This is a genomic window from Terrabacter lapilli (assembly GCF_039531305.1).
Taxonomy (GTDB): Bacteria; Actinomycetota; Actinomycetes; order Actinomycetales; family Dermatophilaceae; genus Terrabacter; species Terrabacter lapilli.
On the sequence record NZ_BAAAPU010000009.1, the window covers coordinates 131671 to 188217 of the forward strand.

The window sequence follows — 56547 nt, forward strand, 5'->3', positions numbered from 1 at the left end:
CGACGTCGATGTGCCCAGGAAGCGGATCTCGCTGACCCTTCGCCTCGACGACGAGGTCACACCGGGCGGTCCCAAGCAGGACCGCGGTCAGTCCGGGCAGGGCGGCCGCCAGCGGAACCAGCCCCGAGGTGGCCACTCCGGCGGCGGTCAGTCACGCAGCGGCCAGGGCGGTCGGGACCGCGGAAGCGAGGGCGCTCGCCCGCGCGGGGATTCCGCTCCCGTCAACAGCGCCATGGCCGATGCCCTGCGCCGGGCCGGTTTCACCGGCTGAGGCGGTCATCCACGGGTCGGGCTCAGGCGTCGGGCCGCGCGCGGTGGTAGACGGCCTCGACGTTGTTGCCGTCGGGATCGCGGACGAACGCGCCGTAGTAGCCGGGGTGGTACTCAGGCCACAGGCGCGGCTCGTGCAGCGACTCGGCGCCGACCTCGACCGCCTTGGCGTGGAAGGCCTGCACGGCCTCGACGCTCTCCGCCCGGAAGGCGCAGTGCATCTCGCGGTTGGGCTCGCCGCCCTGCCAGCGGGTGATCCAGAAGTCGGGGTGGCCCTCGGTGCCGTAGCCGATGGCCACGCCCACGTCCATCTGCCGGCCGTAGCCCAGGACACCGAGCACGGCGTCGTAGAACCGGGCGCTGGCCTCGAAGTCGGAGCAGTTGATCCCGAAGTGGTCGATCATGCCTCGAGGCTAGGGCCGGGACGGGCACGCCGGGCCGGATCCGGGGACGTCGGACCATTGTCATCGCGGTCAGTCTTTGGTCGACTGTTCGGTAGTGGGTCCGGCCCATGAGGAGCCGGTCCGACCGACCCGGAGGTGCCCATGAGCAGTCCCACCCAGTCCGTCCCCGACAACGCTGCTCCCGGCGACGAGGACCGTGACCTCGAGGGGTCTCCCGCAGGAGTCCACTCGAGCGTCACCCTCGACGCGCCGGTAGACCAGGTGTGGCAGCACCTGATCAGCCCCCGTGGCACGGAGGCCCTCCTCGGCCCCGGCGTCACATTGGGCAACAAGGGCGAGTCGTGGCACAGCGCCGACGGCCCCCACGGCGTGGTCCGCAGCTATCACCCGCTCGAGCAGATCCGCGTCAGCTGGCACCCGCACGAGGACGGCCCCCTGAGCATCGTCGACCTGCAGCTCAAGCCCGAGGGCGGCAGCACGCGGCTCGACCTCTACCACGAGGGCCAGGGCATCGCCGAGGACGGCCCGGGCGACAAGTCCCGGTGGGACGCGGCCCTCGGTCGGTTCGCGCAGGCGCTCGACGGCTGAGCCACTCGACGGCTGAGCCTCCAGAATCCCAGGCCACCCGGCCTCGGTCAGCGGGTGGCGGTCACCTGACGATCATCACCGGGCATGCAGCATTGTGGACCACGCGGTGGCTCACCGAGCCCAGCAGCATGCCGGTGAACCCACCGCGACCACGCGAGCCGACCACGATCAGCCCTGCCGTCGCGCCCAGGTCGGCGAGTGACTGGCCCGGGTTGCCGTAGAGCACCTCGGTCGTCACGATCACCTTCGGGTGCTGCGACCTGACCCGGTTCGCCGCGCGGGTGACGAGCTGCTCTGCGCGGTCGCGGATCGCGTGGGTCTCCTCGGTGCCGCCCTTGGCCGTCTCGACGTAGGCCCAGGACTCCATCGACGGGGAGTGGGCGACGCTGACGATGTGCAGCACGGCGCCCTCGACCTCGGCGACCTCGGCGGCAGCGTCGACGGCGCGCTCGGCCACGTCGGAGTCGTCGATCCCGACGACGACGTCGTGGTCGCGTCCTGGCCGCGCGGGCATCGGGACGTCGTCCGGCTCCTGGCCCTCGGGCCCGCGCAGGACGACGACCGGGCAGTGCGCGTGCGCGGCGACGGCATACGACGTGGAGCCGAGCAGGCCGGCCAGGACGCGCCCGCGGCCGCGGCTGCCGACGACGACGAGGTCCGCCTCCTTGGAGGCCTCGACCAGCTGGGAGGCCGGGCTGCCGAGCCAGTACTGCGCCTCGACCTGCGAGGCGTCCAGCGTCGCTCCGGCGCGCTCCGCACCCTTGTCGACGACGGCCTTGGCCGCGTGCTCCATGGCCGGTTCGAACGTGGCAAGGTCCATGCCCGGGGACGCAGGGGCACCGGCGACGTTGACGCCGTGGAGCACGGTCAGGTGCTTGCCCTGCAGGCGGGCGGTCTCCGCCGCCCACTCGAGCGCGAGCTGCGAACCCACCGTGTCGTCGTAGCCGACGACGATGCCGTACGTCGTGCGCGCCTGGCCGTTCATGGTGCACCCCTTTGGGTCCCGGCCGGGGCCGATCCTCCGACCACCCCCATCCTGCCGCCCCGGGTGCACGGCCGGGGCCGGTTTGTGACGACCCAGACAGGAGCGACAGACGGGGGCGTATGCCACCCGCCCGGTCGGCTGCAGCCGTCAGCTCGAGCCCTTGCGGGCCTTCGCGGTGGCGCGGTCGTTGGCGTGCTGGATGGCGTCGACCAGCTCGTCCTTGCTCATGCGGGACCGGCCCCTGACGTCGAGCCGCTGCGCGATGTCGTAGAGGTGCTTCTTCGAGGCGTTCGCATCGACTCCTCCCGCCGTGTCACCGCGGTCGGAGCTGCGCCGTGCGTCCGCTCCTCGCCGGGCGGCCTGGGCATCGCTGGGGCCCTTGGAGTCCTTTGCCTCCCAGTGGTCCCCGACCTTCTCGAAGGAGTGCTTGAGCGACGAGTACGCGGTGCGGTGGGCGCGCTCGCCCTCGCCGTACTCCTCGACGGCCGAGTCGTGCGTCTTCTGCCACGTCTCCTGGGCCTTCTTCGGCGACCGTTCGAGCGTCGAGGGCAGGTCGGTCTTCGAGCTGCTGGACGAGCGCTTCTTGGCGGGCATGGCGACCTCCTCTGGTGCGTAGGACCGTTCGTGGGGGACGTACCCACCTGATCACGCGGCGTGTCGCGGCACCGGCGACACGGCATACGACCACGACAGCGGCGGCGTGAACCCAGCCGCCGGCGGGTAGGCAGCACGGCATGGACACCTCCAGCTCCCCAGACCTCGGCACCCCGGACGCGAGCGACGGGGGCCGCGGCCGGCCCGACGTCCCCCCGGACGAGCATCCGGACGTCCTGTTCCCCGACACGCTCGCTCCGCGGGCCCACGAGGAGGGGCGGCCGCAGGCCGACGAGGGGGATCACGTGGCGCGCGACTGATGACGCCCTGTGCCGCCGCGGGAAGCCGGCTGCATCGTCGGCGTTGCCGCGAGCGGTTCACGGGGTACGCATTCCCCGGTGATGACGTGCCCGGCATGCCTTCACACGGCGGTTAAGCGGTTCGGATCAAAGGAGATGTGATGAGCGAGGCTGTCGCACAACGTAGAGGCGGTGCCATCAGGAGCCTGGTGCCCGCGCGCATGGACCGGCTCCCGTGGACGAAGTTCCACTGGTCGGTCGTCTTCGGGCTCGGGGTCTCGTGGATCCTCGACGGCCTCGAGATCCAGATCGTGTCCGAGTCGGGCTTCCAGAAGTCCCTCGGCATGTCGGCCGCGCAGGTGGGCCTGACCGGCACCGTCTACCTCGTCGGCCAGGTGGTCGGCGCGCTCACGTTCGGTCGCCTGACCGACCGTCTCGGGCGACGCAAGCTCTTCATCATGACGCTCGTCATCTACCTCATCGGTTCGGGCCTCGCAGGCCTGTCGCCGAACATGTGGTTCCTCTGGGTGTGCCGGTTCATCGCCGGAATGGGCATCGGCGGCGAGTACACCGCGATCAACTCCGCGATCGACGAGCTGATCCCCGCGCACTACCGCGGTCGCGTGGACATCGCGATCAACGGCACCTACTGGGCCGGCGCGTTCTTCGGCGCCCTGGCGAACCTCTACCTGCTCAACCCCGACAACGTCGCCGAGAACATCGGCTGGCGTCTCGCGTTCTTCATCGGCCCGATCCTCGGTCTGTCGATCATCTACCTGCGCCGGCACATCCCCGAGAGCCCGCGCTGGCTGCTGACGCACGGGCGCGCCGAGGAGGCCGAGCGCACGGTCGACGAGATCGAGGAGCGCGTGCGCCGTGAGGGCGGCGAGATCTCCGAGGTCGACGAGAGCAAGGCCATCAACGTCAAGCCCGAGGACGCGATGGGACCGAAGGTCCTGTGGGACGTCTTCGTCAAGCGGTACGGCCGTCGCACGATGCTCGGCCTGACGATGATGGTCACCCAGTCCTTCCTCTACAACGCGATCTTCTTCACCTACGCCCTCGTGCTGACGAACTTCTACGGCATCTCCAAGGCGCAGACCTCGCTCTACTTCCTGCCGTTCGCGGTCGGCAACCTGGCCGGGCCGCTGCTCCTCGGCCACCTCTTCGACACCATCGGCCGTCGCAAGATGATCTTCAGCACCTACACGATCGCCGGAGTGGTCCTGCTGGGTTCCGCGTGGGCCTTCCATGCCGAGATCCTGACCGCGACGACGCAGACGATCCTCTGGTGCGTGTCCTTCTTCTTCGCCTCCGCGGGCGCCTCCGCTGCCTACCTCACCGTGAGCGAGATCTTCCCGCTCGAGGTGCGCGGCCAGGCCATCAGCTACTTCTTCGTGATCGCGCAGTGTGCCGGAGCCATCGCTCCGGTGCTCTACGGCGCCCTGATCGGCGACGGCAAGGACCGCGGCCCGCTCACGTGGGGCTACGTCGTCGGCGGCGCCATCATGATCTTCGGCGGGATCGTCGCCCTCGTCATCGGGATCGATGCCGAGCGCAAGTCCCTCGAGGACATCGCCGACCCGCTGAGCAAGGTCGCGGAGGAGTCGGGAGCGGCGGCATGAACGTCGCTCGCCTGGGCCGCCCGTACACGATCATCGTCGGGGTGAGCCCGACGAGCGGCTCCCCCGGTGCCCTCCGGTGGGCGGTCGAGGAGGCCGCCGTCCGCGGTGGTCGCGTCGTCGCCATCCGGGCGTGGCGCGCCCACATGCCGGAGACCGCGACCGGTGGGCGCCTGCCGACCGTCGTCTCGGACGAGACCACCTTCGCCGTCGAGCAGTCCCGCCTGGCCGACGACGTGGCCCACGTCCTCGGCCCGGACCACCTCGTGGAGACGCGTGTCGTGGCCGGCAAGCGCCGAGCGGTCCTCATCGAGGAGAGCCGCACGGCCGACCTGCTCGTCATCGACGCCGGCCACTCGACCGAGGTCGGCGCGCGCTGGCTCGGCAGCCGACTCGTGCACGGCGCCCACTGCCCCGTCGTCGTCGTGCCGCCCGCTCTCGGTGACCTGCCGGTCGGCGGTCTCGGTTCTGCCGCCGGCCGCTTCGAGCGCTCGGTCGAGCGGGCCGCCGCCACGGCGGGCAGGCCCGGCTTCCAGCGCCCGCTCGGAGGCTGACCCCAGCGTCGTGGGGCTCTTCCGTCGCTGGGTGACGGAAGAGCCCCGCGAGCCCCACGGCGCCGCCGTCGCGCGGCTGCTCCCCCGGCCGTATGCCGCCGGGCACGGTCTCGAGGCCCGAGTCCTTTCGCGAATTGCGAGGATTCGGGCCCGAGACCGACTTCTCGTCCCTAGAGTCTCGGGCGTCAGGGCACAGGGCACAGGGGCGGGGCATGACGGCAGGTGGGTCGGCGCAGCGTCGCGCCGACGAGCTGAGGACGCAGGCAGCACAGGCACGAGCGCGAGCTGAGGCGCTCGAGACTGAAGCGGGTGCGTGGGCCGCCGGCGCAGACGGCGAGCGCCGCGTGGGCGATGCCCTGGCGAGCCTGCCCTCGGGATGGCACGTGCTCCACGACCGCCTGCTGCGGCCCGGACGCGGACAGAGCAACCTCGACCACGTGGTGATCGGTCCTTCTGGTGTCTACCTGCTCGACACGAAGAACTGGGCCGGCGGCACGAGCGTGCACGAGGGAAACCTCTGGCAGCACACATCCGCCAGCTCACCGAAGGGTCGCCAGCTGGACAACGTCGGCCGCTTCGCCGGCGAGATGGAGAAGGCGCTCGGGCTGCCTGTCGTCCCGGTGGTCGTTCTTGCCGGCGAGGGCTCGGCCTCGTTCGTCCAGCAGCGCGTCCGTGGCGTGGAGGTCGTGCCTCGTGGCTTGCTGGTGCGTTGGCTGGTGGCGCAGCCGGGGACGGGCGATCCGCAGGAGACCCACCTGGCGATGCGGCGGGTGGAGAACCTGTATCCGGCCGCAGCACAGGGGAGCTCGTACGACTCGGAGCCGCTCACGGTCTCGGACGTCCTCCGAGCCACCGAACGGAGTCGAAACCCCGAGCGCCGTCGTCGGCCTGGGACACGGGCGAGAAGGCGACGCCGGCCCATCACGTCGGCCGCCCTCGCACTCGTTGCCTTCCTGGTGCTGGAGTGGCTGGCGACTCATGTCGGCTCCCTGGTGGCGACTCTGCCGTCGACGGGCAGCGTCGCGCCGGCCCTGGGTGGGCACCCTTCGCCCACCACGGCCGCCAAGGCGTGCAGGGCGCTGACGAAGCAAGCCATAGAGCAGGTGACTGGATCCAAGACCGTCCTGGAGGATCCGACGTCGATGGAGAGCTGGTGCACCTGGTGGCTGGCAAAGCCTCGCTACGTGACCCAGAGCGCAGACGTCACCGTCATGACCGGAGACTCTGCCACCAACCGCATCACCTCCAGCGGAGCCACCGAACCGAGGGTAGCCATGACCCCCGGCGAGGTCTCGGCGTGGTTGCCTCACAGCTCACGGTTGCCGGGTTGGCACGCTTCGACACAGGCGCGGCAGGCGTTCATCGTCTCGCTCCGCTTCTCCTATCCGAAGCCGGCGACCGAGGCACAGGCCCGAGCTGCCGAGGCGGCCGCGGAGACGAAGGTCGTCCGGCTGGCCGAAGCGCTGGCAGCCCGTCTGCCGGCCGCGCCGAACGGGTGAGAGCGCAGCACATCGCCAGGGCGTCGGATGTCAGTGGACCAGCATGACCGGGCACGTGGCGTCGTGGACCATCCGGTAGGCGGGCGCCCCGGCCAGCACGGCCGCCACCCCGCCCTCGTGGGGCGCTCCGATGACGAGCAGCCCCGCGCTGCGGCTGGTCCGGACGAGCGTCGCGACGGGGTCTCCCTCGAGCGTCTCCGTCACCACCTCGAGCCCCGGATGTCGAGCGCTGAGCGCGTCGACGGCATACGGGAATGCCTGTGCCGGATGGTCTTCCGCGAGAGCAGCGGCGGTCTTCGACGCGACCGTCACGAGCCGTAGCGGAGCCGAACAGGCATCGGCGACCATGGCTGCCGCCGAGACGATCCGTTCGACCCGGGCAGCGTGTCCGTCGTCGTCGCCGGGGGTCACGGCGCACACCACCTCCCGCTCGGGCCCCGGCACCGGCACCTCGTGCGGCGCCCGACGACTGTGCGGGCCGAGGTCGTGCAGCACCACGACCGGGCAGTAGGCGTGGGCGGCCACAGCGGACGACACCGAGCCGATGAGGGCGCTCCGGGCACGTCCCTGCCCGCGGGTGCCGAGGACGACGAGGTCCGCGGTCATCGACGCGTCCACCAGCTCCTCCGCGGGGCCGCCGAAGGCGTGCACCGCCCGGACACGCGACCGCGCCAACGGCCGACCGGCCCACATCGAGGGCGCGCCGACCAGCGTCTCGGCGACCGTCTCCAGCGGCGGAGTGAGCGGACGGACGGCATAGCCCTCGCGGCTGGGCACGAGGCGGACGGCGTGCACGATCTTGAGCGCGTCACCCAGCGCGCGCGAGACCGCGGCCGCCCAGCCGAGCGCACGTTGCGACGCCGGAGACCCGTCGTAGCCCGCGACGACGAGTCCCTCGGTCGGTATGGACGCTGCCATCCGTGGCACCTCCGACGATCGGGAACCGAGTGCTGGGTCGTCAGTGGATGACCATGACGGGGCAGGGCGCGTCGTGCACGACCCGATGGCTCACCGAGCCGAGCAGCATCCCGGTGAAGCCGCCGTGGCCGCGCGAGCCCATGATGACCAGCCCCGCGCGGATGTCGATGGCGTATGCCGCGACGGCCTGTCCCGGCGACCCCGCCAGCACGCTCGTGTGGACCTCCAGACCAGGATGCGCGGCGCGCGCCTCCTCGGCGACGTCGTGGAGCACCTGGCCGACGTGCTGGTGCATCGACTCGAGCATCTGCTCACGCCCGACCGTGGAGTCGGTCTCGGGCCACACCTCCAGCCCCCCGACGTTGTCCACCGTGATGACGTGCAGCGGCGCCTCGGCCGCGGCGGCTACCTGGACTGCCACCTCGAGTGCCTGGCCGGCGTCCTTGGAGTCGTCGAACGCCGCCACCACGGGATGCGTGGGACCGGCGTGGACGACGGCGTCACCACGGACCACGACCGCGGGGCAGTGCGCGTGGGCCGTGACGGCGTACGACGTGGACCCGAGGAGCCCGGCGGAGATCGCGCCGTGTCCCCGCGACCCGGTCACGACGAGGTCGGCCTGCTCGGACGCCCCGACGAGCTCGGCTGCGGCACTCCCGACGACGCTGAGGCAGCGCACGTCCTGCGGATCGAGGGTTCGCGTGGCGATCTCCGTCGCCTCGCTCAGCACCGCCTTGGCCATCACGTCGTAGGGGCTGGCCTGCACGGCGGGGTCGTAGGCCCGGAAGGTGGGCGTCATCGTCAGGCCCGCGCAGTGCAGCAGCGTGAGCGGTCGCTCATCGCGCTTGGCGGTCTCGATGGCCCACTCGAGCGCCAGACGCGCGCCGGGTGACCCGTCGTAGCCCACGACGATGCCGTGGTGCACGGTCTCGTTCGTCGAGCTGTCGTTCGTCGAGCTGTCGTTCGTCGAGCTGTCGTGCGTCGAGCTGGCTGCGGCGCTCATCGCCCTCCCCTTCCACGCGGTCGGGGCCGCATGCTCCGGCCAGTCCCATCGTCCCGCGGCCGACGCGGCGCGTCAGCGACTTGTGACGGCTCAGACAACGCGGCGGGCGAGCGTCGTGGACGCTCGCCCGCCGGTCTGGGCTCAGCTGCCGCCGTTCACTTGCCGAGCAGCAGGCTCACCGAGGTGTTGTCGGTGCAGTCGGGCATCTCACGGATCGCCCACCGGCCCCGCAGGCCGTTGCCCGCGAAGTTGGACTCGGCGTCCCGTTGCTCGACCTCACCCTCCGAGGGCGTCCAGCCGCGGTTGGAGTAGGCCTTCTGCATGTCGGCCAGGGTCTGGCTGAAGGGCTTGGGCGAGACCGCCGTGACCACCGTGCGGTCCCCGCTTCGGGACTGGACACCCGTGACGATGAAGCCCTCGGGCACCGTGGCGACCGCCGGGAAGGACGCCGGGAGCTCGACCGGCTTGGCGTCCTTGGCGCAGACGGCCGCCGGCGCCGAGGTCGTGCCGGGCTCGGCCATGGCGGAGTCGAGCTCGTCGGACTCGCAGCCTGCGAGCGCCGACGCCGCCACGAGGGCCAGGAGAGCAGGCACCAGGGTCCGGTGTCTCGCCCTCGCGGTCAGCGGACCGGCCGAGCGGGTCACTGGGGACCGGGTCATCGGGTCACCTGGGTCTGGCGCTGGTTGTCCCCTTCGTCGGACTCCTTCACGGAGTTGGTCGGGTCCGCCACGACGACGACCGTGTGCGTGCCCTTGGCGAGCCGGACACCCGGGAAGGTGACGGTCGACGAGGCCCCGGCTGCGAGGTCGACGGGGGCCGAGGTGCCCACGTTGATCCCGTCGACCAGCAGCCGAGTCGTCACGCCGCGGGCCGCGGCCTTGCCGTTGTTCGCGACCTTGGTCGAGGCGACGTAGAGGCCCCCGCTCTTCGTGACCGCCGGCGTCGCGGGGGTCAGGTTGGGCAGGGCGTCGTATGCCGCATACAGCGTGTTGCCGGACTGCTGGCGCGCGATCGTGGCGTACGCGTCGAAGTTCTGCGCGCCGCCGGGCTGGGCGCAGGCGCCCGTGCAGCCGTCGGCGTAGCCGACCTGGACGCGCCCGGTCTTGTCGACGGTGGCGTCCATGAAGTCGAGCAGGTTGCGGTCGTTGCCGCAGGTCGTGCCGCCGGTGCAGATGGAGCCGCGCTGCACGGGGTCGCTCGGCGTCGTGTCGACCGTGACCCAGCTCTTGCCACCGTCGTACGTGGTGGACACGTAGAGGTGCCAGTCACCCTTGAAGCCGGTGGCGTCCTGGTAGTTGCCGGCCGTCGTCGTGCCGATGAAGGCGAAGGAGGCCCGGTCGTCGTCGCCGGCCACGACGGCCGGGAAGACGACGTTGTGGATGCCGAGGCTCGCACCGACGTTCTGGTCGTCGGTCCAGGTCTTGCCCTTGTCACGGCTCACGGCGACGCGCGGCGTGCCGTCCGCGGCCTGGTAGCCCATGTAGACGGTCCCCTTGGCGCCGATCCCGACGCTCGGGTCCGAGTCACCGGCCGTGCTGGCCGGGTTCTTGCGGACCGCCCACGTGGTGCCGCCGTCCTCGGAGACGGCCACTGCCTGGTTGCCACCGCACGACTTGTTGGGGACGTAGACGGTGCCGTCGTCGGGGGCGACCTTGACGTGCCCGTGCAGGCCGCCGCAGTCGAGCAGGGAGTACATCGGGACGGCCGGGCCGAACGTGACGCCGCCGTCGTGGCTCGCCGCACAGTTCGCGTCAGCGATGTCCTGGCTGCAGTAGTAGACGGCGTTCTTGTAGGAGGAGGTCGGCAGCGCGCCGATCCCGTTGGGAGAGTAAGGACCCCCGCCGACGGTCTGGTGGTCGACGCCGGAGTTCAGGCCGCCGCCCTGGCTCGGGGACCACGTCTTGCCCTCGTCGTCGGAGTAGCACATGAGCGAGGTCTTGCCGGCCAGCTGGCTCTCGAAGACCCGCCCGGTGGCGGGGTCGGTGAACCCGATGGGGTCGAGGGAGGTCGAGCCACCGGTGAGGCAGCCGTTGGTGGGCGTCGCCGAGACGTTGGACCACGTCACCTTGGAGGGGCTGACGCTGTCGTCCCATGTGGCCCGGTAGGTGTCGTAGAGCGCCTGGTAGAAGGACGCGCCGGTGGTGTGGCTGCTGCCGAGGGACGGCTCCCCCGCGTTGTGCGCCTGGGGGAAGGACTCGGGCGCGCCGTACTGGCTGTAGGTCGGCGGCGTGGCAGTGGCGGGGGCCGGGTTGGCGGGGAGCGAGGTCAGCGTCGCCGTGCCCGTCACGGTCTCGCCGAGCGGCGCGTACGGCACGACGCGGACGGTGTAGTCGCCGCTGGCCGGGGGTGCCAGGATGACCTCCGGGTCGGAGCTCGAGGCGGCCGAGGCGACGACGGCACCCTGCTGGTTCAGCAGGTAGACGTCGAAGTCGGCGGCCGAGTTGGCCCAGCCGACCTTGATCGTCAGCTGGTGGCCGTCGCCGTAGCCGGCGGGGGTCGAGACGTGCAGGGCGAAGTCGTCGCAGAGGCCGGGTCCGCACGTGACGTCCCCGGTCGTGCCGGTGACGTTGGGCGCGGCGAAGGGCCCGGCGGTCCACTGCACGCTGGTGCTGGTGTCCGACAGCGAGCCGGAGTCCGGGGTGGCGGCGAGGGCAGGGGCGGCCACGGCGACCGCGGCGACGAGACCACCGGCCGCGAGGACGGGCAGAACACGGGAACGGGGTCTTCTGAGCAAGGCGGGCAGCATCTGTGCAGCTCCTGGTTTCAGTGAAGGAGGACACCCCCGAGGCGTCCGGTCGAGACCGTGGAGCGACGGCGGGTGCCCTCGCTCGCCCTGTCAACGACCGCGAGGCCCCAGAGGCTACGAAACGGTTGGTCAAGAGATCGCCAAGTTGCGCTGGACGTCGGCTGGGTGCGGGCTGGGTCCGCTTCCTCGCGCGTTGCGCGGGCGTGAGCCATCAGACAGCGCGCGATCCCGGCGGGAACGACCGCCCGAGCCGGTCCCGACCTACCGTCGAGAGATGGACGTCCGCGTCTGGACGCACGGCCCCTCGACCGGCGGGATCGACCGCATCTCGCCGAACGACCTGACGACGCTCGTCACGGACCGGGGCGCGGCCCCGATGAACATCGCGGCAGCGCTGCTCGTCGAGGACGGCGCGCACCTCGATCGCGCCGAGGTGCGCGCGGCCGTCGAGCGAGGGGTCGCGTCGGTGCCGCGGCTGCGCCGCCGTCTGCGACCGGCCCCGCCGGGCTGTGGCCGTCCGTACTGGTCCGAGGACGAGCGGTTCGACGTCTCACGGCACCTGACCTTCCAGAGGGTCGACGGTGACACGGCTCTCTGGTCGGCTGTGGCGGAACTGGCCTGCCGCCGGCTGCCGCGTGACCTGCCACTGTGGCGCGCCTGCTGGATCACCGGCCTGGGCGCCGAGCGCGCTGCCCTCGTCGTCGTGGCGCACCACGTGCTCGCCGACGGGCTCGGCGGGCTCGCCGTGCTCGGCGCACTGGCGGACGGGCAGGTCGGCGGGCCTCCGGACGACTCCGGTGTCGCGGGCTCGGGTGGCTCGAGGCCCTCACGTCGCCAGCTTGCGGTCGCGGCATGGCGCGAGCGTGTCGAGTCGGCCAGGGCACTGCGAGCACGGGCGCGGACCGCGCGCGCCGGCGTCCGGGACCTCGGGTTCGGCTCGGGTGCACCCCATCCGAGCCTCTGCCCGCGCACCCCGTTCAACCGGCCCACCGGGCCGACGCGTCGGATCACCACGATCGAGACGCCGCTCGAGGAGGTGGTGGCCGCCGGGCACCGGCTGGGCGTCACGGTCAACGACCTCGTGCTCTCCGCCGTGGCGCGGGGGCTCGGTGACGTCGCGCGCAGCCGCGGCGCCGACGTGGACTCGCTCGTGGTCTCGGTTCCCTACTCCGGGCGCTCCTCCGCCGGCGTGAGCCATCTGGGCAACGAGACGGGTGTCGTGCCCTTCCGCGTCCCGCTCGCGGTGCCGGCCGACGCGACTCTGCGTGCCGTCGCTGCCGCGTCCCGGGAGCAACGCACCCGGCCCCGCGCGGCTTCGGCCGCGCCGCTCGGGATCGCCTTCCGGGTGCTCGCCCGCCTCGGTGTGTTCGCGTGGTTCGTGGACCACCAGCGGCTCGTCAACACCTTCGTCACGAACGTGCGCGGCCCTCGCCACCCGTGGCGGTTCTGTGGACATGAGGTCAGCCGTGTCGTTCCCGTCGCTGTGACGCCCGGCAACACCGGGGTCACCTTCGACGTGCTGTCGTATGCCGGCACGCTGGGGATCACTCTCGTCGCCGACCCAGACGTGGTGCCGGATGGCCGGCACCTCGCGAGCAGGGTCGCGGACGAGCTGGCCACGCTGGTGCACCTGGCGGGGTGAGCCGGACGCAGCGCGGACCGTCGCCTCCGGGCCTCCCGCACAGCCGGCCCGTCACGGGTTGGCAGCCGCCATCGACGCCGCGACCGCGAGGATGGCGTCGGCCGACGCGTCGATGTCGCCCTCGGTCGTCGTCGCGTTCGAGACCGAGATGCGGATGAGGCGCCTGCCGCGCCAGGTGGTCCCGCCCACCCAGCAGGTGCCCTCCTGCTGGACCGCACCGACCAGCTCGTCGGTGCGCGCCGGGTCGCCGACGCTGACGAGCACCTGGTTGAGGACCACGTCGTTGTGGACGGTCGCGCCGCCGGTCTCCAGACGCAGCGCCATGCGGCGCGCAAGGGCACAGCACCGGTCCACGAGCTCGGCCACACCGTCTCGCCCCAGCTCACGCAGCGCGGCCCAGACCGCGAATCCCCTTGCCCGCCGGGAGGACTCAGGGGTGAGGTCTCCGAGGACGGGGTCCGAGAGTGCGCCGGAGCCGGTGAGGTACGCGGCGGCATACGACATCGTGGCGGCGTGCAGCGACGCGTCCGCACAGAAGGCCAGGCCGCAGTCGTAGGGCACGTTGAGCCACTTGTGGGCGTCGGTGCCCCACGAGTCTGCGAGCTCGAGACCGTCGACCAGGTGTGCGGTCCGCGCGCTCGCAGCGGCCCACAGGCCGAAGGCCCCGTCGACGTGGACCCAGGCTGCGTGGTCGTGCGCCAGCTCCGTCGCGGCGCGCAGGTCGTCGCAGGCGCCGGTGTTCACGTTGCCTGCCTGGAGGCACACGATGACCGGTCGGCCACGGAGCTCGTCGAGCTTCGCGCGGAGCGCGTCGACGTCGATGGCCCCCTGCGTCGTGGCCGCAACGGGTTCGATGCTGCGCGTGCCGAAGCCGAGCAGGCGGGCCGCGCGGTCGATGGTGGCATGCCGCTCCTCGCTCGCGACGATGGCGACGCGCGGCGCAGCACAGAGCCCGTCGAGCGCGACGTCCCAGCCGGCATCGGCGAGCACCCGCTGGCGGCCCACGGCGAGGCCGACGGTGTTGGCCGCCTGGGCGCCCGTGACGAACCCCACCGACGCCTGGCCGGGGATGCCGAGCAGCTCCTTCACCCAGCCACCGGCTGCCCGCTCCGCCGCGGCCGCCGCGGGCGAGAGGACCTCGTTGTAGGCGCACTGGTCCCAGCCCGCGGCCAGCATGTCCGCCGCCGTCGCGGCAGGCGACGCCCCGCCGATGACGAAGCCGAAGAAGCGCGGACCCACGGTGCCCACGAGGCCGGGACGCGCCGCGGCGATGAGGTCCTCGACGACGCGTTGCGAGTCGGTCGGACCGGTCAGGAGGGGACCGCCGAAGGCGGCGTCCAGCGCGGACCGGTCAGGCGACGGGTGCACCGGCAGCTCGTCAACCCGAGTGCGGTGGTGAGCACTCTCGGACGCGGCGCGAAGGAAGAGCTGGTCGAGGTCGTCGTCCATGTCGGCACCTTCCTCCGCGGCACTCGGGAGCACAAGCCCGCGCCGGCGTCGTTGTCCGCTGCGAGTGGTGGAGGTGGGTGAGCCGTCTTGACGGGTTGTTCGAACATGTGTTCTAATTGGGTATGGACGACGCCGCAGCGATGACGAGCCACCGCTCGTTCCACGCTGCCGGCGAGGCGGACGCGATCCTCGAGGTCGACCAGTTGGTCACCCTGTTCCGTTCTCGTGCGACCCGCCGCACTCCATTGCGCCAGCGGACCCTCCCGATGCTCGAACGAGCGGTGCGCAGACACGTGGCCGAGACCCTGCTGGCCGACGTGGTGCCGGCGCTGCTGGGCGAGCTGCTGGAGGCCGCGGCCGACGACCTGGTGCCCGTGCGGGCCGAAGACGTCCTGACAGACCTGGAGGCGCGAGCCGAGGGGGAACTCCGGACCGTCGAGCTGGTCGAACGCTGCAAGGCTCTCCTGGACGCCGCCGGCCTCGAGGCGCTGGCGCGGCTTTGCTCGACCATCGAGTCCAGCGAGCTGGCACGGTCGGCTGACCTCGGTCGTCCCAGACCCAAGGGGTGGATCGAGGCCGACGAGCTGACGGCCATGGAGGTGTCCTCGGCGACGGGGCTCGGCCAACAGGACGTCGGTGTCCGACTGAAGCTCGCCCTGTCCCGGACGCCCGGGGCCTCCGCATTGCGACACCGGCTCAAGCTGGGATCGGTCTCGTTGCGTCGCGCGTGCATCGTCTTCAGCGAGATCGCTGCACTCCCGCCCGAGTGCGGAGCAGGGATCGTCGATTCGGTCCTGCGGCCCAAGGACGGGGCGCCCCCCTCCCCCACGCTCTTCCGGCAGCGACTGACTCGCGCGTGCCTCGCCGCCGACCGCGAAGCCGCCGAGCGCCGACGCGCGGCACGATGCCGCCGAGGCGCACACGCCCAGCTCGACAGCGACGGGCTCGGCACGCTGACGGTCGTCAACGACGCCGACAAGATCGTCGCGGCGATGGAGCGAGCCGACGCCGTGGCTCGCGCGGCGCGAGCCGCAGGCGACCCACGCGATCTCGACTCATTGCGTGCCGACGTCATCACCGACACCTTGATGTTCGGCTGGCCGCAGTCACCCACCGGGATGCAGCCGGGCTGGGGCGCCGAGGGCAGGTTCGGAGACCGCGACGCTCGCGATGCCGACGCCGGTGGCGGTGCAGATGTCGGAGCCAGTGCCGATGCCGGTGCCGACGCCGGTGCCGGCGACCATGGCCGTGGTCAGCGACACGGCGGGAGTCCGGCGGGTGGGTGGTTCACACGTCTTGGGCATCGGCCGGCCGCGCAGGTGACCCTGGTCGTTCCCTTCACGACCGCGGTCGGCCTGACCGATGCACCCTGCGAGCTCGTCGGCCATGGATGGGTCACGGCCGAACATGCCCGCCAGATCATGCTCAACGACGACTCGACATGGCGACGCCTGGCCGTCGATGCCGACACCGGCGCCGCTCTCCACCTCGAGACGCGTGCCTACCGGCCCACGGCAGCAATGCGGGCCCAGGTCGAGGCCGTCGACGGCACCTGCAGGGCACCCGGTTGCACCGTTCCGGCCGCACGGTGCGACCTCGACCACGACATCCCGTGGCCGCACGGCCCGACGGAGGCCGGCAACCTCACCAGCAAGCACCGGCCACACCACAACCTGCACACGTACGGCCACTGGTCGGTGCACCGCGAGGGCGACCGGGTTCGATGGCGCACCAAGACCGGTCGGGTCTACGACACCTATCCGAAGGACTGGCTTGACCCGCTGCGCACGTCGCCGGCCGCTCGCGGACTGCCGGAGCTGACTGAGGCCGGATGTTCGAGGGCGGCACAGCTCTCAGAGCCGGAGTCCCTACCCCCGTTCTGACAGTGCCTGGGCGAGCGCGACGTCAGGAGGCGGCCGTGAGCGGCTCCGGCAGGCGACAGATGCCGTCCCGGGTGGCGAGGTAGAAACCCAGGAGACCGACCCCGTGGTCTGCACACCAGTCGATCGCGGTCTGGTGCCACCGCCTGTCGACGTCGTCGGGAGCGGTTCCCCGCGGTCGTCCTCGACCGATCAGCACGGCCCCGCGGTTCGCCGCCACCAGGGGCAGGACGAGTCCCAGCAGCTGGGCGAGTGCGCTGGGCCCTGCGGACGGCGGCAGGTCCCGGAGGACCAGTGGCTGGCGACCCCGAGCCTCTGCGTCGCAGATCATCACCGCGACACAGCCGGTGTTCCGGTCCGCGTCGCTGACGATGAGGTCGATGACGTCTGCGGCCACGCGACGGTTGGTCAAGGGGATCTCGCTCGCGCGAGCAGGCAGGTCTCGGAAGGTCATGCTCGCCATGGTGCCTCGGACGAGCAGTCACCCGGCTTCGTTGTCCCCAGCCTCGCCAGCACCGGCCCTCCTGAGCGGCGGGGCCAGCTCGTGACCCGCCGACGCGGACGGGCCGCGAGCAGCGCTCGCGGCCCGTCGACACACGGTCCAGTGCCTCCGGTCGAGGCCTCCGGTCAGGCGACGCGCTGCTGGGGCGCGGTCTCCTTGGTCTTGCCCGGGTCACGCTCGACGATGTCGCCGAGCACCTCGTCGATCTTCTTCATCAGCTCCGGCTCGAGCTTCACACCGGCGGCCTTGACGTTCTCGGCCACCTGCTCGGGCCGGGAAGCGCCGACGAGGGCAGCGGCGACGTTGGGGTTCTGGAGCACCCAGGCGACGGCGAGCTGCGCCATCGTGAGGCCCGCCTCGTCGGCGATCGGCTTGAGGTTCTGCACGCGCGTGAGGACGTCGTCGTTCATGAACCGCTTGATCATGTCGGCCCCGCCCTTCTCGTCGGCCGCGCGCGAGCCCTCCGGCGGCTGCTGGCCGGGCTGGTACTTGCCCGTCAGCACGCCTTGGGCGATGGGGCTCCACACGATCTGGCTGACGCCGAGCTCCTCGCACGTCGGGACGACCTCGCCCTCGATGACCCGCCAGAGCATGGAGTACTGCGGCTGGCTCGAGATGAGCTGGAAGCCGAGATCCTTTGCGAGAGAGACGCCCTCGCGAATCTGGTCGGCCGTCCACTCGCTGACGCCGATGTAGAGCGCCTTGCCCTGGCGCACGATGTCGGCGAACGCCTGCATCGTCTCCTCGAGCGGGGTCTCCGTGTCGTAGCGGTGTGCCTGGTAGAGGTCGACGTAGTCGGTCTGGAGGCGCTGCAGCGACCCGTTGATCGACTCCATGATGTGCTTGCGGGACAGGCCTGTGTCGTTCTTCCCGCCTGGGCCGGTGGGCCAGTAGACCTTGGTGAAGATCTCCAGGCTCTCCCGCCGCTCACCCTTCAGGGCCTCACCGAGCACCGACTCGGCCTTGGTGTTGGCGTAGACGTCGGCCGTGTCGAACGTGCTGATGCCGGCGTCGAGGGCGGCGCGCACGCACTGCGTGGCGACGTCGTTCTCCACCTGCGACCCGTGGGTCAGCCAGTTGCCGTAGGTGATCTCGGAGATCTTCAGTCCGCTGTTGCCGAGGTATCGAAAGTTCATCCTTCCACCGTATGCCGCGGAGCTCGCGGCGCCAGAGGCGCCCGGATTGTCGTGAGACGGGTGAATCAGGAACTGTCAGGACGGGTACGGACGTTGCTCTGGAAGAGGCTGTCCAAGGTTGTCCATGGAGCGGAATCTTCACGTCCACTTGAACGTTGGATGGGCATGTTACGAGCGCGGGCAGGGTGCCCGCGCTCAAACCCGGAGGGGGTGCACGATGAGGCGCAGGAAGTACGAGGAGTTCGAAGAGGACAACGGCACCATGCTGCGCTACGCCCGCCACGTCAACGGTGGTGGTTTCGTCGAGTCGCACGCCCACGTCGACCCGACGGCATACGTCGGTGAGCACGCCTACGTCGACCGAGGCGCAGTCGTCGGCGAGGGCGCACACATCGCGAGCGGGGCCTGGATCGACCGTGGCGCGGTCGTCCACTCGGGCGCCAGCGTGGGCACCACGGCTCACGTCGCCGCCGGCGCCGTGGTCGGGCGCGAGGCGCGGATCGGTCCGCGAGCCAAGGTCGGCACCGAGGCCCACGTCTGGGACGGGGCGCGCGTCGACAGCGACGAGTCCGTTGCCCAGGGCGCAGTGGTGCGTGCGGGCACCCGCGGACGTCACGCGGCCTGAGAGCCACAGCCGCGGGGCGGCCGGCGAACGGACCGGCTCCCCGGTTGGCGGCGGTGGCGACAGTGGCGGTGGCGACCCGTTCAGGTGTGGCTCACGGCCGCAGAGGAGAGGAAGCCGTCGAAGTAGCGCTCGGCGAAGACCTTCGCCGCCACCTCGGAACGGCTGCGCACACCCAGCTTCGAGCGCACGGCCCGCACGTGGTCGTGCACGGTGTGCGGCGAGATGGTCAGCAGTGCCGCGATCTCCGCGTCGGAGTGGCCACGGCACAGCAGCCTCGTGATCTCCACCTCACGGGGCGTCAGGCCGGCACCCGCGACGACGACCCCGAACAGGTCGGACGGCGACGCGGAGGCGAGCACGATCGCCACCCTGCCGGAGCCCAGCGGGACCCCGTGGGCTGAGAGCCACCGCCCGTCCGCCATGCCGACGACGGTGGAGAAGCTCGGGTCGCGCCGGGCCAGCTCCTTCAGGTGGTCCAGGTGGCGGTACTCCTCCACGTCCGGGTGGGCCAGCTGCTCGAGGTCCTCGGCGCTGCGCCGGCTGGACTCGACCACGTCGTCGCCCTCCACGACGACGACGTGCCGAGTGCCGGCGTCGGACGCGACCCCGACCGAGCGGACCACCGCGTCGCGCACGATGCGTCCGGTGTCGGCCGCCACCCGGTCGAGGGCCTGCTCGTCCGCCCGGGTGAACGGCCCCTCGGACGGGCGGCGCCACAACGAGACGCCCGCCCAGCTCGTCCCGGCGTGCCGCCCGATCACGCGCAGCTCGTCGGCGTAGCCGTACGGCCGCAGCACGCGCTCGGCATAGCCGTCATCGGCTGGATGGCACGAGACCGCCACCGCACCGGCCCCCGTGGCCGCCAGCCGCCGGAAGGTCCGCTCGCTCTCGGACTGCACCTCGAAGCGGAAGAAGGGATGACAGCTGGGAGCCGGGAGCTGGTGCACCGCCCCGGTCGTGAAGAGGGCGGTCCGCGGGTCCATGACCACGATCGCTCCTCCCCGGGCCCCGATCCCCTCGACGAGGACGTCGAGCACCAGAGCGGCGGCATCCGCAGGCGTGGCCTCCGCGCCCAGTCCGCGAGCCGCCCGCGCGAGCCGGGACGACAGGCCGCCCTTCGCGCCCTCACCACGGGCGCGCCGTTCGACGAGCATGTCCCGACCCTACGAGCAGATCCCCGGAATCGGGGATGGTTCGCCTGACGACGCTTCAGCACCGTGGCAGGTATGACGAACCTCGTGACCTCGGAGGCGGCCCACGTGGACCCTTCCAACCTTCCCGTGATCGACCACCTCGACTTCCTCACGCGAGTCCTCCTCCCCGGAGAGGCGACCGGGGGCAGCTTCTCCGTGGTGGAGCAGCGAGCCCGTCTGGGCTGCATGACCCCTCGCCACCTCCACGGCCGGGAGTCGGAGACCTTCATCGTCCTCGACGGCGCCCTCGAGGGGTGGTGCGAGGGTGACACCACCCTGGTCCAGGCCGGCACCGTGCTGCACCTGCCCGCAGGCCGTGAGCACGCCTTTCGGGTCGCCTCCGGCAGCGCCCACTTCTACAACGTGATCAGCCCCGCGGGGTTCGAGACCTTCTTCCCGGCCACCGGCCGTCCGGTGGTCCAGACGTTCGACGGCGAGCTGCCGGTGCCCGGCCCGGTGCCGCCCGAAGCGGCGGCGGTGCTGCAGGGCGTCCTCGCGTCGCTCGGCTGCGAGCTCCTGGGGATGCCGCCCTTCCCCGTCGGCTGACGGCATACGTGCGCGTGGTCAGCCCCCTGCGGCCCGGCGCACCGCGTCGGCCACGGCGGGCGCCACGCTCGCGTCGAAGACGCTGGGGATGATGAAGCTCGCGTTGAGCTCGCTCGGGTGCACCGTGTCCGCGATGGCGCCGGCCGCGGCGACCATCATCGCGTCGGTGATGCCGGAGACGTGCGCGTCGAGCAGGCCGCGGAAGAAGCCGGGGAAGACGAGCACGTTGTTGATCTGGTTCGGGTGGTCCGAGCGCCCGGTGGCGACGACGGCGGCGTGCTCGCTCGCCGCCAGCGGGTCGACCTCGGGGACAGGGTTGGCCAGCGCGAAGACGATCGCGTCCGGGGCCATCGTGGCGATGTCGTCACCGGTCAGCAGGTCGGGTGCGGAGACGCCGATGAAGACGTCGGCCCCGGCAAGGACCTCGCGGAGCGTCCCCGTCTCGTGCCGGGCGTTCGTGTGGTCGGCGATCCACTGGCGGAAGGGCTCCATCACCTCCTCGCCACTGTTGACGGCGCCGGTGCGACCGCACGCCACGATGTCGCGAGCGCCCTGCGTCAGCAGCAGCCGGATGATGGCGTGTCCGGCAGCGCCCACCCCGGAGACGACGATGCGGACCTCCTCGATGGACTTGCCCACGACTCGGAGGGCGTTGGTGAGCGCGGCCAGGACGACGATCGCGGTGCCGTGCTGGTCGTCGTGGAACACCGGGATGTCGAGGAGCTCGCGAAGCCGCGCCTCGATCTCGAAACACCTTGGGGCAGAGATGTCCTCGAGGTTGATGCCGCCGTAGACCGGTGCGATGGCGCGCGCGATCGCGACGATCTCGTCCGTGTCCTGGGTGTCGAGGCACACCGGCCAGGCATCGACTCCCCCGAACTGCTTGAAGAGCGCGGCCTTGCCCTCCATGACCGGCAGCGCCGCGAGCGGGCCGATGTTTCCGAGGCCGAGGACGGCCGACCCGTCGGTGAGGACGGCCACCGTGTTGCGCTTGATCGTCAGGCGGCGGGCGTCCTCGGGGTGCTCCGCGATGGCGCGGCACACGCGGGCGACTCCGGGCGTGTAGGCCCGGGAGAGGTCGTCGCGGTGCTTGAGCGGCACCTTGGGGTTGACCTCGATCTTGCCGCCGAGGTGCAGCAGGAACGTCTGGTCACTGACCTTCCGGACCAGCGCGCCCGGTACCGCCGCGATCGCGTCGGTGATGGCCTGCCCGTGGGACTCGTCCCTCGTGTCGCAGGTGACGTCGACGACGAGTCGGTCGGTCCGGCTCTCGGCCACGTCGAGCGCCGTGAGCGCACCACCGGTCGAGGAGACGGCCGTGGTGAGTGCGGCCGTCGCGTTCGCCGAAGCCGGTACCTCGACGCGGACGGTGATGGAGTACCCGGGACTCGGAATGGCCATGACCGTCCTCTCGCGGAGCTGCACTGCCCGATGGGGCCAGTCTGCACCCGCACCCGTGCGCTGACGGAGCGGTGTCGTCGATCTCATCCCGCACCGACCGACCGCGCACCGATGGCGCCGGGTGTCTCATGGAGACAGGAGGAGTCATGGCCAGAGCCGTGGTCCGGGCGGGAGTCGTGCCGGCAGTCGTCGCCGTCGCTCTCTGGTCGTTGGCCGGCTGCAGCGGGTCTGGCGGACCATCCGCCCCGACGCCCAGCCCTGCCCCGACGAGCACGGCGCAGGCCACGACAGCGCCGGCACCGACGACGGCTCCCGATGGACGCGTTCCGACCCCCACCTCCAGCCTCACCCGAACGCCACCTGACTCGCGCACCAGGACCGCGACCGCACGCCCCTCCCCCGGGACCGGTCCGCCGCTGCCCACGACCACCTCCCGCCCAGGGGCGTGCAGCATCCCGTCACGACTGCTCGGGAAGGACGTGACCACCCTGGGCGCGAGCGGCAGGCTCGTCGCCCTCACGTTCGACGGTGGAGCCGGGAACGAGGCTGCCGCCTCGATCCTCCGGACGTTGGGTCGCGAAGGCGTGCCGGCCTCGTTCTTCCTCACCGGTGAGTTCGTCGACGCCTTCCCGTCGACCGCCAGGACCATCGCGGCCGGCTATCCGATCGGCAACCACAGCTACCACCATCCCGACTTCACCACGCTCTCCGCGACGGCGATCCGGTCCGAGCTCACCACGGCGGCGGCGCGCATCGAGGCCGTCACGGGACAGGACCCGCGGCCGTGGTTCCGCTTCCCGTCCGGGGCAGCAGACAGCCGCTCCATCTCGGTCGTCAACGCCGAGTGCTACGTCCCCTTCCGCTGGACCGTCGACACTCTGGGCTGGAAGGGAACGTCAGGCGGCCAGAGCGCCACGTCCGTCGTCTCACGCGTCCTGGCCGCCGCCCAGCCGGGCGAGATCGTGCTCATGCACCTGGGCGCGAACCCCACGGACCACTCGACACTCGACGCGGACGCCCTTCCCCAGGTCATCGCCGGGCTCCGGTCCCGTGGGTACTCGTTCGTGACGCTCTCCGCCGTGATCGGCTCGGCACCCTAGGCCTCCGGATCGCCGGGCCAGGGTCTCCGGGCCAGGTTGCGGCTCGGGAGGCTCCCGTCCTGGCAAGCTGCCGGCCATGACCGACGACGGGGGCAGCCTGCTGGAAGGCGTCTACGAGAGCTTGATCACCGAGGGGCTGCAGAGGCGGCTCGACCGGGCCCAAGCCGTACTGGCCTCGCAGGCGGTGCCGGACGGCGAGGAGCCGGACATCCTGAGCCGCCACGTCGCCCAGGCCGTCGCACGTGTCCTCCGTGGCGAGCGCCGTCCGGACGTCCGGGTGGAGCTGGTCAACCGGCTGCTCGGCGTCATCGGAGCCGACGAGGACGGCGTGGTCGAGGCGTCGCGACAGCTGCTCTCGGTCTCGTACACCGGCCATCACGGCACGGCTCGGCCGACCGGCCGCCCGGCCACCCCGCTGTCCGACGCGGCGCTGCTCACCAACGCCTCCGGCGAGCCCGGCATCGGCCACGAGCTGCGCGCCGAGATCCCCAGCGCCGACCGCGTCGACGTCGTCATGGCCTTCGTCAAGTGGCACGGCATCCGGGTCATCGAGAGCCAGCTGCGCGACCTCAGGGACCGCGGCGTCCCCTTCCGGCTGATCACCACGACCTACATGGGAGCGACCGAACGCGCCGCCCTGGACCGGCTCGTGACAGAGTTCGGGGCCGAGGCGAGAGTGCAGTACGACTCCCTCCGCACCCGGCTGCACGCCAAGGCGTGGCTCTTCCGCCGCAACACCGGGTTCGACACCGCCTACGTGGGATCCAGCAACCTCTCGCGCGCTGCGCTCCTCGACGGGGTGGAGTGGAACGTGCGGCTCTCGGCCGTCGCCACCCCGGCGCTCATCGAGAAGTTCCAGGCCACCTTCGACAGCTACTGGCACGACGCGACGTTCGAGGCCTACGACCCGCAACGCGACCGTGACCGCCTCGACGACGCGCTCGCCGAGGCCTCCGGTCGCCGCACCCACGACCGTGTCACGCTGTCGCTCTCGGGGCTCGAGGTGCGGCCGTACCCGCACCAGGCCGAGATGCTCGAGCAGCTCGACGTCGAGCGGGTGGTCCACGACCGGCACCGCAACCTCGTCGTCGCCGCCACCGGCACGGGCAAGACCGTCGTCGCCGCCCTCGACTACCGGCGGCTGTCCGATCAGCTCGGCGGCAGGCCGACCCTGCTGTTCGTCGCCCACCGGCGCGAGATCCTCGAGCAGTCCCTGCGGACGTACCGGGAGGTGCTCGCCGACCCCGACTTCGGCGAGCTGTACGTCGGTGGAGCCCGCCCCGAGCGCTGGCGCCACGTCTTCGCCTCGGTCCAGTCGCTCACGGCATACGGCATCGGCAACCTGCCCGAGGACGCCTTCGCGGTGGTGGTGATCGACGAGTTCCACCACGCCGAGGCGCGCACCTACCGCTCCCTCCTCGAGCGCCTGCGCCCCCGTGAGCTCCTCGGCCTGACCGCGACTCCCGAGCGCGGGGACGGAACGGACGTGCGCAGCTTCTTCGGCGGCCGCGTGGCCGCCGAGCTGCGTCTCTGGGACGCCCTGAAGGCGGAGCTGTTGACGCCGTTCCACTACTTCGCCGTCGCCGACGGCACTGACCTTCGCTCGGTCGACTGGACCAACGGGGCGTATGCCGTGCAGAGCCTCTCGCAGGTCTTCACCGGTAACGACGCGCGGGCTCGACTGGTGCTCAAGGCACTTCGCGACAAGGTGCTCGATCTCGATGGCATGCGAGCCCTGTGCTTCTGCGTCAGCCGTGAGCACGCCCACTACATGGCGGAGGTCTTCACCCGGGCCGGGATCCGGTCTGCCGCCGTCCTCGGCGACACCGCACCGCAGGACCGGGACCGCCACGTCGGCGACCTCCGCAGCGGGCGCCTGCAGGCGCTCTTCACCGTCGACGTCTTCAACGAGGGCGTCGACGTGCCGGCGATCAACACCGTGCTCTTCCTGCGCCCGACCGAGAGCTCGACCGTCTTCCTGCAGCAGCTCGGACGTGGCCTGCGACGGGCCCCCGGCAAGGCTGTGCTCACCGCGTTGGACTTCGTCGGGCACCACCGCAAGGAGTTCCGCTTCGACCAGCGGTTCCGCGCCGTCACGGGGGTGACACGCACGCAGCTGCTCCAAGACGTCGAGGCGGGCTTCCCGTTCCTGCCGGCCGGGACGCAGATCGTGCTCGACCGCCTGAGCGAGGAGCTGGTGCTGCGCAACATCCGCGAACGGGTCTCGAGCCGCTGGGCGCAGCTGACGGCCGAGCTGCGCGCGCACCCCACCGGGGACCTCGGCGTCTTCCTGCGTGACTCGGGCAGCGAGCTCGCGGACGTCCTGCGCGATGGTCGCTCCTGGACGCGGCTGCGTCGGGAGGCGGGTGTGGACGCGGCGCCCGCCGGTCCGCGGGAGGAGAAGCTGCTGAGGCGTGTCCGGGTCCTCGCCCACGTCGACGACCCAATGCGTGCCCGCGCCTACGGGTCGTGGCTCTCGGACGACGCCGGGGCCTACGAGGACGCCCCACCCGAGATGCAGGCGTACGCCCGGATGCTGTTCTTCTCGCTCTTCCCCGACGGTGGGGGGTTCGCTTCGTACGACGAGGGACTGCGCGCGCTACGCCTCGAGCGGGCGGTCTGCGAGGACCTGCGGGCCGTGCTCGACCTCGGGCTGCAGGGCGCGGCCCACGTCACCCACCCGCTCGGCGGGACCGATGGCCGCCTCGTCGACCGCCCGCTGCGGGTGCACGGCCGTTACACCAGGGAAGAGGCCGTGGCAGCCCTGGACTACGTGGAGCTGTCCGGCCGCAAGCCCAACAGCTTCCGGGAGGGAGTGCTCTTCTCGGCGGCCGCCAACAGCGACGCGTTCTTCGTGACGCTCAACAAGTCGGAGGCCGACTACTCCCCCACCACGATGTACCGGGACTATGCCATCAGTCCGACCCTGTTCCACTGGGAGTCGCAGTCGGGGACCACCATCGCCTCCAGGACGGGTCAGCGGTACCTCGACCACGAGCGTCTCGGCAGCCACGTGCTGCTCTTCGTGCGCACGGCCAAGACCACTGAGCTGGGCGGCGGCGCGCCCTACCTGTTCCTCGGGCCGGCCTCCTATGTCGAGCACCGGGGCGAGCGGCCCATCGCCATCACGTGGCGACTTCACACCGCCATGCCGGCTGACCACTTCGCGGTGGCCAGCGTGGTCGCGTGACCTGCGGACCGACCTAGTCGCGAGCCGCCGCCGAGACCTGCGCGGGGGCGGACATCATGCGCTCCTCGAGACGCTGCATGAACAGGAGCAGGGCGAAACCGAGCAACGGGGTGGCGAGTGCGAGGACGATCACGATGAGTCTCCGTCGGTAGTGGGCTCTCAGGCCGTTGCTGCCTCTGTCGCACGGCCCGGCCTGACCACTGGGTTCATACCCACGGGGACCCGAAGGCACCCGGTGGTCCCTCTTCGGACCTCGCGACAGAGATCGCGGTGTGCGCCACGTCGTGATCGTCGGGGTCGTCGTGCACTCGGGCGAGCAGCAGGGTCATGTCGTCGTCGTGCGCGATGCTCGTGGCTCGCCGCATCAGGGCGTCGGCGACGACGTCCACGTCGTCCACCCCGTGCCCGGCGAGGTCGCGTAGCGCACGCGTCAGCGCGGACGTGCCGGGCCCGAGCCCTGCCGAACGGTCCTCGACCATGCCGTCGCTGTAGAGGACCAGCAGGCTGTCTGCAGGGACGTCGACGGTGGTCTCGCCCCAGCGCTGGTTGGGCACCCCCAGCGGCGGGGAGCCGGCATCGTCGAGCAGACGCACCGCGCCGGAGGTGGTGAGGAGCAGTGGCGGCGGATGCCCGGCCCTCCCGAGCCGGGCCGTGCGGGCCGTGAGGTCGAGCAACACGTAGACGACGGTCGCGATCTCGTCCGGGTCGAGGTCCTGGGTGACCCGGTCCAGCGCTGCGAGCACCACCCCGGGCGACGGGTCGATCGCCGTCAGCGCCCGGAGCGTCGTCCGCATCTGGCCCATGACCGCGGCTGCATGCAATCCCTTGCCCATGACGTCGCCGACGACGAGTGCAACCTGGTTCTCATCGACCTCCACGCAGTCGTACCAGTCCCCGCTCACTCCTCGGCCGCCCTCGCCCGAGACGTAGCGGGCCGCCAGCGACAGTCCATGCCGTTCGGGCAGACGCGACGGCAGCAGCGACTCCTGCAGGGTCGAGGCCGCGTGCGCCGCCTCCTCGTACGCCTGTGCCCGAGCGACAGCCTGGCCGCCCTGGGCGGCGAGCCCGGCCAGGAGCTCGGACGAGGCGGAGCTCCAGCGGATCGGCTTGGTGTCCCAGACGACCAGCGCGCCGATGGGCTGGCCTCGCACCATCAGGGGCACGCCGGCGAGCGCGGCTGCCCCCGCCATCGGGGTGTTGGCGAGGTCGGGGTACTCGTTGCGGATGTCACCTCCAGTGCCGAGGAAGGTCGACTGACCGGTCAGTGCGGCCCGGGCGGCGGGGAGCGCGGCGAGTGCGTCGACGTCCTGGGCCCACTGCTGCAGGGAAGCGTCGTACCCAGCCGTTCCCAGGGCGTACAGGCGACCCCCGGCCTTGGGCACGACCACGGCCGCTCGGGGTAGGCCCACCATGGCCACGACGTCGGCACACAGCACCGTGGCGACCTCCTGCGGGGTCACCGCCCGAGCAAGGTCCTCGGCGCACCGCAGCAGCTGGCGCGTGCGCGCCAGCGAGGCCCCGAGCTGGGACTCCCGGCGGTCCAGCTCCGCGTTGCTGTAGGCGTCCAGGTCACGCAGCTGACCGAGCACGCTCCACACCAGACCGACCGCCAGCAGGACGTAGGTCGCGCCGCGGAAGGTCAGGCTCGCCCACCACAACGGCGTGTACCGGGCGCCGCCGAGCGCGCCAAGCGCCACCTCGTAGGCACTGAGCGACAGGGCGACGCCGACCCAGGCCCGAAGTGCCGCCGGAAGCCGGCCGAAGCGGACCGCCCAGAGCACCGCGCTACCGCCGACGAGGACCGCAACCACCCACTGCGCGGCCACCAGCAGGGGGGCGTAGCGACCGTCTGCGTCGAGCAGGTGGGGCAACGGGACCGCGTTGATGCCGACCATGGCGGCCACGACCAGACCGACCACCGTCAGCGGCCGCCGCAGGGCTGCCGGGAAGCCGAGCACTCCTGCGACGGCCCCCGCCGCAAGTGCCAGGTGGAAGAGCAGGAACAGTGCTGCATTGCTCTGGTCGCTGGTGTGGAGCAGCCCGCCGCCCGGAGCGACGGTGGGGTGTGAGACGAGCTGCAGCACCAAGGCGGCGAAGGCCACAGCCAGCCCCGTCGTGAACCACTGCAACGCGGGGTCGGTGGGATGCCGTGGGCCGCGCAGCAGCACCAGGAGGGCGAACCCGGCACAGACGGGGGCGATCGCCAGGAGGGCGACCGCGAGGCCCTGGGGCGGCTGGGCACCGGTCAGCAGAGCGGCGAGGTACGCGACGCAGGCCAGCACGGCGCCCGCCAGCATCGCGTACAGGTCGAGGCGACGCACCGGTCTCGGCGTCCGCGGGTCCACTCCCTCGTACACCTTGCGCTCGGCGGTCGATGCCATGCTCCAGCCTTACGTCTTGCCCTACCGGCAACAAGTGCCCAACGGCCCGTGGTCGAGGACCCGGGCCAGAGGCCGCCGGCGGAAGCCTCGTCGCTGGTGTGGGGAGCTGGTCGCTCGGTCTGGTCCCAGGGTGAGAGTCGTTGGACCCCGGCTGCATGGGTCAGGCCACGAAGGCGCCCGACGCTCGTACTGTCGACAACAGCGCCACCGCTCAACTGCCGGGAGAGGGAGCCGGAGCGGTGGCGTACTCATCGTGGTCCGAAGGCGCGGCGCCCCACAAGCGTTCTGTCCAACGTTGCGTGGCCGGGCCGGCGCAGCGGACAGCAGGACTCGTCCGGCGCCGTTCAGCCGGCCTGCAACAGCTCGACCAGGGAACGGGCCTCCTCGTCGCACGCCGGGCAGGCGCTCAGGTGCCGGGCCATGGCCTCGTCGTGGGCAGCGCCGCCGCCGAGAACCACGGCCTCGGCATAGGCGTCCATCCGCTCGAAGCACTCCTCGCAGGACAGCCACGGCGTGGTGTCCCGGAGCAGGGCGTCCACGGACGCCTCGCTGAGCAGTTCCGGAGGTCGCTGGGGTGTCTGGTTCATGAGGTGCCTGCCCTCGGGGTGGTGGGACGTTCGTGGGAGCCTCGGGCCGCGACCTTCGGCGGATGGTCTTGTGGGACAGGGAGATAGCCTCGGGAGGCGAGCTCGCGGCGGAGGCGGACGCGTACGTCGTGCAGGGTCTTGTAGAGCGCGCCGCGGGTGGTCCCCAGGCGTTCGGCGAGCACGTCGATGGGCACGCCGTCCACGAGGAGGGCGACCGCGATGCGTCGTTGGTAGGGGGTGAGCACGCGCCGCATCGCGTCCGCCGCCGCCACTGCGAGGTCGGCTCCCTCCGCACACAGCTCGGGGCTCTCCTGTCCGGGAGCGGGCCGCGCCTCGAGGTCCCGCAGCTCGACCTCCCGGTGCTGCCACTGCAGGCGTCGCACCTCGGTGGCGGCCTGGAGGATCGCGAACTTGAAGGCCCACGTGGTGAAGCGGCTGCGGCCCTGGAAGGTGTGCAGCTTGCCGAGGAGGACGGTGAGGGCCTCGTCGGCCGCCTGGTTCACGACCACGTCGACGGCGCCCGGCGAGGCGTCCGGCAGGGCCGCACGCATCCGCCACACCTGGTGGGCGGCGGCGCGGACCATCAGGGCGTGCAGCTCGCGCAGGGCCATCACCTGCTGGGGACCGGAGCCCGAGAGCGCCGTCACCCAGTCGGTCTCGCGGCCGCTCACGCATCCCTCCGGCGACGAGACGGTGCCGGGTGGCGCCTCACTCCTGCTCACCGAGGCCATCAGGCCGCCCCTGCCCCGGTTGCCCAGTCGATGCCGTCCCGAGGCGCGGGGTGCTCCACCGGCGCGCGGTCGTCGAGCGGGGACAGGATGCGCGCAGCGAGCTCCGGAGGGCAGCCGGCGTCCACGAGCTCCAGCAGGGCGTGGAGGTCCACCCGCATCCGAGCGAGCGAGGCAGCGAGGGCGGAAGGGAAGCCCGCCTCACGCAACCGGCACAGCCGCCACTCGACGACGTCGAGCGGTGGGCCGGCCGACCGGCACGGCGCAGGTCGGGAGGTGGTGGTACGGGGCTGGCGCGTGGTCATGCCCTGTTTGCCGTTCGGGGCGGCCAGGGTCTTACCCGTGGTCGCCCTCTCGCCGGCGCGCGCTGGGGCGCTGAGGCCCTCGGTAAGACCCGGGCCGGCCGGCCGCACTAACACCCCGTCAGCGTCCCACCTGCGAGCCCTCGACGTCCCGGAACCACCTCGATGTCCGGGAACCCCTCGACGTCCCCAGGAGCACCCATGGTCACCATCGGTCACCGTTCGATCGTCAGCACGCAGCAGTCCACGCGAACGAAGAGGGGCGACCCGGCATACCAGGCGTATGCCGTCGGCGTCGTCGAGGTCGTCGCCGGCCTCGTCGTCGCCCTCCACCCCCGCCTCGGCGCCCTCGTCGTGGCCGTCTGGCTCGGCGGCATCATCGTCAACCTGCTGCTCATCCCCGGCTACTACGACGTCGCCCTGCGCGACTTCGGTCTGCTCCTGGCAGCGGTGGCCCTGCAGCGGCTCGCCACCCGCTTCGACCCCCGGCCGACGTTCTGGCCGCTGCGCCGAGCCGCCTCCCGGAAAGGACTCCCCCGGTGACGACGACGAGCCCACAGCCGGACGCGCAGGCACGCCGTCACCGAGCCCGCTTGCCGTGGACCGGTACGGGCGCGGTCATCGACCCGGACCTCGACCGCGCGGCAGCGGGGGCGCGAGTCCTCCTCGAGGCGCTGGGAGTCGACCTCGACAACGAGTCCCTTGCCCGAACCCCGGAACGGATGGCCTCGTCCCTGGCCGAGCTCATGAGCCCACAGCCCTTCCAGATGACAGCGCGCAGCTCGTGCCGGCGGGGGTCGGAGTGGTGATCGAGGCCGAACACCTGTGCATGACCCTGCGAGGGGTCCAGGCGCCGGGATCGACGACCATCACCTCGAGCCTGCTCGGCACGCTGCGTGACGACCCGCGCTCACGCGCCGAGTTCCTGGCACTGACCCGGGCTCAGACCGCCGCTCCTTCGGCCACGACCTCGAAGACGGCGAGTGTCGGCTGGGCACCGACGCCCCGGAACAGCGCCGGCGCAGCGGGCGCATCGGTCGCGGCCCGCATGGCCTCCAATGCCGCCCGGTCGCGCCAGAGGCTCTCCACTCGCCAACGACCCTCTGCGCCGCGCAGCAGCTGGGTCTGGAGAAGCCCGTCGGGCAGCGGCTGGTGGAGGAGGTCCTCGAACGCGGCCACCAGATCAGCTTCACGGTCCTGCGGGACCACTGCAGAAATCACGGTCATGATGTGCTCGTCCACGTTGGCCCTCCCGGTACGACAACGGTCTGCCAGATCATGGTTGCGCGCATACGTCCGTCGCACCGGAGAATCGCGACATCCCCGACGCGGTTCCACGGCCGAGGCCTCGCTGCGGAAGCCACGGCCGCCGAGGCAGGCGCGTCCGCACACGCAAACGTGATCGCAGAGGGCAACGTGACCGCAGCCGTGCCGGAGCTGCTGCACAGCGCTCTGCGGACGGTGACAAACTGGTGTCGTGAGCGGTGCCCGATCCGAGGAGACACACCTGCGCACCGTTGGTGCCATGGGGGCTCACACATCGGGCCGAGTCGCCGCCGACGAGGCCATCGGGCATCTCGCCCGGGCCCTGGCCGAGTCGGACGGGGTCGGGCCCACGATCGACCAGGTCGTCACGCATGCTCTCGTTGCCGTGCCCTGTCAGTGGGCCGTGGCGGCGGTGACCGACCCGGGCAACGGCCGGCCGCCACGGTTCTACTCCACGAGCGACCCGAACCTGCTCGAGGTGGTGACGCAGATCTCTGTCGCCGCGTCGAGCAGTCCGGGGCGGCAGGCTCTCATCGAGAAGTCCATCGTGCACGTGCCGGACCTCGCTTGCGAGACCCGCTTCGGGTCCTACCCCGCCGAGATGCTCGCCCGGACGCCGATCCGCTCGGCGCTCGCACTGGTGCTGCAGCTGGGCGACGAGGAGCTCGGCGTCCTGACCCTGTACGGCTCGACCGCGAACGCGTTCGACGAGGCGGCTCGTGCGCGCGCCGCTCTCCTCGCGGACTTCGCCGCCATCGCCATCGAGACGGGCCTCGCCCGGGACCTGGCCGGACACCTTCAGGTCGCGCTGGGCAGCAGCCGGGTCATCGGGATGGCCATGGGCGTCCTCGTCGAACGGCACCGGCTGACGCCGGAGCAGGCGTTCGAGGTGCTGCGCACCACGAGCCAGAACACCAACCGCAAACTGGCCGATGTCGCCAGCGAGCTGACCCTCACCGGCGAGCTGCCCCACGGGCCGCACTGACCCGCGATACGGGATCGATTTTCCCGAATCAGTCACCTCGGCCCCAAGGTCGTGACAACGTGTTGCCTCAGGCGCCGGGGGGTGCCGCCGCGGATGCGGCCCATGCGTTCAGACCAGCAGCGCGACCGTGGAGGGCGGACGCTGCCGGGCAGGGGCCGGCAGCGTCCGTCGCCCAGCCCCCGTTCGGGCAGATGAACCACGGTGGGTGGGACCGGCTGGGATGCCAGGAGCCGGTCATGTGCTCTCGGCAGCAGGTGGCGCGGTGGGGGCCGTGGCGGCCCCTGTCTCTGCCGAGGTCGCGGTGGAGCCCTCGTCGCACGCGTCCACGGCCGAGGCGACGGTGCCGTGGAAGTGCTCCACGCCGATGAGGTCGGTGAGGTCTACGGCCGCGAGGCGGTCGCGCAGCTCGACGGTGGCGCGAGCGACGTGGAGCTCGATGTTGCGCTCACGCAGCCCGTCGATGACCTCTCGCAGTGCCACCTCGGCGCTGGCGTCGATGTCACTGATGAACGAGGCGTCGAGGACGAGGTGGCGCACCGGTTTCGGCGCGCCGTCGACAGCCGCCCACAGACGGCGTTTGAAGAAGTGGGCGTTGGCGAAGAAGAGCCGGTCCTGGATGCGGTAGACCACCACACTCGCTGTGACGCCGGCATCCGGATGGTCCGCCACGTCGACGTACCGGCCCTCGTCCGAGGACCAGCCGAGAACCGCGTCGGCAGGCCTTGCCGCTCGGCGGATGATGTCGGCCACCGACAGCACGACGGCCACGCCGATCGCCTGCAGCACTCCCACCGCGACGACGCATGCGACCGTGATGCCGGCGATGACGACCTCGACCTTGCTGCTGCGAGCCAGGGCCCGCCACTGGGCAGGGTCGATGAGCTTGCTCGCGGCATACACGATGACGGCGCCCAGCACCGCGGACGGCAGGTACTGAATGGGTCCGGTCAGGAACAGCAGGATGACGGTGATCGTCCCCGCTGCCGCGAGCCCGCTGACCTGGGTGGTGGCCCGCATGTCGTCGTTGACGGCGGTGCGTGAACCGCTGGTACCGACCGGGATCCCTTGCGAGAGACCGGCGGCCAGCTGGGCGACGCCGAAGGCCAGCAGCTCCTGGTTGGCGTCGACCACCTCGTGGTGGCGCGCCGCGAACGAGCGTGCGATGAGAATGGCGTCGGAGAACGCGACCAGGAAGACGGCCAGGGCCGGGAGGGCGAGGGAGACCAGGTCCGAGCCGGAGACGTCCGGAACCCTCAGCCGGGGCAGTCCGCTTGGGACCGGGCCGGTGACGGCCACGTCGTGCTGGGCCAGGTTCAGCGACCAGGAGGCGGCGATGCCCAGGACGACGAGGATGAGCGCGCCGGGAATGCGTTTGTCGATCCGTCCGGCGACGACGAGCAGGGCGAGCGACAACGCCCCGACCACGACGGTGACGGCGTTGGCATCCCCGAGATGGGCGAGGATGTCCACGGCCTCGCGGACCGCGCCCTTCTGGTCGCTCGAGATGCCGACGAGCTTGCCGAGCTGGCCCAGGATCAGCACGATCGCCACCCCGGAGATGTAGCCGACCAGCACCGCCTGCGAGAAGTAGTCGGCGATCCAGCCGATCCTCGCCACCCGAGCGAGGAGGAAGACCGCGCCGACCATGATCGCCAGCATGGCCACGAGCGCGGCGTACTCAGGGCTCCCGGCCGCGGCGAGCGGCCCGATGGCGGTCGCGACGAGCAGCGCGACCGTGCCCTCCGGCCCGACCACGACCCGCGGCGCCGAACCGAGGAAGGCATAGGCGAGAACCGGGAGCAGCAGGGCGTAGAGCCCAGCACTGACCGGAACCCCTGCCAGCCCGGCGTAGGCCATCGACGCCGGTAGGGCCAGGGCGGCGACGGTCACCCCGGCGATGACATCGGTCCGCAGACGGGCACCGGAGTAACCGCTCATCGACCGCGCGAAGGGGACGTAGCGTGTCGTCATCGGAGGGCGGCTCGCCGACGCGAACGCTCGACGTCCCTTGTAGGCCTTGTCGAACGGCTGCACATCCTCACGCAAGCGGACGGCGCCGGTGCCCGTCATCCTCCGGTCCGGATGAGATTGAGAAGCGCCGGCAGGGCGCCGGTGTGGCGGCGAGCGCGAGCGGGCCGCAGTAGTCCTGCATCAGCCGACGTCGCCACCGGCACGAGCGGACCTGATCCGGTGGCGGCGCGGCTCTCGACGCTCGACCGGTTCCTTCCCGTGTGGATCGGCCTGGCGATGCTCGCGGGACTGCTCCTCGGCCAAGCCGGGCCAGACCACGATCTGGTTGTCAGCCGGCCCACCGGCGCGCCTGGATGCCTCGTACATGAGGCGGTGGTCGAAGGCGGGCATGCCCCAGATGACGGCCTCGACCGCCCGACGGAAAACGGCCCGCTCCGCGGACGTCAGCCCCACAGCGGTGCACGCTCCGGCCACCCCTTCTAGGTCATGGCGTCACCACTGGGAAGGTGTCCTCGGACTCCTCCAGGAGTTCGAGGAGACGCTTGAGCGCCTCGACGTCCCCGCTCGTGCCGAGGCCGTCGAGTCCGCGGCCACCGACGATGCCGAGCAGCTGGGGCTTCGTCAGCGTCACCTCGAGGTCGGCGCCGTCCGTGTTCCGCGGGTTCGGGGTCTGGATGAGGGCCCCGTTGGACAGCGCGGTCCGCACGACGAGGTGCTGGTCGGTGAAGCGCCACACGATCGTGCTGCGGACCTCGGCTGCGCGAAGGCCGTCGAGACGGATGGCGAGGGTGTCGAAGAGCTGCTCGACCGTGAGGGCGATCGCCATACCGCCGCCCACGTTGGTCACCGGGTTCGGGGTGACCCCGTGCAGCAGCTCGTGTCGGCCGGTGAGATAGAAGTTGCGCCAGAGCGCGTTCTCCGCGCCGAACCCGAGCTGCCCGTAGACGTCGGCCAGCGCCTGCCTGGCCGACGCGTTGTCCGGGTCGGCGAAGACCGCGTGCTTGAGCAGTTCCGCCGCGAAGCGCAGGTCGCCCCGGTCGGCGAACTCCCTGCCCTTCGACACGAGGGTGTCCACGCCGCCGAAGGCTTCGGCGTAGCGCGTGGCCGCGGCCTGGGGCGGGTGCTGCCACAGCGATGTCGGATGGCCGTCGAACCAGCCGAGGTACCGCTGGTAGACCGCCTTGACGTCGTGACTCACCGACCCGTAGTAGCCCCGCACGTGGAAGGCAGCATCGAGGACGGGCGGGAGCTGGAAGTCTTCGGCGATCTCGAGGCCGGTGGCGCCCTTGTTCAACGCCCGCAGGGTCTGGTCGTGCATGAAGGCGTACATGTCTCGCTGCTCTGACAGCCACCCGATGATGGGCTCGATGCCCCATGTCGGCCAGTGGTGGGAGCCGAACGCCACCTCCGGCACGCTGCCCGACTCGCCACCACCGACGCAGAAGATCTCGATGGCCTCATCGAGGTAGCGCGACCACGCGCGAGCATCACGCACGAGGGCGCCGCGCAGCGTCAGGACGTTGTGCAGGGTGTGCGAGGCGTTCTCGGCCATGCACAGAGCGCGGTACCGCGGGATGTAGAAGTTCATCTCGGCAGGCGCCTCCGTGCCGGGGGTCATCTGGAACTCGATCGCGACACCGTCGACCGTCTCCACCTGCCCGGTGTGCGTGACGTCGAGAGTCGGCGGCAGCAGTCCCACGGTGCCTGCCGAGGTCGCGATGCCCAGACCGGCACTGACCTGCCCCTCGGGACCAGGTGCAATCGTGGCCCCCGCCATGTACATACCGCGGCGGACCATCGCGCCGCCCGCGTAGACGTTCTCCGACACCGCGTGCTCCAGGAATCCCTCGGGGGCGATGATCGGCACGTCTCCCGCGCCGTCGGGCAGGACGCTGAGGACGCCGCCGAAGTGGTCGATGTGCGAGTGGCTGTAGATCACGGCGGCCACCGGCCGGTTGCCCCGGTGCTCCCTGTAGAGCGCAAGGCCAGCGGCGGCGGGCTCAGCCGAGCAGAGGGGATCGATGACGATGACGCCCTCGTCGCCCTCCACCAGCGTCATGTTCGACAGGTCGAACCCCCGCACCTGGTAGACGCCCTCGACGACCTCGTAGAGGCCGTTCTTCCAGCTGAGCTGAGCCTGACGGAACAGGCTCGGATGCACGGTCTCGGGACACTCTCCCTGGAGGAACCCGTATCCGGACGTGTCCATGGCCACGCGCCCTTGCTGGCCGGCGATCGTCACCGGCTGGAGCGTCGCGATGAAACCACGGTCCGCGTTGTCGAAGTCGGTTCGGCTGTCGAAGTCGAGAGGCATGGGTGCTTCCTTCTCTGGTGCCAACGGTCCGTCCGACGCTTCCACGGCGCCGCCATCCCGGCATCACCCCACGAGCGTGAGGCGGATGATGCACACCCGGCCCGACGCCGAGCGACGCCTCTGGTGGAAGGCCTTCGCCACGCCAGGCGGAGCATGGCCTCGGGGTTTTGGCACCGGGGCCTCATCCCGACCGGGTGACGATGCGCGACAACGCGCTGGGCCCGTCCCGGCGCTCTTGGGCGTCAGATCATCGACTCAACCGCAGGACGCCTTGACGGCCCAAAAACGCCGGCCGCATGCGCATGGGTTCCTCGGTCCTCGCTGTGAAGTGGCCAGTGCCCACGCTCGCCGTCTCGCAAGGGCAACGGCCCGGCTCTACCTTGAGAGCCGGGCCGTTGCCCTGAACGAATGTCACGTGAACAAGTCCGTGACGTTGCTGGCCAGTGGAATGTCAGCCGTGAGAATTCCCTTCATGACATTCCTTGACCGGTGACATCAGCTGCAGCCGCTGGTGCTGCCGCAACCCTCGCAGACGTAGCAGGAGCCGGCGGGGCGCATCTTGGTGCCGCAGGTCATGCAGATCGGTGCGTCAGCCGTGATGCCGCCGAACTTCTCGAGCAGCTCGGCGGAGCTGTGGACGTCGCCCGAGGCCTCACGAGCAGAAGCCGCGCCGGCGCCGAACTTGACGTCGGCGGCCACGCCCTTGGACTCGGTCTTCGTCGCCTCGTCGGCCTTGGGCTCGGACTTCTTCGAGACCGGGGCCGACTGCTGCAGCGACTCGAGCTCCTCCTCGAGCTCCTCGTCGGACTCGTCGGACTCGACGGCCTCGTAGGAGCCGGTCTCGACCTGACGGGCCCGCTCGGCAGCCGTGTGGATGCCCATGAACGAACGGGTGTCGAAGTCGAGGTAGTCGAGCGCGAGGCGGCGGAAGACGTAGTCCATGATCGACTGCGCCATGCGGACGTCCGGGTCGTCGGTCAGCCCGGCCGGCTCGAACCGCAGGTTGGTGAACTTCTCGACGAAGGTCTCGAGCGGAACGCCGTACTGCAGGCCGATGGAGACGGCGATCGAGAAGGCGTCCATCACGCCGGCCAGGGTCGAGCCCTGCTTGCCGAACTTGAGGAAGATCTCGCCGAGCTGCTGGTCGTCGTAGGTGCCGGCCGTGAGGTATCCCTCGGCGCCACCGACTGCGAACGACGTCGTCTGCGACGAACGGCGCTTGGGCAGGCGGCGACGGACCGGGCGGTACTCGATGACCTTCTCGACCTTGACGTCCGCGGCAGCAGCGTCGGCAGCAGCCTTGTTGTCCTTGGCCGTCGATCCACCGTCGGACAGGGGCTGGCCGACCTTGCAGTTGTCGCGGTAGACGGCGAGCGCCTTGATGCCGAGCTTCCAGCCCTGCATGTAGACGTCCTCGATCTCCTCGACCGTCGCCGTCTCGGGCAGGTTGACCGTCTTGGAGATGGCACCGGACAGGAACGGCTGGGTCGCCGCCATCATGCGCACGTGGCCCATCGGCGGGATGGCGCGGGCGCCCATGGCGGTGTCGAAGACCTCGTAGTGCTCGGGCTTGAGACCCGGCGCGTCGATGACGTGGCCCTTGTCGGCGATGTACTCGACGATGGCCTCGATCGACTCCTGCTGGTAGCCGAGCTTCTTCAACGCACGCGGGATCGTCAGGTTGACGATCTGCATCGAGCCGCCACCGACGAGCTTCTTGAACTTCACGAGCGAGAAGTCCGGCTCGATGCCGGTCGTGTCGCAGTCCATCATGAAGCCGATGGTGCCGGTGGGGGCCAGCACCGACGCCTGGGCGTTGCGGTAGCCGTGCTTCTCACCGAGCTTGACGACGTCGTCCCACGCCTTCGTCGCGAGCGTGTGGATGTCGGAGTCCATCGCGTCGAGGGTCTTGATGTTGTCGTTGGCGGCCTGGTGCTTGCGCATGACGCGCTTGTGGGCCTCGGCGTTGCGGGCGTAGCCGGCGTAGGCGCCGACGACACCGGCCATCTCGGCGGAGCGCTTGTAGGCGGCACCTGTGAGCAGCGAGGTGATGGCGGCGGCGAGCGAGCGGCCACCCTCGGAGTCGTAGCCGTGGCCGGTCGCCATCAGCAGCGCGCCGAGGTTGGCGTAGCCGATGCCGAGCTGGCGGTAGTTGCGCGTCGTCTCGCCGATGGGCTCGGTCGGGAAGTCGGCGAAGCAGATCGAGATGTCCATCGCCGTGATGACGAGCTCGACGACCTTCTGGAAGGTGACGGCGTCGAAGGTGTCGTCGTCGCGCAGGAACTTCAGCAGGTTGAGCGAGGCGAGGTTGCACGAGGAGTTGTCGAGCGACATGTACTCGGAGCACGGGTTGGAGGCCGTGATGCGCCCGGTCTCCGGGTTGGTGTGCCAGGCGTTGATCGTGTCGTCGTACTGGATGCCCGGGTCGGCGCACTCCCACGCGGCCTTGGCGATCTTGCCGAAGAGCTCGCGGGCGTCGACCTCCTCGATGACGGAGCCGTCGAGGCGCGAGCGCAGCCCGAACGTCGTGCCGTCCTGGACGGCCTTCATGAACTCGTCGTTGACGCGGACCGAGTTGTTGGCGTTCTGGTACTGGACCGAGACGATGTCCTTGCCGCCGAGGTCCATGTCGAACCCGGCGTCGCGCAGGGCACGGATCTTGTCCTCCTCGCGCGCCTTCGTCTCGACGAACTCCTCGATGTCGGGGTGGTCGACGTCGAGCACGACCATCTTGGCCGCACGGCGCGTGGCACCGCCGGACTTGATCGTGCCGGCCGAGGCGTCCGCGCCGCGCATGAAGGAGACCGGGCCGGAGGCCGTGCCGCCCGAGGAGAGCAGCTCCTTGGAGGAGCGGATGCGGGAGAGGTTGAGGCCGGCGCCGGAGCCGCCCTGGAAGATCTTCCCCTCTTCCTTGTACCAGTTGAGGATCGAGTCCATGGAGTCGTCGACGGAGAGGATGAAGCAGGCGGACACCTGCTGCGGGCTCTTGGTGCCGACGTTGAACCACACGGGCGAGTTGAACGAGAAGACCTGGTGCAGGAGGGCGTGCGTGAGCTCGTGCTCGAAGATCTCGGCGTCCTCGGGCGAGGCGAAGTAGCCGTTGCTCTTGCCGGCGGCGACGTAGGTCAGCACGACACGGTCGATGAGCTGCTTGAGCGAGGTCTCACGGGCGGCGGTGCCGACGGCGCCGCGGAAGTACTTGGTGGTCACGATCGTGCTCGCGTTGACCGACCAGAAGTCGGGGAACTCGACGCCGCGCTGCTCGAAGATCGTCTCTCCCGTCTTCCAGTTCTGCTGGACGACGTCGCGCTTCTCCCACGTCACCTCGTCGTACGGGTGGACGCCGGGGGTGGTGTAGATGCGCTCGATCTTGACGCCCTTGGCGCCAGCCTTCGAGCGTGGGCTGCGGTTACCGATCTCCGTCATGTCGTGCGGCCTCCCTGACCGAATCTGCTGCTGGGATGAGTCTTGCGTGGAGCACCGACAGTGCTGGTGCGCGCGCCGGGGGCGCGGTGGTGCGTCCGGGGTGGTACCGGTGGTGGAGGGTGTTACCGCTGGGCGCCGAGCTCGTCGACCCGGGAAGGAGCCGGCGGCTCCTCCCCCAGCGCGGCGCGCTCGGCTCGCAGGAGCGCGATGGCTCCTTCGAAGTCCTCGAGGCTCTCCCACGCCTGGTAGACGCTGGCGAACCTGAGGTAGGCGACCTCGTCGAGCTCGCGGAGCGGTTCGAGCACGGCCATGCCGACCTCGTGCGCCTCGATCTCGGCGTTTCCCTGCGACCGGATCGCCTCCTCGACCTTCTGGGCGAGGAGGGCCAGGTCGTCCTCACTGACGGGCCGTCCCTGGCATGCCTTGCGCACGCCCGAGAGCACCTTGGCCCGGCTGAACGGCTCGGAGGCTCCCGACCGCTTGATCACGTTGAGGCTCGAGGTCTCCAGCGTGGTGAAGCGGCGGTTGCACTGGGGGCACTGGCGACGGCGGCGGATGCACGCGCCGTCGTCCGTGGTGCGCGAGTCGATGACCCGCGAGTCGGTGTGGCGACAGAACGGACAGTGCACGTCTGGCCACCTCCCTCTCCCAGCTCGGACGTCCATGGAACGTCCACCCCATCCGGTATGCCGTCCCGCTCGCTTCCCGAGGCAGCGCCGGTGTTCGTGGAACCGGCGGCGCCCTGGGGAAGGCCTGGGGACGACGTTGGGGATGACCTGTGTGTAAACCCCGTCACGTTGGGGACTACATGTGGACGTCTTACATCTGTGTAACTACTAGATGTTGGGGTAACTGTAGGCGTCGTGTGACCCAGACCGCAAGCAGATCGCACATCTCCGCGCGTGTTGCGCCGCTGACCTGCACAAACGCCGCGCACGACGCATTCGGGGCGGCGTGTCGGCGGGGAGCGACCCCTACATCTGGGGGTGTCGCCGGCACCGGCGCCCTCCATGTGCGCGCTCCGCGGGCTCCCGGCGCCGTGGCCCAGCATCCCGGGCCCCCGCGCCGGCGGACCGCTGCGGGCACCGGTTCTTGCTCCGACGGCTCTCATGACAGAGGCTTCCGTTCGTGACGATCCGGACATCCACCGCACCCGCCGACCGCGCGCAGCGGCGTGAGGCCGCGTTGCGCGAGTACGACGTGCTCGGGCAGGCGCCCCAGCGTGAGCTCCAGGCGCTCGTCGACATCGCCGCCCAGGTGTGCGAGGCGCCGCGCGCGGCCATCAACCTCATCACCACGACGCACCAGCACCAGGTCGCCACGACTGGCTTCGACCCCTCGATCTGCACCCGTGAGGACTCGATGTGCGCCGCCGTGCTCGAGCACACCGACCGGGTCCTCGTGCCCGACGCGAGCCTCGACGAGCGGTTCCGACGCAACCCGTTCGTGACGGGCGTCCTCGGCAACGTCCGGTTCTACGCGTCGGCACCGCTCGCGACTCCCGACGGCGTCATCATCGGCAGGCTCTGCGTCTTCGACTCGCACCCTCGGCAGCTGGATGCCATGCAGGAGCAGTCGCTCACCACGATCGCCGAGCGTGTCGTCGACGTGCTCGAGCTGCGGCTGCGCACCCGCCGCCTCGAGAGCTCGCTCGAGGCCCTGACCCGCACCCAGCAGGAGCTGCACCGCTCCAACGAGGCCCTCTCCGTCTTCGCAGGGCAGGTGAGCCACGACCTGCGCACGCCCCTGACGGCGATCATGGCGAGCACCGAGCTGCTCGGCCAGGAGGATGCGGTCCAGGGCGACGAGTGGGTGGGGCGGCTGGTGTCGACGGCCCACCGCGCCGCCACGCGCATGGCCGGGATGATCGAACGTTTCCTGTCGTACGCGCGGGTCGGCGCCGAGCTGCAGCGGAGCGCCACGGACCTGGACGAGGTGCTGGCCTCGGCGCTCGAGGACCTCGCGGCGACCCTCGAGGAGTGTGGGGCGAGCGTGACGGCGGAGCGACTGCCCACCCTGGCCGTCGACCGCCAGCAGCTCTACTCGGTCCTGCTCAACCTCGTGTCGAACGCCGTGAAGTACGCACGCCCGGGCACGGCCCCCGTCGTGACCGTCGCCGCCGAGCAGATCGACGGAGGCTGGCGGGTCGAGGTCCGCGACAACGGCATCGGGATCGCGGAGCCCGATCGGGAGAAGGTCTTCGGCCTCTTCAACCGGGTCGAGACCTCGGTCCAGGGCAGCGGTATCGGTCTGGCGACGGTCCGGCGGATCATCGAGGCGCACGGCGGCACGATCGGCATCAGCGCCGTGGACGGCCCGGGCACCAACGTGTGGTTCGAGCTGCCCGACGACCTCCCCGGCGACCTCCCTGGCGACACGGGGCAGGAGCCTGAGGGCGACAGCGCGGCTTGAAGCCGAGCTGCACGTCCCCGAACGTCCTTCCCCCCACAACCCGGAACGCCGCGTCCCCGAAATGGGGACACGGCGTCCGGGGGCGGTCAGGGCGGGGTCGAAGCGCCGCAACCGCCAGCCGCAGAGGTGGAGCCAACGCGGCCGATCTGGGGTGACAGGCGGTCTGCCGGTCAGTGGGCGGGGATGACGAGCTGCTGGCCGGCGTGGATCTGCGACGTGCTCAGGCTGTTGGCCACCTGCAGCTCGACGACACCGTCGGCGACGGAGACGTCGGGCAGCTCGCGGGCCGCGATGCCGGACAGGGTCTGTCCCGGGTGCACCGTCACGGTGCGGGCGTCACCGCTCGCCGAGGCGAGCTGGCCGGCGAGGCCGACCCCGAGCAGGGCGAGTACGCCGGCGACGAGCAGCGTTCGCACCAGCCGGCCGAAGCGCGTGAGGCGGACCGCCGGCGCTGCGGCCCGGGCGACGGCCACCGCTTCACGGCCCGTGGGGACGAGTACCAGGCGCGGCCGGCCCGTCGTGAGCTGCCCGGCGCCGCCTGCGCCCCACACGACCTCGCGTGCGGCGTCCGGCCGAGGCGCACCCGCACCGCCACGTGCAGTGGCCCGCTCGGCGAAACGCTCGGTGTCTCGCTGACGAACGGCCTCGAGGACGATGGCGCTCATGGTGACCTCCCCTTGCTCCTGATCCGGCGAACATGTGTTCGATAGAACGTCTGTACGAGTTCTAGCACGACTGTGCCGTGAAGTCGAGACACGCCTCGAACACATGTTTGGCAACTGTGTTCGAAACTCGTAGTCTTTCCTCACACCAGACACCTCAGCAGCCACCACTGACACTGGCCTCACACACCAGGCGTCACACGCGGTCTGACGAGCCGACGAAGGGAACACCATGGGCGTGACCGAGCTTCCCGACCGCGAGACCGGAGACGGCCTGACCGTCCGACAGCGGCGCGTGCTCGAGGTCATCCGCAACTCCGTCGACCGCCGCGGCTACCCCCCGAGCATGCGCGAGATCGGCGACGCCGTCGGTCTCGCCAGCCCGTCGAGCGTGTCCCACCAGCTCAACGCCCTCGTTGCCAAGGGCTACCTCCGCCGCGACCCCAACCGCCCGCGGGCCCTCGAGGTCGTCTCCCCCGACGCCAAGGCCGAGGAGCTCGGCTACCGCGGGGGGTCGCGAGGAGGCTCCGGCTCAGGCGGCGGTTCGGTCGAGCCGGTGCGCCCCGGCGGAGACCAGTACGACACGGAGACCGACTCGGGCGACGCCCGGCCGCAGGCCTCCTACGTCCCGGTGCTCGGTCAGATCGCCGCCGGTGTGCCGATCACCGCCGAGCAGGTCGTCGAGGACGTCTTCCCCCTGCCCCGGCAGCTCGTCGGCGAGGGCGAGCTCTTCCTGCTCAAGGTCACCGGCGACTCCATGGTCGAGGCGGCCATCTGCGACGGCGACTGGGTCGTGGTGCGCCAGCAGCAGCACGCCGACAACGGCGACATCGTCGCCGCCATGCTCGACAACGAGGCGACCGTCAAGACCTTCAAGCGCAAGGACGGCCATGTGTGGCTGATGCCGCACAACCCCGACTTCTCCCCCATCGACGGCGACCACGCCACGATCCTCGGCAAGGTCACCGCGGTCCTGCGACGCATCTGAGCAACGGTCAGCCGAGCCGGCCCTTTCCGATGGCCCAGGAGCGCACCCGCGACGTCGTCCTCACCTACCGCTACCTGCGGGGGGCGATGATCGCCCTGCTGCTCATGCTCCTGCTCTCCGTCGTCTACCAGTGGTGGTGGGAGACCGGCCACTCGTGCTGGCTCGGGTCCATCAGCGCGTACTACTACACACCGGCCCGCGGTGTCTTCGTCGGCGCCCTCTGCGCCCTGGGCGGCGGCCTCATCGCCTACCAGGGGCACTCGGCGGAGGAGGACGTGCTCCTCGACTTCTCGGGACTGATGGCCTTCGTCGTCGCCCTGGTCCCCACCGAGCCCGACGGGCGCTGCGGGCCCAACGCATACACCCAGACGGCACCGGAGATCGCCGCGGCCGTGCGCAACAACATCTGGTCGCTGCTCGTCGTCACGGTGCTCGCCGCCGCCGTCGCCGCCTGGCTCGGGCGCCCCGGTCGACGCGACCCGCGCCGGCCGCGCTCGACACGCTCCGTCGTGGTGAGCATCGCGTGCGGGGCCGTCGTGCTCGGCGAGCTGGTCCTCTTCCTCGTCCTGCGCGACCGCTTCATCGCCCTGAGCCACGGGATCGCCGCCGTCACCATGGTGGCCGGCGTCATCGCCGTCATGGTGCTGAGCGCCTCCCGCGCCGAGGAGCGACACCAAGGCGCGGCGGACGGTCGGGGCTCGGTCTACAAGCGGGTCTACATGGCACTCGCGGCCGCTCTCGCCGTGGCGCTGGGCGTCGCGGTCGTCACCGCGCTCGCTGTGGCCGGCTTCGACCACCTGGTGCTGATCGCGGAGGTCATCATCATCGTGCTCTTCGGCACCTACTGGGGCGTGCAGACCAAGGAGCTGTGGGACCTGCGCGACGCCCCGGGGCCCGAGGCACGCGCCGTCGGCCCGACCGCCCAGTGACCCAACGCCCCTTCAGTGACCCAGTGCCCCGCGGAGCTTGCCCAGGGTGGGCCCGAGCGGTGCATGCAGTCGCAGCGTCGCCTCGCTGTCACCGCGGGTGGCCGACCGGGTCACGATGGCGACCGGCACGTCGCGCTGGTGCGCGCGTCGCACGAAGCGGTAGCCGCTCATGACCGACAGTGAGGAGCCGAGCACGAGCACCGCGCCGGCAGCCTCCACGAGTGAGAAGCACCGCTCGACCAGGGTCTTGGGCACCGACTCGCCGAAGAAGACGACGTCCGGCTTGACGGTGTCGCGCCCGCACACGAGGCAGCGGGGTGCGTGGAACGACTCGACGAGGGCGTCGGCGAGGACGATGTCGCCGTCGGGTCGGACCTGCTCGCCCCACTGCGAGCCGACGGCGGCGGCCGCCTCGGCGAACCGGTCCATGAAGCCCGGGTTGGCCTCGGTCATCCTCTCGTGCAGGCCTTCTCGCGTCGTGTACTCACCACAGGTGAGGCACACGGCGCGGTCGAGCGAACCGTGCAGCTCCACGACGTCGGTGGCGCCGGAGGCCTGGTGCAGCCCGTCGACGTTCTGCGTGATGATCGGTCCCACGTAGCCGGCCTGCTGCAGGTCGGTGACGACGTGGTGGCCCTCGTTGGGCTCGGCGGCGTTGAAACGCTGCCAGCCGATGTAGCTGCGCGCCCAGTACCGCCGGCGGGCCTCGCTCGAGCCCGCGAACTCGCCGTAGGTCATCGGCTCGACCCGGCGGGTCCCGTCGGGTCCGCGGTAGTCGGGGATGCCGGACTCCGTCGACAGCCCGGCGCCTGACAGCACGACCACGCCGCCGCCGCTCACGAGGTCCACGAGGTCGTCGAAGGTCCCCAGGTCGTGCGTCTCGAGCGGCAGGGTGCGGGTCGTGGAGAGCCGGGTCCGGCCGGTCGTGGAGGTCGACTGCGGGGGTATGCCGTTCGGCTGCTGCACGGCGAAAGCCTACGTCTGCTGCCGGCCCTCCCGAAAAGCGCGGGCGACCCCCTGAACCATAATGATCCGTTATGCTTTTCCCATGATCGATGCTGCCGGCCTGCGGGTCATGAAGGCCATTGCCGACGAGGGAAGCTTCACCAGCGCCGCCAACGCGCTGGGCTTCACCCAGCCGGCCATCTCCCAGATGGTGCGGCGCCTCGAGCAGCGCACGGGCACGGTGCTCGTCGAGCGCTACGGCCGCCAGGTGCGACTCACCGAGGCGGGGCAGGTGCTGGCGCGGCACGCCGTCGGCGTCCTGGCCGCGCTCGACGCCGCCGAGGAGGAGATCACCGCCATCGCCGGGCTGCGTGCCGGCCGCGTCCGGCTGCAGGCCTTCCCGAGCTCGTCGGCGACGCTCGTGCCGCGCACCCTCGCGATCCTCAAGGCGCGCCACCCCGACATCACCGTCACCTTCACCGAGGCCGAGCCGCCCGAGTCCCTGGCGGCCCTGCGGGGCGGCGACTGCGACGTCGCGGTCGCCTTCGCCTACGAGGGCGCCGAGCTGGGCGAGCTGGAGGAGGACCTCTCCCTGCTCGTGACCCGGCGCCTCATGGACGACGAGGTCCGCCTCGTCGTGCCCGGCACGCACCCGCACGCCCGTGACGACGCGGCGACCCTCAGCGACTTCGCCGGAGAGGAGTGGATCGCCGGGTGTCCTCGCTGTCGTGGCCACCTGCTCTCCCTCGCCGACACCGCCGGGTTCCGCCCCAACGTCGCCTTCGAGACCGAGGACTACGTCGCCCAGCTCGGACTCGTCACCGCCGGCCTCGGCGTGGCCCTGGTGCCGGACCTGATCCTCAACGCCGCCAAGCACGACGACGTCGCGACGCTGCCGCTCGCTCCCGCGTCGCGCCGCCAGATCCTCGCCGTCACCACCCCGGACCTGCAGCGCGTGCCCGCCGTCGCCGCAGCGCTCGACGCGCTGTGCGAGGCCGCCGGCAGCGACCCCACCGTCTCCCCTGCCCAGCTCGCCGGCGCGAAGGCCTGAGACCCTCCAACACGACGCGGTCCGCGCCCGCGCGCGCCGGCACCACGCGGCATACGGTGGCCCCATGGGTGACCGTCAACGCATCTCCTACCTGCCCGTGCCCGATCGCGACGACGTCCCCGAGGGCGTGAGCCGGCTCTGGGACAAGGCGCAGGAAGCCTTCGGCTTCGTGCCCAACGTCTTCCGCGCGCAGGCCCTCAACGGTGAGCAGTTCCTCGCCTGGTGGGGCTACTTCAACCTCCTGGTCAACAAGGAGGGACACCTCAGCAACGCCGACCGCGAGCTGCTCGCCGTCGTGGTCAGCAGCGTCAACCGCTGCACGTACTGCGAGGTGAGCCACGGCTCCGCGCTCCGGGAGTACACCGGCGACCCCGTGACGGCAGACCTCGTCGCCTCGAACTGGCGCCAGGCGGGACTCGCAGAGCGGGAGTACGCGATGGCCTCCTACGCCGAGAAGCTCACCCTGCACCCGGCTGAGGTCACCGAGGCCGACCTCGAGCCGCTGCGCGCCGTCGGACTGGACGACCACCAGGTGCTCGAGCTCGTCCAGGTGGTGGGGATGTTCAACCTCACCAACCGGGTCTCCACGGCCCTCGGATTCGTGCCGAACGCGGAGTACCACTCGACGGGCAGAGCCGGCTCATGACGCGCGTGGCCGTCGCCGCCCCGTCCGGGACGGCCCTCGACGCGGGCCTCGAGGCCGCGGCCGAGGGCGGGAACGCCATGGACGCAGCCGTCGCCGCCTCGCTCGCCGCGATGAGCACCGAGCCGGGAATCGTCAGCCTCATGGGCGGCGCGTTCGTCAACATCTGGCCGTCCGGGGCCGACCCGGTCGTCGTCGACGGCAACGTCGAGATGCCCGGGCGCGGGCTCGACCCGGCGGCCTTCGGCAAGGGCGTCCGGCAGGTGAGGACCGACTACGGCGGCGGCATCACCATCGGGGCCGGCCACGGCTCCGTTGCCAACTCCGGTGCGGTGCAGGCGCTCTCGGTGGCCACGGAGCGCTTCGGGAGCCTGCCCTGGAGCCGACTCGTCGAGCCCTCCGCTCGTGCCTGCAGGGACGGCTACCGCACCGGGGCCGCTGCCGCGCTCTACCTCGGCCTCGTGCGCGACTCCCTCTTCGGGCACGACCCGGAGGCGCACGCGCTCGTCACCGGCGCCGACGGCGGCCCGCTCGAGCCCGGCGAGACCTCGCTCAACCCCGACCTCGCCGACATCCTCGACCTGCTTGGCGCGCAAGGCGTCTCGCTCTTCACCACCGGCGCCGTGGGCCGGGTGCTGGCGCAGGACATGGCCGCGAACGGCGGCCTCATCACCCCGGCCGACCTGACGGCCTACGAGGCCGTGGTCCGCACCCCGACCATGCGGACGATGGGCTCCTGGCAGGTCGCGCTCAACCCGCCACCGTCGGTCGGCGGCCCGATGCTGGCGGCGATGCTGGGGCAGCTCGCGCGGCACGAGCACTGGACCTGGGCCGAGGTCATCGACATCCAGCGGCGGGTGCTCGCCTACCGCCTCTCGGTGCACGACCGGTCCCGCGACCTCGACGCCGACGGGCACGCGCTGCTCGAGAGCGTCGAGCGCCACGGGCTGGCCGGCCTGCCCACCTCGGCCTCGACCGCCCACGTGTCCGCGGTCGACGAGCACGGGAACGCCTGTGCCATCACGATGTCCTCCGGTTACGGCGCCGGCATGGTCATCCCGGGCACCGGCATCCTGCTCAACAACGCCCTCGGCGAGCCGGAGCTCAACCGTCTCGGCCTGCACGCCGTGCCGCCCGGCACACGCCTCGCCTCCAACATGGCGCCGACGACGGGGCGTCGTGAAGGGGGCGCCGCGCTGGCCGTCGGCTCACCCGGTGCCGACCGGATCACCACCGCGCTCATGCAGGTGCTCGGGCGGGGCCTGCTCCGCGGCGATCACCTGCAGCACTCCATCGACGCACCGCGCCTCCACGTGCGCTTCCTCGACGACGGGTCGCCCAGCGTCGAGCACGAGCCCTCCGAGGAGATCGCTGCAGCTGTCGAGGCGAGCGGCCTTGCGTCCCACGCCTATCCAGGCCCGCACATGTACTTCGGCGGTGTCGGGGCCGCCGTGCTCGGTCCCGACGGACTCGTGGCGGCGGGCGACGGACGGAGAGAGGCGGCCGTCGGGGTGTCACCCTGAGTGGGCTCGCGAGCGCCGACCCATCCGAAACGAGTCGGGCACCGAACCATCCCGAGTCGACCCCGAACGAGAGGCCACCGAGATGACCCTGACCGACGACCGCCCCGACGCGCCCGCCAGCACGCCGCTCGCCCGGTCCACCACCTCCGGGATCGCACAGCGGCTCGCGGCAGTCGTGGAGCCGCTCTTCGGTGGCCGTCTGCCGGTCCGCCTCAAGGCCTGGGACGGGACGGTCGCCGGGCCCACCGACGCTCCCACCGTCGTGCTGCGCGACCCTGCCGCGCTGCGGCGGCTGCTGCGCCACCCCGGTGAGCTGGGACTCGCCCAGGCCTACGTGACCGGCGAGCTCGACGTGGAAGGCGACCTGCTCGACGGCTTCCGTCGGGTGTGGGCCAGCGCGCGGGGCCTCGGCGGTGGCCGGCCCCCGGCCGCGACGCTCGCCGCAGCGGCCAGGAACGGGCTGCGGACCGCGTTCGACCTCGGCGTCGTCGGGCTCCCGCCCGAGCCCCCCGCCTCGCAGGCACGCCTGCGGGGACGCCTGCACACCAAGAGCCGCGACCGCAGCGCCATCGAGCACCACTACAACCTCTCCAACGACTTCTACGCGCTCATCCTCGACCCGCACATGGCCTACTCCTGCGGCTACTGGACGAGCACCGACGCCGGCTACGCCGTCGAGGACGCGCAGCGCGACAAGCTCGACCTCGTCTGCCGCAAGCTCGGCATCGAGCCGGGCGGCCGGCACCTCGACATCGGCTGCGGATGGGGGTCGCTGTCGCTGCACGCAGCCGAGCAGTTCGGCGCACAGGTCGTCGGCGTCACGATCTCCAGCGAGCAGAAGGCCTTCATCGACGAGCGCATCCGCGAGCGGGGCCTCGAAGGTCGCGTCGAGATCCGGCTGCAGGACTACCGCGAGGTGCCGGACGGGCCGTTCGACACGATCTCCTCGATCGAGATGGGCGAGCACGTCGGGCAGAGGAACTACCCCACGTTCACGGGGCAGATCCACCGACTGCTGCGCCCGGGCGGTCGGGCCCTGATCCAGCAGATGTCACGCACGACGCGGCCCGGAGGCGGCCCGTTCATCGAGGCCTTCATCGCCCCCGACATGCACATGCGCCCCGTCGGCGAGACCGTCGACCTCATCGAGCAAGCCGGCCTCGAGGTCCGCGACGTCCACGCCCTGCGCGAGCACTACGTGCGGACGGTCGGCGCGTGGTACGACACCTTCGAGTCCAACTGGGACGAGGTCGTGGCCATGGTCGGCGAGGAGGTCGCCCGCGTGTGGCGGCTCTACCTCGTCGGTGGGGCCCTCGCCTTCGAGGAGGGGCGCATGGGCGTCGACCAGATCCTCGCGGTCAAGCCGACGGCCGACGGCCGCAGCGGTATGCCGTCCGTGCGCGCCTGGTGACCGCGGTGTCGTCCGCGTTGACGACCTTGCCTCCTCCTCGCCCCGCGGCTGCCGCTCTGGCACAGGTAGGCTCCGACGCCGCGAGCTTCGACGCCGGTGGCTTCGGGCGGACGCTGCTGCTGACGGCGGTGACGGTCGTTGTCGTGCTCGGCGTGACCTTCGCGGTCGCGCTGCGCGTCGGCAAGCAGGCCGTCATCGACGTCACGTGGGGGCTCGGCTTCGTCGCCATCGCGTTCACCGCGTTGCTCACGAGCACAGGCCACGGCGACGGACTGCGCCGCTGGCTGGCTCTGGTGCTCACGACGCTGTGGGGGTTGCGACTCGCGGCGCACATCTGGAGCCGATCGCGCGGGAAGGGCGAGGACCCGCGCTACGAGGCGATGCTCGCGCGCGCCGACGGCGACCCCAACGCGTACGCCCTCATGCACATCTACCTGCCCCAGGGCGTCATCATGTGGTTCGTCTCGCTGCCGGTGCAGGTGGCGATGTTCGTCGAGGGAGGGCTCGGCTGGGTCGTCACGGCCGGTGTCGTGGTGTGGGCGGTCGGCCTGTTCTTCGAGTCGGTCGGGGACCTGCAGCTGACGCGCTTCCGCGGCGAGGCGGCCAACAGCGGCAAGGTGCTCGACACGGGGCTGTGGAGGTACACCCGCCACCCGAACTACTTCGGGGACGCGTGCGTGTGGACCGGGCTCTTCCTGGTCGCCGCCAGCGCGTGGCCGGGTGTGCTGACGATCCTGTCCCCCGCCGCCCTGGTGTGGAACCTCTACGCCGGCACCGGCAAGAAGCTGCTCGAGAAGGACATCGGCGACCGCCGACCGGCCTATGTCGACTACGTGCGGCGCACGAGCGGGTTCTTCCCATGGCCGCCGAAACCCGCCGGACGGGACGTCCAGCACTGACGAGGGTCGGGCCGGTGGGCGATGATGTGGCACATGCGTCCTGCTCTCGCCGACCTGCTCGACCTGCAGCCTCATCCCGAGGGCGGGTGGTACCGCCAGACCTGGGCATCTCCCGAGACCGTGGCACTGCCCGACGGGCGGCAGCGCACGACGGCCACCCTCATCCACTTCCTGCTGCCCGCCGGTGAGTCGTCCGCCTGGCACCGGGTCGCGTCCGACGAGGTCTGGCTGGCCCACACGGGCTCGGTCGTCCTCGAGCTCGGGGGCGACGGCCCGGTGCCCGACCCTGGGTCGAAGGCGATGACCCTCGGTCTCGACCTCGCTGACGGCGAGGTGGTGCAGGCGGTGGTTCCCGCGCGCGTGTGGCAGCGCACGCTGCCCGGCGAGGCCGACGCCCTGGTCAGCTGCCTCGTCTCCCCCGGTTTCGACTTCTCCGACTTCGAGCTCGCGACCGACGGCGCGCGGGCCGGCCTGGGCGACGGCAGCGACGAGGCCGACGAGGCCGACGAGGCCGACGAGGCAACGGAATCGGACGACGCAACAGACGCCGAGGTCGTGCCACGTGCGCCCGCAGGGCCCGAGGACGCGCCCGTCGAGCCGTCCGAGCCCATCAACCCCGCCTGACGCGGGCACCCGGCGCCGAACCCTCGTCACCGACCCTTCACCGGCCGACCGCTCGGACCTCGCCGCCGTCGGCGATGACCGCCACATCGCCCTCGAGGTCCGTGCGGTGGACCTCGAAACCCCTGTCCTGCAACGCCTTCATGGTGGCTGGTGCCGGGTGCCCGTAGTCGTTGTCCGCGCCGACGCTGATCAGCGCCAGACGACCGTCGACCCGGTCGAGCAGCCGGTCGTCCCGGTTGCTCGACCCGTGGTGCGCCACCTTGAGCACGTCGATGCGGCCCCAGCGCTGCGGGTCCAGCTGTGTCTCGTGCAGCACCTGTCCCGCTGCCTCCCGTTCGATGTCACCGGCGAGCAGGATGTTGACGCCGCGGACGCGCATGGTCATGACGACGGATCCGTTGTTGGGCACCGAACCGGCCTCGATGCGGCGCGCCGGCCACCACACGTCGGCGCTGATGCCGCCCACGGTGAGGCTCTCACCGGCGCGCAGCTCAGCCAGGGGTATGCGTCCAGCGACAGCCAGTCGGGACACGCGCGCCGCCTCGGCGGGCGGGTCCAGCACCGGGGAGGCCCGGATCTCGGCCACCGGCCGCTCGAGGACCGCAGCCAGTCCTCCGACGTGGTCGGCGTGGTAGTGGGTGAGCACGACGAGGTCGACAGCCGTGGCCCCGATGCGGTCGAGGCAGGCACGCATGGGCTCCGGCTCGGGACCGGCGTCGACCACGACGACGTGACCACCACCGTTGTCGGCCACCAGGCCGTCACCCTGCCCGACGTCGCACGCGATGAGCACCCAACCGGGCGGCGGCCAGGCGAGGACCGCGGTCGGAGCCCCGAGACCGGACGCGAGGACCACGACCGCGACGGCCACGGTGGGCCGATGCCTCGTGCGGTGCCACGCCCACGGCGCGGTGAGGAGGACGCCGACGGTCAGCAGCGCGAGCAGGACTGCGGCAGCGGCCGAGTCGCCCCAGTCGAGGCTGCCGAAGGGCAGGCCGGCGCACCACCGGGCCACGGCGGCGATGCCCTGCGCCGGCACGGCAGCCCCCCACGCCAGCCAGCCGGCCCCCGTGACCCAGACGACCGAGAGCAGCCCGACCGCGACCCCGACGACCGTGGTCGGTGCCACGAACGGTGCTGCCAGCAGGTTGGCCAGCACCGCCACGAGCGAGACGCTGCCCTGGAGGGGGACGACGACCGGGGCGCAGACCACCTGGGCCGCCACCGGGATCGCCAGCACCGGACCGAGCGGACGCAACGGCCCGGGCAACCGGCGGGCGATGGCACGACCCCACGGGCCGGCCAGCACGAGCAGGCCCAGCGTGGCGATGGTCGACAGGGCGAAGCCGTAAGACCGGGAGAGCCACGGGTCCCACAGGAGGAGCACCACGATCGCGCCGGCCAGCGCCGGGAGACCGGCTCGACGGCGGGACGTCGACAGTGCGAGCAGCCCCACGAGCCCCATGACGGCAGCCCGGACCACGCTCGGCTCGGGACGGGCCAGGACCACGAACCCGAGCAGTGCCAGGGCCGCCACCGGCGGGCGCCACCGCCGACGGAGTCCGACGAGGCCGCACAGCCAGAGGACGGCGGCGAGGACGAAGGTGACGTTGCTGCCGGAGACGGCGCTCAGGTGGCTGAGCCCCGTCTGCAGCATCGCCAGCGTGAGGTCCGATGGCGTGCGGGAGGTGTCGCCGACGACGAGCGCCGGGACGAGGCCGCGGGCGTCGGGCCAGAGCGACTCGGTGGCGGCGCGCAGGCGAGCCCGGACCGAGTCCGCTGCGTCGAACACCGGTCCCGGGCCGGCGACGACGCGGAGATCACCCTTCGGCGTCGCCACGGCGACGACGTCGTCGCCCGCCTCCGCCGGCCCCAGGCGCACCACCGTCTCGACCTCGTCGTGCCAGTGCAACGCTGCCCACTGCGCTCCCTGCCCGATGACGAGGACCGGGCTGCTCACAGCCGTTGTCCGACCTCGGGCCACCACCCACGTCACGTCGAGGCGGACGACCGACACCGGCGCCGCCGCCTTGCCGTCCTCGCTGCCATGCCGGCCGCCCTGCACCGGGCGCGGTTCGGCGGCGACCACCGCCCGCAGGGTCGCCACGGCTCGCTGTCCCCCGAGCTCGGCCAGCGGCCCCGCGGACCGGACGGCGCGCTGACCGGCAGCGGAGGCCAGCAGCAGGGCCAGCACGGCGCAGGCAACCGCAGTTGCCCGGAGACCTGACGCCCCAGTGGCTCGAGGCCGGTGGCTGGAACCGGCCACCACCCCTCCCGGCGTCGACAGCGGGGCCGCACCGGCCACCGCCGCAAGTGCGGCCACGGCCAGCGCCACGACCGCCCCCGTCGCGACGAGCCAGACAGGGGCCACGAGGCCGACGAAGGCGAGGACCGGCCAGGCGAGCACCACCGGGACCAGCAACCGCAGGTCGAGTCGGCGCACAGAGCGTGGTCGGACTCGCCGGATGGTCTCGCGGCCCGTCAGGACGACCAGCGACGGGCCGCGCAGCGCCTGCTCGCGCTCGGCCGCGCGACCCGTCCGGCTCGTCGGGCGCGACTCGCCGGTCACAGCGTCACCTTGGGCCGCAGCTGCGCCATCAGCTTGTCGCCGATGCCACTCACCTCGCCGAGCTCGTCGACGGAGGTGAAGCGACCGTGCTCGGTGCGCCAGTCGACGATCCGCTGCGCCAGCACCGGACCCACCCCCGGAAGGGCGTCCAGGGATGCAGCGTCCGCCGTGTTGAGGCTGACAGGTCCGCCAGAACCGGAAGAGGTCCCGGGCCCGCTCGCGGCACCGGCGCCTCCACCCGGAGCGCCGGCTCCTGCCACCGGCGCCTCCCCGGGCCTGGGAACCCGGAGCTGCTCGCCGTCCTGGACCAGACGGGCGAGGTTGAGAACCGAGAGGTCCGCGCCCGGCCGGGCGCCCCCGGCTGCGCTGATGGCGTCAGCGACGCGGGCTCCCGGACGCAGCCGCACCAGGCCGGGGCGGTTCACCTGGCCCACGACGTGGACCACGACCGCCGAGCCGGCCGATCCGCCGGCGGACGGTCCGGAGCCCGGGGGCCCGCCGCCTGAGGTCGACTCCGCGGAGGCCGAGGCCGACGACTGCGCCCACGCGCCGGCTCCCGCGGCCGGGCCAGCGGCGCCGGCCGCCGTGCCACCGACCACCTGGACGCCATGCCCCGCCGGCGCCCGCTGCTCCGATCCGGAGGCAGACCGCTCGGCCCACAGCACGCGCAGGACGAAGGCGCAGGCCACCGCGACCACGAGAGCGAGCAGCGACACCACCGCGGCGCTGCTGAAGCCACGCCGTCCGGTGCGGAGCTGGTCGGGCACCGTCAACAGACCCGGGCGGCGCGCCCGACGGAGGTCGGCGTCGAGCAGCGAGACCTCGTCGTCGGTGGCCCGCGCCGTCAGTCGGCGCACGGCCGAGCCGACCTGGCCCGCGCTCCTGCGCCCGAGAGCCCCGCCGGAAGGCATGGCAGCCCCACCGGACGGAGCGGGAGAAGGACCACCAGGGACATCCGCAGGCCCCGAGGATCCGGGTGGCGACGGCACCCACCCACCCGCCTGCTCCGCGTCCTCGCTCGAGAAGCCCAGCAGCTCCGCGTCCCAGCTCTCCGCCTCCCAGCTCTCCGCGTCCGAGCTCTCCGCCTCCGAGCGCTCCATCTCCGGGCTCGGCTCTGCCGCCTCCCGATCCGCCGAGCGCCGCAGCGGACCCGACGGCGGGGCGCTCCCGGCGCCGAGGACCCGGGCCGCGCGCTCGAGGTCCGGTGGGGGCTGCGAGCGGCGAAACAGCATACGGCGACGGTAGGAAGGGGCGAGCATCCCGGGCGCCTGCGCGCCGTCGCCTGGGGACAAGTGCGTCGGCCGGGAGAGGGGTGTGGACGGCCAGAGTGCGAGACGTCCCGCGCGTCGATTCACCCGGAACGTGCCCGCTGGGCCAGACTTCCCCAATGGCCCGGCACATCATGACCCTCACCTGCGACGACCGGCCCGGCATCGTCGCCGCGGTCTCCGCGGCGTTGCTCGCCGTGTCGGCCAACATCGTCGAGAACCAGCAGTACTCCGACGAGGACACCGGCCTCTTCTTCATGCGCACCGTCTTCGACGCGGAGCCGCACGAGGTCGAGCAGGTTCTCGAGGCCGTCCGGCAGAGCCCGGCGATCTCCCACCACCACCTGGCCGCCCGGCCCGAGGACGAGCACTGCCGCACCATCATCCTCGTCAGCAAGTTCGACCACTGCCTGCTCGACCTGCTCTACCGCTGGAAGTCCGGCGACCTGCCGATCGACATCGTCGACGTCGTCAGCAACCACGAGGACTGCCGGGGTCTCGTCGAGTACTACGGCCT

The 56547-nt window shown here is 71.5% G+C and carries 49 protein-coding genes and 2 pseudogenes (1 of these 51 only partly in view); 26 read left to right on the top strand and 25 right to left on the bottom strand.

Annotated elements, in window-relative coordinates:
• Positions 1–271, top strand: a pseudogene (locus tag ABD241_RS15505) (RNA-binding transcriptional accessory protein); the annotation flags it as partial.
• 22 nt (positions 272–293) lie between these two features.
• Here ABD241_RS15505 and ABD241_RS15510 read toward each other — a convergent pair.
• Entirely contained in the window at positions 294–674 is a 381-nt protein-coding gene (locus ABD241_RS15510; RefSeq protein WP_344064530.1) for a VOC family protein, read from the bottom strand.
• 141 nt (positions 675–815) lie between these two features.
• Between ABD241_RS15510 and ABD241_RS15515 the strand changes: the two genes are divergently transcribed.
• Complete coding sequence (locus ABD241_RS15515) at positions 816–1262, top strand: SRPBCC family protein (protein WP_344064533.1); 447 nt, start codon at positions 816–818, stop codon at positions 1260–1262.
• A 61-nt stretch (positions 1263–1323) separates the two neighbouring features.
• On the opposite strand, the gene ABD241_RS15520 is transcribed toward ABD241_RS15515, so the two are convergent.
• Both ABD241_RS15520 and ABD241_RS15525 read right to left on the bottom strand, forming a co-directional pair.
• Positions 1324–2247 (bottom strand): universal stress protein, encoded by a 924-nt coding sequence (locus ABD241_RS15520; protein ID WP_344064536.1) that lies wholly within the window; start codon positions 2245–2247, stop codon positions 1324–1326.
• Positions 2248–2394: 147 nt separating this feature from the next.
• Positions 2395–2841 (bottom strand): ChaB family protein, encoded by a 447-nt coding sequence (locus tag ABD241_RS15525; protein ID WP_344064538.1) that lies wholly within the window; start codon positions 2839–2841, stop codon positions 2395–2397.
• A 140-nt stretch (positions 2842–2981) separates the two neighbouring features.
• Between ABD241_RS15525 and ABD241_RS15530 the strand changes: the two genes are divergently transcribed.
• From ABD241_RS15530 to ABD241_RS15545, 4 genes are all read left to right on the top strand, one after another.
• The gene (locus ABD241_RS15530; protein WP_344064541.1) at positions 2982–3161 is read left to right on the top strand and encodes a hypothetical protein; all 180 of its coding nucleotides are present in this window, start codon (positions 2982–2984) and stop codon (positions 3159–3161) included.
• 140 nt (positions 3162–3301) lie between these two features.
• Positions 3302–4765, top strand: coding sequence for an MFS transporter (locus ABD241_RS15535; protein WP_344064544.1), 1464 nt, complete (start codon positions 3302–3304; stop codon positions 4763–4765).
• Positions 4762–5316 carry a universal stress protein gene (locus ABD241_RS15540; RefSeq protein ID WP_344064547.1) on the top strand — a complete coding sequence of 185 codons (555 nt, stop codon included), beginning with the start codon at positions 4762–4764 and terminating at the stop codon, positions 5314–5316. Before ABD241_RS15535 ends, ABD241_RS15540 begins: the two co-directional genes overlap by 4 nt.
• A 212-nt stretch (positions 5317–5528) precedes the next feature.
• Positions 5529–6815 carry a nuclease-related domain-containing protein gene (locus ABD241_RS15545; protein WP_344065324.1) on the top strand — a complete coding sequence of 429 codons (1287 nt, stop codon included), beginning with the start codon at positions 5529–5531 and terminating at the stop codon, positions 6813–6815.
• A 30-nt stretch (positions 6816–6845) separates the two neighbouring features.
• Here ABD241_RS15545 and ABD241_RS15550 read toward each other — a convergent pair whose 3' ends face one another.
• The 4 genes from ABD241_RS15550 to ABD241_RS15565 all read right to left on the bottom strand — a co-directional run bounded on the left by ABD241_RS15550 (position 6846) and on the right by ABD241_RS15565 (position 11470).
• The gene (locus tag ABD241_RS15550; protein ID WP_344064550.1) at positions 6846–7733 is read right to left on the bottom strand and encodes a universal stress protein; all 888 of its coding nucleotides are present in this window, start codon (positions 7731–7733) and stop codon (positions 6846–6848) included.
• 40 nt (positions 7734–7773) lie between these two features.
• The gene (locus ABD241_RS15555) at positions 7774–8736 is read right to left on the bottom strand and encodes a universal stress protein (RefSeq protein WP_344064553.1); all 963 of its coding nucleotides are present in this window, start codon (positions 8734–8736) and stop codon (positions 7774–7776) included.
• A 155-nt stretch (positions 8737–8891) separates the two neighbouring features.
• Entirely contained in the window at positions 8892–9395 is a 504-nt protein-coding gene (locus tag ABD241_RS15560; protein ID WP_344064556.1) for a hypothetical protein, read from the bottom strand.
• On the bottom strand, positions 9392–11470 hold the full coding sequence (locus tag ABD241_RS15565) for a CARDB domain-containing protein (RefSeq protein WP_344064559.1): 2079 nt from the start codon (positions 11468–11470) through the stop codon (positions 9392–9394). Before ABD241_RS15565 ends, ABD241_RS15560 begins: the two co-directional genes overlap by 4 nt.
• Positions 11471–11756: 286 nt before the next feature.
• Here ABD241_RS15565 and ABD241_RS15570 point away from each other — a divergent pair, with 286 nt between their 5' ends.
• Positions 11757–13124: a wax ester/triacylglycerol synthase domain-containing protein gene (locus tag ABD241_RS15570; RefSeq protein ID WP_344064562.1), complete on the top strand. Its 1368-nt coding sequence runs from the start codon at positions 11757–11759 to the stop codon at positions 13122–13124.
• Between the two features lie 51 nt (positions 13125–13175).
• Here the strand turns inward: ABD241_RS15570 and ABD241_RS15575 are convergent, their stop codons facing one another.
• Positions 13176–14573 (bottom strand): pyridoxal phosphate-dependent decarboxylase family protein, encoded by a 1398-nt coding sequence (locus tag ABD241_RS15575; RefSeq protein ID WP_344064564.1) that lies wholly within the window; start codon positions 14571–14573, stop codon positions 13176–13178.
• 122 nt (positions 14574–14695) lie between these two features.
• Between ABD241_RS15575 and ABD241_RS15580 the strand changes: the two genes are divergently transcribed.
• On the top strand, positions 14696–16456 hold the full coding sequence (locus tag ABD241_RS15580) for an HNH endonuclease signature motif containing protein (protein ID WP_344064567.1): 1761 nt from the start codon (positions 14696–14698) through the stop codon (positions 16454–16456).
• A 22-nt stretch (positions 16457–16478) separates the two neighbouring features.
• Here ABD241_RS15580 and ABD241_RS15585 read toward each other — a convergent pair whose 3' ends face one another.
• Together ABD241_RS15585 and ABD241_RS15590 are read right to left on the bottom strand one after the other, a co-directional pair.
• Positions 16479–16907, bottom strand: a complete 429-nt coding sequence (locus ABD241_RS15585; protein WP_344064570.1) for a hypothetical protein — start codon at positions 16905–16907, stop codon at positions 16479–16481.
• 173 nt (positions 16908–17080) lie between these two features.
• Positions 17081–18091, bottom strand: coding sequence for an aldo/keto reductase family protein (locus ABD241_RS15590; RefSeq protein WP_344064573.1), 1011 nt, complete (start codon positions 18089–18091; stop codon positions 17081–17083).
• Positions 18092–18308: 217 nt separating this feature from the next.
• On the opposite strand from ABD241_RS15590, the gene ABD241_RS15595 reads away from it, so the two are divergent.
• A complete protein-coding gene (locus ABD241_RS15595; RefSeq protein ID WP_344064575.1) occupies positions 18309–18716 on the top strand; it encodes a transferase in 408 nt (135 codons plus the stop codon).
• Between the two features lie 80 nt (positions 18717–18796).
• On the opposite strand, the gene ABD241_RS15600 is transcribed toward ABD241_RS15595, so the two are convergent.
• Positions 18797–19870, bottom strand: coding sequence for a response regulator transcription factor (locus ABD241_RS15600; RefSeq protein ID WP_344064578.1), 1074 nt, complete (start codon positions 19868–19870; stop codon positions 18797–18799).
• A gap of 72 nt (positions 19871–19942) precedes the next feature.
• On the opposite strand from ABD241_RS15600, the gene ABD241_RS15605 reads away from it, so the two are divergent.
• Positions 19943–20455 (top strand): cupin domain-containing protein, encoded by a 513-nt coding sequence (locus ABD241_RS15605; protein WP_344064582.1) that lies wholly within the window; start codon positions 19943–19945, stop codon positions 20453–20455.
• 18 nt (positions 20456–20473) lie between these two features.
• On the opposite strand, the gene ABD241_RS15610 is transcribed toward ABD241_RS15605, so the two are convergent.
• Positions 20474–21856, bottom strand: coding sequence for an NAD-dependent malic enzyme (locus ABD241_RS15610; RefSeq protein WP_344064585.1), 1383 nt, complete (start codon positions 21854–21856; stop codon positions 20474–20476).
• Positions 21857–22335: 479 nt separating this feature from the next.
• Here ABD241_RS15610 and ABD241_RS15615 point away from each other — a divergent pair, with 479 nt between their 5' ends.
• Together ABD241_RS15615 and ABD241_RS15620 are read left to right on the top strand one after the other, a co-directional pair.
• On the top strand, positions 22336–22956 hold the full coding sequence (locus ABD241_RS15615; protein WP_344064588.1) for a polysaccharide deacetylase family protein: 621 nt from the start codon (positions 22336–22338) through the stop codon (positions 22954–22956).
• Between the two features lie 76 nt (positions 22957–23032).
• Entirely contained in the window at positions 23033–26146 is a 3114-nt protein-coding gene (locus ABD241_RS15620; protein WP_344064591.1) for a DEAD/DEAH box helicase, read from the top strand.
• Positions 26147–26352: 206 nt separating this feature from the next.
• On the opposite strand, the gene ABD241_RS15625 is transcribed toward ABD241_RS15620, so the two are convergent.
• From ABD241_RS15625 to ABD241_RS15640, 4 genes are all read right to left on the bottom strand, one after another.
• Entirely contained in the window at positions 26353–28527 is a 2175-nt protein-coding gene (locus ABD241_RS15625; RefSeq protein ID WP_344064594.1) for a PP2C family protein-serine/threonine phosphatase, read from the bottom strand.
• A 344-nt stretch (positions 28528–28871) separates the two neighbouring features.
• Positions 28872–29114, bottom strand: a complete 243-nt coding sequence (locus ABD241_RS15630) for a hypothetical protein (protein ID WP_344064597.1) — start codon at positions 29112–29114, stop codon at positions 28872–28874.
• Positions 29111–29785 carry an RNA polymerase sigma factor gene (locus ABD241_RS15635; protein WP_344064600.1) on the bottom strand — a complete coding sequence of 225 codons (675 nt, stop codon included), beginning with the start codon at positions 29783–29785 and terminating at the stop codon, positions 29111–29113. The genes ABD241_RS15630 and ABD241_RS15635 overlap by 4 nt, the downstream gene beginning before the upstream one ends.
• A 59-nt stretch (positions 29786–29844) precedes the next feature.
• Positions 29845–30147, bottom strand: a complete 303-nt coding sequence (locus ABD241_RS15640) for a hypothetical protein (RefSeq protein ID WP_344064603.1) — start codon at positions 30145–30147, stop codon at positions 29845–29847.
• 198 nt (positions 30148–30345) lie between these two features.
• On the opposite strand from ABD241_RS15640, the gene ABD241_RS15645 reads away from it, so the two are divergent.
• The 3 genes and pseudogenes from ABD241_RS15645 to ABD241_RS15655 form a co-directional block, all read left to right on the top strand.
• Positions 30346–30687, top strand: a complete 342-nt coding sequence (locus ABD241_RS15645; protein ID WP_344064606.1) for a hypothetical protein — start codon at positions 30346–30348, stop codon at positions 30685–30687.
• On the top strand, positions 30684–30953 hold the full coding sequence (locus ABD241_RS15650; RefSeq protein ID WP_344064609.1) for a hypothetical protein: 270 nt from the start codon (positions 30684–30686) through the stop codon (positions 30951–30953). The genes ABD241_RS15645 and ABD241_RS15650 overlap by 4 nt, the downstream gene beginning before the upstream one ends.
• A gap of 20 nt (positions 30954–30973) precedes the next feature.
• A pseudogene (locus tag ABD241_RS15655) lies at positions 30974–31021 on the top strand (hypothetical protein); the annotation flags it as partial.
• A gap of 65 nt (positions 31022–31086) precedes the next feature.
• Here ABD241_RS15655 and ABD241_RS15660 read toward each other — a convergent pair.
• Complete coding sequence (locus ABD241_RS15660; RefSeq protein WP_344065347.1) at positions 31087–31386, bottom strand: antibiotic biosynthesis monooxygenase; 300 nt, start codon at positions 31384–31386, stop codon at positions 31087–31089.
• A 283-nt stretch (positions 31387–31669) separates the two neighbouring features.
• Here ABD241_RS15660 and ABD241_RS15665 point away from each other — a divergent pair, with 283 nt between their 5' ends.
• Positions 31670–32395, top strand: coding sequence for an ANTAR domain-containing protein (locus ABD241_RS15665; protein ID WP_344064612.1), 726 nt, complete (start codon positions 31670–31672; stop codon positions 32393–32395).
• Between the two features lie 234 nt (positions 32396–32629).
• Here ABD241_RS15665 and ABD241_RS15670 read toward each other — a convergent pair whose 3' ends face one another.
• From ABD241_RS15670 to nrdR, 4 genes are all read right to left on the bottom strand, one after another.
• Complete coding sequence (locus tag ABD241_RS15670) at positions 32630–34366, bottom strand: SulP family inorganic anion transporter (RefSeq protein ID WP_344064615.1); 1737 nt, start codon at positions 34364–34366, stop codon at positions 32630–32632.
• Between the two features lie 484 nt (positions 34367–34850).
• On the bottom strand, positions 34851–36680 hold the full coding sequence (locus ABD241_RS15675) for an alkyl/aryl-sulfatase (protein WP_344064620.1): 1830 nt from the start codon (positions 36678–36680) through the stop codon (positions 34851–34853).
• A gap of 495 nt (positions 36681–37175) precedes the next feature.
• Positions 37176–40106: a vitamin B12-dependent ribonucleotide reductase gene (locus ABD241_RS15680; protein ID WP_344064623.1), complete on the bottom strand. Its 2931-nt coding sequence runs from the start codon at positions 40104–40106 to the stop codon at positions 37176–37178.
• A 122-nt stretch (positions 40107–40228) separates the two neighbouring features.
• Positions 40229–40735, bottom strand: coding sequence for a transcriptional regulator NrdR (nrdR, locus tag ABD241_RS15685; RefSeq protein ID WP_344064625.1), 507 nt, complete (start codon positions 40733–40735; stop codon positions 40229–40231).
• Between the two features lie 499 nt (positions 40736–41234).
• Here nrdR and ABD241_RS15690 point away from each other — a divergent pair, with 499 nt between their 5' ends.
• Positions 41235–42518, top strand: a complete 1284-nt coding sequence (locus ABD241_RS15690) for a sensor histidine kinase (RefSeq protein ID WP_344064628.1) — start codon at positions 41235–41237, stop codon at positions 42516–42518.
• Positions 42519–42688: 170 nt separating this feature from the next.
• On the opposite strand, the gene ABD241_RS15695 is transcribed toward ABD241_RS15690, so the two are convergent.
• Positions 42689–43183 (bottom strand): LysM peptidoglycan-binding domain-containing protein, encoded by a 495-nt coding sequence (locus ABD241_RS15695; protein ID WP_344064631.1) that lies wholly within the window; start codon positions 43181–43183, stop codon positions 42689–42691.
• Between the two features lie 229 nt (positions 43184–43412).
• Here ABD241_RS15695 and lexA point away from each other — a divergent pair, with 229 nt between their 5' ends.
• Together lexA and ABD241_RS15705 are read left to right on the top strand one after the other, a co-directional pair.
• Positions 43413–44168, top strand: a complete 756-nt coding sequence (gene lexA / locus ABD241_RS15700; RefSeq protein ID WP_344064634.1) for a transcriptional repressor LexA — start codon at positions 43413–43415, stop codon at positions 44166–44168.
• Between the two features lie 29 nt (positions 44169–44197).
• Positions 44198–45097: a hypothetical protein gene (locus tag ABD241_RS15705; RefSeq protein ID WP_344064636.1), complete on the top strand. Its 900-nt coding sequence runs from the start codon at positions 44198–44200 to the stop codon at positions 45095–45097.
• Positions 45098–45109: 12 nt separating this feature from the next.
• On the opposite strand, the gene ABD241_RS15710 is transcribed toward ABD241_RS15705, so the two are convergent.
• Complete coding sequence (locus ABD241_RS15710) at positions 45110–46063, bottom strand: Sir2 family NAD-dependent protein deacetylase (RefSeq protein ID WP_344064639.1); 954 nt, start codon at positions 46061–46063, stop codon at positions 45110–45112.
• Between the two features lie 82 nt (positions 46064–46145).
• Here ABD241_RS15710 and ABD241_RS15715 point away from each other — a divergent pair, with 82 nt between their 5' ends.
• The 6 genes from ABD241_RS15715 to ABD241_RS15740 all read left to right on the top strand — a co-directional run bounded on the left by ABD241_RS15715 (position 46146) and on the right by ABD241_RS15740 (position 52193).
• Positions 46146–47093, top strand: a complete 948-nt coding sequence (locus tag ABD241_RS15715; RefSeq protein WP_142186225.1) for a LysR substrate-binding domain-containing protein — start codon at positions 46146–46148, stop codon at positions 47091–47093.
• A 64-nt stretch (positions 47094–47157) separates the two neighbouring features.
• Positions 47158–47739, top strand: a complete 582-nt coding sequence (locus tag ABD241_RS15720; protein ID WP_344064645.1) for a peroxidase-related enzyme — start codon at positions 47158–47160, stop codon at positions 47737–47739.
• Entirely contained in the window at positions 47736–49259 is a 1524-nt protein-coding gene (locus tag ABD241_RS15725; protein ID WP_344064648.1) for a gamma-glutamyltransferase, read from the top strand. Before ABD241_RS15720 ends, ABD241_RS15725 begins: the two co-directional genes overlap by 4 nt.
• Before the next feature lie 82 nt (positions 49260–49341).
• On the top strand, positions 49342–50670 hold the full coding sequence (locus tag ABD241_RS15730) for a class I SAM-dependent methyltransferase (protein WP_344064651.1): 1329 nt from the start codon (positions 49342–49344) through the stop codon (positions 50668–50670).
• Positions 50671–50675: 5 nt separating this feature from the next.
• The gene (locus tag ABD241_RS15735; RefSeq protein ID WP_344064654.1) at positions 50676–51569 is read left to right on the top strand and encodes a DUF1295 domain-containing protein; all 894 of its coding nucleotides are present in this window, start codon (positions 50676–50678) and stop codon (positions 51567–51569) included.
• A 33-nt stretch (positions 51570–51602) separates the two neighbouring features.
• Positions 51603–52193 carry a cupin domain-containing protein gene (locus tag ABD241_RS15740; protein WP_344064657.1) on the top strand — a complete coding sequence of 197 codons (591 nt, stop codon included), beginning with the start codon at positions 51603–51605 and terminating at the stop codon, positions 52191–52193.
• 37 nt (positions 52194–52230) lie between these two features.
• Here ABD241_RS15740 and ABD241_RS15745 read toward each other — a convergent pair whose 3' ends face one another.
• Positions 52231–54762, bottom strand: a complete 2532-nt coding sequence (locus ABD241_RS15745; protein WP_344064659.1) for a ComEC/Rec2 family competence protein — start codon at positions 54760–54762, stop codon at positions 52231–52233.
• Positions 54759–55994: a ComEA family DNA-binding protein gene (locus tag ABD241_RS15750; protein ID WP_344064663.1), complete on the bottom strand. Its 1236-nt coding sequence runs from the start codon at positions 55992–55994 to the stop codon at positions 54759–54761. Before ABD241_RS15750 ends, ABD241_RS15745 begins: the two co-directional genes overlap by 4 nt.
• 155 nt (positions 55995–56149) lie before the next feature.
• Here ABD241_RS15750 and purU point away from each other — a divergent pair, with 155 nt between their 5' ends.
• Positions 56150–56547, top strand: partial view of a formyltetrahydrofolate deformylase gene (gene purU, locus ABD241_RS15755; protein WP_344064666.1) — the 5' end (the start) only. It continues 445 nt past the right edge of the window; the window shows 398 of its 843 coding nt (coding positions 1–398); its start codon is at positions 56150–56152; the stop codon falls past the right edge of the window.

Coding starts and splice junctions, on each gene's coding strand:
- ABD241_RS15640 (WP_344064603.1), bottom strand. CDS start 30,147: ATGACCACGCGCCAGCCCCGTACCACCACCTCCCGACCTGCGCCGTGC.
- ABD241_RS15585 (WP_344064570.1), bottom strand. CDS start 16,907: ATGACCTTCCGAGACCTGCCTGCTCGCGCGAGCGAGATCCCCTTGACC.
- ABD241_RS15540 (WP_344064547.1), top strand. CDS start 4,762: ATGAACGTCGCTCGCCTGGGCCGCCCGTACACGATCATCGTCGGGGTG.
- ABD241_RS15530 (WP_344064541.1), top strand. CDS start 2,982: ATGGACACCTCCAGCTCCCCAGACCTCGGCACCCCGGACGCGAGCGAC.
- ABD241_RS15680 (WP_344064623.1), bottom strand. CDS start 40,106: ATGACGGAGATCGGTAACCGCAGCCCACGCTCGAAGGCTGGCGCCAAG.
- ABD241_RS15715 (WP_142186225.1), top strand. CDS start 46,146: ATGATCGATGCTGCCGGCCTGCGGGTCATGAAGGCCATTGCCGACGAG.
- ABD241_RS15625 (WP_344064594.1), bottom strand. CDS start 28,527: ATGGCATCGACCGCCGAGCGCAAGGTGTACGAGGGAGTGGACCCGCGG.
- ABD241_RS15695 (WP_344064631.1), bottom strand. CDS start 43,183: ATGAGCGCCATCGTCCTCGAGGCCGTTCGTCAGCGAGACACCGAGCGT.
- lexA (WP_344064634.1), top strand. CDS start 43,413: ATGGGCGTGACCGAGCTTCCCGACCGCGAGACCGGAGACGGCCTGACC.
- ABD241_RS15575 (WP_344064564.1), bottom strand. CDS start 14,573: ATGGACGACGACCTCGACCAGCTCTTCCTTCGCGCCGCGTCCGAGAGT.
- ABD241_RS15730 (WP_344064651.1), top strand. CDS start 49,342: ATGACCCTGACCGACGACCGCCCCGACGCGCCCGCCAGCACGCCGCTC.
- ABD241_RS15720 (WP_344064645.1), top strand. CDS start 47,158: ATGGGTGACCGTCAACGCATCTCCTACCTGCCCGTGCCCGATCGCGAC.
- ABD241_RS15590 (WP_344064573.1), bottom strand. CDS start 18,091: ATGAACTTTCGATACCTCGGCAACAGCGGACTGAAGATCTCCGAGATC.
- ABD241_RS15570 (WP_344064562.1), top strand. CDS start 11,757: ATGGACGTCCGCGTCTGGACGCACGGCCCCTCGACCGGCGGGATCGAC.
- ABD241_RS15600 (WP_344064578.1), bottom strand. CDS start 19,870: ATGCTCGTCGAACGGCGCGCCCGTGGTGAGGGCGCGAAGGGCGGCCTG.
- ABD241_RS15675 (WP_344064620.1), bottom strand. CDS start 36,680: ATGCCTCTCGACTTCGACAGCCGAACCGACTTCGACAACGCGGACCGT.
- ABD241_RS15725 (WP_344064648.1), top strand. CDS start 47,736: ATGACGCGCGTGGCCGTCGCCGCCCCGTCCGGGACGGCCCTCGACGCG.
- ABD241_RS15545 (WP_344065324.1), top strand. CDS start 5,529: ATGACGGCAGGTGGGTCGGCGCAGCGTCGCGCCGACGAGCTGAGGACG.
- ABD241_RS15610 (WP_344064585.1), bottom strand. CDS start 21,856: ATGGCCATTCCGAGTCCCGGGTACTCCATCACCGTCCGCGTCGAGGTA.
- ABD241_RS15605 (WP_344064582.1), top strand. CDS start 19,943: ATGACGAACCTCGTGACCTCGGAGGCGGCCCACGTGGACCCTTCCAAC.
- ABD241_RS15630 (WP_344064597.1), bottom strand. CDS start 29,114: ATGAACCAGACACCCCAGCGACCTCCGGAACTGCTCAGCGAGGCGTCC.
- ABD241_RS15595 (WP_344064575.1), top strand. CDS start 18,309: ATGAGGCGCAGGAAGTACGAGGAGTTCGAAGAGGACAACGGCACCATG.
- ABD241_RS15550 (WP_344064550.1), bottom strand. CDS start 7,733: ATGGCAGCGTCCATACCGACCGAGGGACTCGTCGTCGCGGGCTACGAC.
- ABD241_RS15535 (WP_344064544.1), top strand. CDS start 3,302: ATGAGCGAGGCTGTCGCACAACGTAGAGGCGGTGCCATCAGGAGCCTG.
- ABD241_RS15665 (WP_344064612.1), top strand. CDS start 31,670: ATGGGGGCTCACACATCGGGCCGAGTCGCCGCCGACGAGGCCATCGGG.
- ABD241_RS15620 (WP_344064591.1), top strand. CDS start 23,033: ATGACCGACGACGGGGGCAGCCTGCTGGAAGGCGTCTACGAGAGCTTG.
- ABD241_RS15705 (WP_344064636.1), top strand. CDS start 44,198: ATGGCCCAGGAGCGCACCCGCGACGTCGTCCTCACCTACCGCTACCTG.
- ABD241_RS15560 (WP_344064556.1), bottom strand. CDS start 9,395: ATGACCCGGTCCCCAGTGACCCGCTCGGCCGGTCCGCTGACCGCGAGG.
- ABD241_RS15525 (WP_344064538.1), bottom strand. CDS start 2,841: ATGCCCGCCAAGAAGCGCTCGTCCAGCAGCTCGAAGACCGACCTGCCC.
- ABD241_RS15750 (WP_344064663.1), bottom strand. CDS start 55,994: ATGCTGTTTCGCCGCTCGCAGCCCCCACCGGACCTCGAGCGCGCGGCC.
- ABD241_RS15510 (WP_344064530.1), bottom strand. CDS start 674: ATGATCGACCACTTCGGGATCAACTGCTCCGACTTCGAGGCCAGCGCC.
- ABD241_RS15740 (WP_344064657.1), top strand. CDS start 51,603: ATGCGTCCTGCTCTCGCCGACCTGCTCGACCTGCAGCCTCATCCCGAG.
- ABD241_RS15515 (WP_344064533.1), top strand. CDS start 816: ATGAGCAGTCCCACCCAGTCCGTCCCCGACAACGCTGCTCCCGGCGAC.
- ABD241_RS15580 (WP_344064567.1), top strand. CDS start 14,696: ATGGACGACGCCGCAGCGATGACGAGCCACCGCTCGTTCCACGCTGCC.
- ABD241_RS15645 (WP_344064606.1), top strand. CDS start 30,346: ATGGTCACCATCGGTCACCGTTCGATCGTCAGCACGCAGCAGTCCACG.
- ABD241_RS15670 (WP_344064615.1), bottom strand. CDS start 34,366: ATGACGACACGCTACGTCCCCTTCGCGCGGTCGATGAGCGGTTACTCC.
- ABD241_RS15555 (WP_344064553.1), bottom strand. CDS start 8,736: ATGAGCGCCGCAGCCAGCTCGACGCACGACAGCTCGACGAACGACAGC.
- ABD241_RS15520 (WP_344064536.1), bottom strand. CDS start 2,247: ATGAACGGCCAGGCGCGCACGACGTACGGCATCGTCGTCGGCTACGAC.